Here is a 57,671-nt window from a genome sequence, read left to right on the forward strand (position 1 = left end):
TTGACCCGGGCGTGGGGGGGGCTGTTGGTCCCCCCCCTCCCAACCCCCCCCCCCACCACCGGAGGACAAGCTCGACCACCGGAGAACAAGCCCAATCACCGGCGGGCAGGGTCAGCGGTCCACGTACAGATCGATCATGAGCTTTGCCGACGGGTCCACGGCGTACCCGGAAAAGTCGCTGACTCCGCGTTCGCGCAGCAGTTCCTCATCGATGATGGCCTGGCCCGTGAGTTCCCGGCTGTCAGTGGTGAGGATGGCGTGCGCAGCGTCGGCCATGATCGAGGCGTGCCGGGACCTGCGGATCATCTCCGCCCCGCCCAGGATGTTGGCCACCGCGGCCGTGGCGATGGTGGTGCGCGGCCACAGGGCGTTGGACGCCACGCCCTGCGCGGCAAACTCGGCGGCGAAGCCCAGTGCCGTCAACGTCATCCCGTACTTGGCCAGCGTGTAGGCAGGGTTGGCACCGAGCCACTTGGGACTGAAGTTCATCGGCGGGCTCAGCGTGAGGATGTGCGGGTTCGCAGCCTCGAGCAGGAACGGCAGGGCGGCCTTGCTGAGCATGAACGTGCCCCGGACGTTGACGTCCTGCATGAGGTCGTAGCGCTTGGGCGTGACCTTCAGCGTGCCGTCCAGGGAGATCACGCTGGCGTTGTTGACCACGATGTCGATCCCGCCGAAGGTGTCCACGGCCTGCGCCACGGCCGAGGCTATCGTTTCGTCGTCCCGGACATCGCCCACCACGGCCAGCACCTTCCCACCGGCGGCCTCAATGGCGGCAGCCGCCGTGTGGATGGTGCCTTCCAGCCGGGGGTCGGGGGCGTCGGTCTTGGCAATCAGCACCACGTTGGCACCGTCCCTGGCCGCCCGCTCGGCAATGGCCAGGCCAATTCCGCGCGAACCGCCCGACATCAGCATGGTTTTGCCCGCAAGGCTCCCCCGCGACAGGGGACCGGGGGCACCCGGGCCGCCCTCCGGCGTCGTGCTTCCAACATTCTCAGATGTTCCGGTCATGGCCCCTCCAATACGGTTCGCGCAGCTCGCGCTTCAAGATTTTCCCTGTCGCATTGCGCGGCAGTTCCTGTACAAAGTCCACCGAGGTGGGGCACTGGTAGTGGGCCAGGCGGTCCCGGCAGAAGTCGATGATCTCCGCTTCCCCCACCGTACTGCCCGCGGCCCGGACCACCACGGCCTTGACGGTCTCAACCCATTTGGGGTCGGGGACGCCGATGACTATTCCCTCGTCCACGCCGGGGTGGGCCATGAGCACGTTTTCCACCTCGGGGCTGTAGATGTTTTCGCCCCCGGAGATGATCATGTCCTTGAGCCGGTCCACCATGAAGATGTAGCCGTCCGCGTCCATGCGCCCGATGTCGCCGGAGCACAGGAAGCCGTCCGTCGTGAACGCGGCCTCCGTGGCATCGGCCTTGTTCAGGTAGCCCTTCATGTTCTGTCCGCCGCGGATTTGCAGCTCCCCGATGGTTCCCGGCGGCAGGACCTCGTGTGTGACGGGATCGGCGATCCGGATTTCCAGCCCCGGCAGCGCCCGCCCCACCGACTGCAGCACCTCCGGGCGCGGCGGGTTGCGGTGGTCTGAGTCCTGGAGCATGGTGCCGATCCCGGACATTTCCGTCATGCCGAACACATGCGCCAGCTCGGTGTCCGGCCAGGCGGCGAGCGTCTTCTCCAGCAGGGGAAGCGGCATGGGCGATGAGCCGTAGGCAATCTTTTTCAGCGGGGCGAACGCGGCCGCCACCTGCCCGCCCGCGCCCAGCACGGCGTGGATGACAGCCGGGACCAGGAACGCGAAGCGGGCGCCCTGCCCGATCGCCTTGATCATTGACGGGCCCGAGGGGTCTCGCAGGTAGATGCTGCTTGCACCGGCGTAGATCCCGGCCTGAAAGTAGCACGATCCGCCCACGTGGAACATGGGCATGCCCACCAGGTTCACGTCCCCCGGCACCATCTGGAATCCGGCGTTGGCCACCTCGCTGTGCACATTGACGCTGCGGTGCGTGAGCTCCACACCCTTGGGCTTTCCCGTGGTTCCGGAGGTGTACATGACAAGCACCGTGTCATCCGGTTGCACGTCTTCATGGACGACGCCGTTGCCTCCCTCCGCTGTTTCGCCGGCCGGCGCTTGGCCTGTGGCCAGGAACGGTTCGTATTCGTCGTTGTCGCCGCCGATGGCCACGGTGCGCGGCATCTCGACTTCCGCGCCCGCGGCGTCGATGACTGCCTTGAGGTCAGCGCCGTGGAACACCAGCTTGGGGGCCGAGTCCGCCAGGATGTAGGCGAGCTGGCCAGGTGCCAGCCGGAAGTTGCCCACCACGGTTCCGGCACCCAGGGCCGCCGCGGCAAACGTAAGTTCCACGATCGCCAGGTGGTTCAGGTCGAAGGTCAGGATGCGGTCCCCGCGCCTGATGCCGGCGCGGTGCAGGGCGTCCGTAAGCTGCTGGATGCGCCCCTGCCACTGGGCCCAGGTGTAGCTCGAATCGCCAAAGACCACCGCGTTTTCATCGGGTCGGTGCCGCGCCCAGTGGTTCAATCTGTCCTGCAGGAAGACCGGCGGGGCAAGGGTGTCCAGCGTCATGAAAGGCCTTTCAGTGGGCCGGCGTCGCTGCCGGCGTGAACGAAGGTGAGAGAGCGTTGGGGAAATGGGCCCCAAATGTGAGGGAGGGTTTGGCCGGTGATTGAGCTTGTCGAAATCCTTGTGCCTCGACAGTCTCGACAAGCTCGACCAGCGGGGCCGCGGTTAGTCGGGGAGGTGCCAGGACGGTTTCCTGCGTTCCAGGAATGCGGCCATGCCCTCCCTTGCTTCCGGGGTGGTGAAGAGGCGGGAGGAAAGTTCCATCATTTGCTCCGCACCCGCATCGAGGGCCGCGAGCATGGTGGCGGCGGCCATTTTCTTGCTTACGGCCAGGCCCTGCGGGGAGCCCTGCCGGATGCCGGCCAGGATGGGTTCCAGAGCGGCGTCAACATCATCGGCGGCTACCGTGATGAGCCCGCAGGCCTCCGCAGCCGCGGCGTCGAAGGAATCACCCGTCAGGTAGTAGCGCGAGACGGCCCGGCTGTTCATGCGCGGCATGGTGGTCAGGGAGATGATGGCCGGGCCCAGCCCGATCCGCACCTCGGAAAAGGCGAAGGTCGCCGCCGTATTGGCCGCCACAATGTCGCAGGCACCCAGGATGCCCAGCCCGCCCGCCCGGGCCACGCCGTCGATCCTTGCCAGGACGGGAACGGGCACCGTGAGGATGGTGCGCAGGATCGTCACGAGGTCATGGGCACCGGCCTCGACGCCGTGCGCGCCGGCCTCCTTCAAGTCCGCACCTGCACAGAAGACGTTGCCGGTGTGGGTCAGCACAATTCCGCGCACAGCGCCGGAAGCGGCCGCACCGGCCGCCTGTTCCAGCCCCGCCACAAGCTCGCCCACCAGTTGGCGGGACAGGGCGTTACGGTTGCCGGGCGAATCGAGCGTCAGCGTGGCAATGCCGTCGGCAACCGCGTAGTGGACAAGTTCAGCAGCCATGTATCAGTAGCTCTTGGGCAGGCCGAGCGAGTGCTGGGCCACGAAGTTCAGCACCATTTCGCGGCTCACGGGCGCCACCCGGCCAATGCGGGCCAGGCCCAGCATCTGCGCCAGGCCATATTCGCGGCTCAGCCCGTTGCCGCCCATGGACTGGATGGCCACGTCCAGGGCGTTGATGCTGGCCTCGGCGCCGGAGTACTTGGCCATGTTGGCGGCTTCCCCCGCGGCCAAGTCCTCGCCGGCGTCGTACAGGGCTGCGGCCCGGAGCATCATGAGCCGGCTCAGCTCCACCTCGATGTGGGCCTTGGCCAGAGGATGCGCAATGCCCTGGTGGGCGCCGATGGGCTGGCCCCAGACCTCGCGTTCCTTCACATACTCCACGGCCTTGTTGATGGCGTAGCGGCCGGTGCCCACGGCAATGGCCGAGGCCATGATGCGTTCCGGGTTAAGCCCGGCAAACAGGGCCTCCAGGGGAGCATCGGCGCCGCCCACCAGGGCACTGGCGGGAAGGCGGACATCGTCCAGGAACAGCAGGTACTGCTTCTCCGACTCGATGATGTCCATCTCCACCTCCCGGTATTCAAAGCCGGGGGTTTCGCGGGGCAGCACGAACATGGCCGGGCGCAGGCGTCCGCTGCGTTCGTCCACTGTGCGTGCCACGATCAGCACGTAGTCGGCGTTGTTGACGCCCGTGACGAAGACCTTGCGGCCGTTGAGCACCCAGCCATCCCCGTCGCGGCGGGCCACGGTGGAGATGTTGTGCGAGTTGGAGCCGGCGTCGGGCTCGGTGATGCCGAAGGCCATGACGATGGAGCCGTCGGCAAAGCCGGGCAGCCACTCCTGTTTCTGTTCCGCCGTGCCGTATTTGGCAATGATGGTGCCGCAGATGGCCGGGGACACCACCATCATGATCATGGAGGCGCCCAGGGCGGAGGATTCCTCCAGCACGGCGGCGAGTTCGTAGATGCCCTGCCCGGCGCCGCCGTATTCCTCCGGCACGGAGACGCCCAGGAAGCCGGCCTCGCCGAGCTCCGTCCACAGCTCGCTCATGCTCTCGCCGGCCCGGGCGTGCTTGGTGGCGTATTCGTGGCCGTAGCGGCCCACAATGTCACGCACCGCGGACCGCAGGGCCTGCTGCTCTTCAGTTTCAACAATGTTCATCCAGTTCTCCTCATTGAGTTGCCCAGTCATTGAATTCGTCTTATCCGGCTGCGTTGACCACGGCCAGCACCATGCCCACATCCACGTTTTGCCCCACTGCCACGGGCAGTTCCGCCACCACCCCGTCCGCAGGGGCGCCAACGGTGTGCAGCATCTTCATGGCTTCCAGCACCAAGAGCGGCTGGCCCGCGGTGACGGTTTCGCCGGCCTGCACATGCACGGCAACCACGGCGCCGGGCATGGGCGCGGTCAGCGATCCCTCCGCCACAGCCAGGCTCGGGTCGCTGAAACGCTCCACCTCGGTGAAGGTGACGGATCCGCCGTCGCCGTCCACCTCAATGGCGTTCCCGAAGTGGGCAATGTGCCACGTGCGCACCAGCCCGTCCACCTCCAGGCTCACCCGGCCCGGGCTGAGATGGACGACGCCGGTTCCCCCGAAGCCTTCCGCCTCCAGTCCGTGCCGGGTCAGGGCGTAGCGGATGGCGTGTTCCCCTGCCGGCCCCGACAGGGTGGCGGAGTGCCGCATTGAGGGCAGGTTCCGCCAGCCGCTGGGCATGCCGCCCAGCACCGTGGCTTGTTCCCGGCGCAGTGCTGCCGCGGCGAGCGTGGCTGCGAGCGCGGCCAGTTCTTCCTCGTCGGGCCCGGCCACGGGGGCAGCCAGTGTCTCGAGTCCGTGCGTGGGCAGGAAGGCGGTGTCGGTCTCCCCGGCTGCGAAGGCTGTATGGCGCAGGATGTTCACCAGCAGGTCCCGGTTGGTGCGCACGCCGTGGATGCGGGCCGTGGTCAACGCCTTGGCGAGAGTGCGTGCTGCCTCGGTGCGGTTGGGCGCCCAGGCGATGAGCTTGGCCAGCATGGGGTCGTAGTGGATGGACACCGTGGATCCTGCCGCCACGGCGGAATCCAGCCGCAGCCCGCGCCCGCGGATCGGCAGGGCGAAGGGTTCCGCCAGCCCGTCCACCTCAAGGCGCCGCACGGTCCCGGTCTGGGGCGCCCAGCCCGCGGCCGGGTCCTCGGCGTAAAGGCGCACCTCGATGGCGGCGCCCCCTGCAAGCATCGCGGGCGCCGGCGGCTGCTCCGCCGGCAGCCGCCCGCCGTCGGCCACCTCCAGCTGCAGTGCCACGAGGTCCAGGCCGGTGGTGCATTCGGTGACGGGGTGTTCCACCTGCAGGCGTGTATTCATCTCAAGGAAGTAGAAACTGCCGGACTCGTCGGCCAGGAACTCCACCGTCCCGGCGCCCACGTAGTTGACGGCCTTGGCCGCGGCCACGGCCGCCCCGAACAGCTTCTCCCGCATGCCGGGCGTGCGTTCCACGAGCGGCGAGGGCGCCTCCTCCACCACCTTTTGGTGGCGGCGCTGGATGGAGCATTCGCGCTCCCCCACGGCCCACACCGTGCCGTGGGAATCCGCCATGAGCTGGACCTCCACGTGGTGGCCTGTCTCCAGGTACGGCTCGCAGAAAACGGTGCCGTCGCCGAAGGCGCTCGCAGCCTCGGTGCGTGCAGCCTCCAGCTCTCCCGGCAAGTCGGCCAGGGTGCGGACGATCCGCATGCCGCGCCCGCCGCCGCCGGCCGAGGCCTTGATGAGCACGGGCAGCTGCGCCTCGGTGACCGTGGCGGGGTCCAATTCGGTCAACACGGGAACTCCCCCGGCGGCCACCAGGAGCTTGGACTCAATCTTGGAGCCCATGGAGTCGATGGATTCAGGTGAGGGGCCGATCCACACCAGCCCTGCGGCCTGGACTGCCCGGGCAAAGCCGGCGTTCTCTGACAGGAAGCCGTAGCCGGGGTGGATGGCGTCGGCTCCGGCCCGCAGCGCGGCGGCAATGATGAGGTCCCCGCGCAGATAGGTGTCTGCGGCGGCCGTCCCGGGCAGGTGGACAGCGGTGTCCGCGTCCAGGACAAAGGGGGCTCCGGCGTCGGGCGTGGAATGCACGGCCACGGTGGCGATGCCGCGCTCGCGGCAGGAGCGGAAGACGCGGCGGGCAATCTCGCCGCGGTTGGCTACCAGTACGGAATTGATGGTCATGGGTGGCTCACATCCGGAAGACGCCGAAGCCCTCGGCGCCCTTGATCGGGGTGGTGGCGATGGCGGAAAGGGCCATTCCCAGCACGGTGCGGGTGTCGCGGGGGTCGATGATGCCGTCGTCGTACAGCTTGCCGGAGAGAAAGGTGGGCAGGGATTCGGCCTCGATTTGGGCCTCGACGGCGGCGCGCATCAGGGCGTCGGCGTCTTCGTCGAAGTCGCGGCCCGTGGAAGCCGCGGCGGCCCGGCCAACGATCGACATGACGCCGGCCAGCTGCGCGGCCCCCATGACGGAGGAGCGCGCGCTGGGCCAGGAGAACAGGAAGCGGGGGTCGAAGGCGCGTCCGCACATGCCGTAGTGGCCCGCCCCGAAGGAGGCGCCCATGAGGATGGACAGGTGCGGGACGGTTGAGTTGGAGACGGCGTTGATCATCATGGAGCCGTGCTTGATGATGCCGGCCTGCTCGTATTCCTTGCCCACCATGTAGCCGGTGGTGTTGTGCAGGAACAGCAGCGGGGTGTTGGCCTGGTTGGCGAGCTGGATGAACTGCGCAGCCTTTTGCGCCTCCTGCGAGAACAGCACGCCGCGGGCGTTGGCCAGGATGCCCACGGGGTGGCCGTGGATGCGGGCCCAGCCGGTCACCAGGGAGCTGCCGTAGAGGGCCTTGAATTCGTCGAAGTCGCTGCCGTCCACCACACGGGCAATGACCTCGCGGGGGTCGAAAGGGACCTTCAAATCGCCGGGCACGATGCCGAGGAGCTCCTCCTCATCCATCAGCGGGTCCACGGCGGGCGCCGGGGCCGCACCTTTTTTAACCCAGTTGAGCCGGGCCACAATCCGTCGCCCGATCCGCAGCGCGTCCATCTCATCCAGGGCGTAGTAGTCGGCCAGGCCGGAGACGCGGGCGTGCATGTCGGCGCCGCCCAGGGACTCGTCGTCGGACTCCTCACCCGTGGCCATCTTGACCAGCGGTGGCCCGGCCAAAAATACCTTGGAGCGTTCCTTGATCATGACAATGTGGTCGCTCATGCCGGGGACGTACGCACCTCCCGCCGTGGAGTTGCCAAACACGAGCGCGATGGTGGGGATGCCGGCGGCGGAGAGCCGGGTGAGGTCGCGGAACAGCTTGCCGCCGGGGATGAAGATTTCGCTCTGCGTGGGGAGGTCGGCGCCGCCGGATTCCACGAGCGAGATGACGGGCAGCCGGTTCTCCCGGGCGATGTCCAGGGCGCGGAAGATCTTCCTTGTGGTGTACGGATTGGAGGTGCCGCCCTTGACCGTGGCCTCGTGTGCAATGATCATGCACTCCACGCCCTCCACCACGCCAATGCCACTTACTGCGCTGCCGCCCACATGGAACCTGGTGCCCCAGGCGGCCAGTGCGGACAGCTCCAGGAACGGGGAGTCGCGGTCCACGAGCATTTCCACCCGTTCCCGGGCCAGCAGCTTGCCGCGCTTGCGGTGCCTGGCCACGGCATTCTCGCCGCCGGCCGCCAGGACCTTGGCGTATTCGCCGTCGAGCTCTGCCAGCTTTTCCTCCATGGCTTTTCTGTTGGCCAGGAACTCCGCGCTGTGCGGGTCTATTGTGGTGCGCAACGCTGTCACAGAAATTCCTCCGGGATGTCGAGGTGGCGGGCACGGAGCCATTCACCCAAAGCTTTGGCCTGCGCGTCGAAGCGGGCGTTTGAGGCAACGCCCTCCCCGAGCAGGCCACGGATCACAAAATTCACGGCGTGAAGGTTCGGCAGCACATGCCGTTCCACCTCCAGCGTTTTAGTTTCGGGCAGCAGCTCCCTGAGCTTGTCCACGGTGAGGGTGTTCACGAGCCAAGGCCAGGCGTCCCCGCGCTCCACCCACACACCCACGTTGGCGTCGCCGCCCTTGTCACCGCTGCGCGCCGCCGCGACGCGCCCCAGTGGGGCACGCGCCGTCGTGCTTTGTTCTGGCAAGGGCGGGAGCGCCGGTTCCTCCACAGGGGCAAGGGCGACGGCGGCCGGCACAGTTGCGCTGTGGGGCGGGACTTCCAGCGTGGTGCCGTCGGGCAGCGTGACCAGGTGCGGAACTTCTGTGGCCGGCACCCAGCCGGGCGTGTAGACGCCGTAAGGGACGGCGTCTCCGGGCGGGGCGGTCAGGTGGAAGCCGGGATAGCTGGCCAGGCCGATCTGGACGGCGGCGTTGGAGAAGGCCCGGCCCACCAGTTTGGGGTCCTGGCCCCTGGCCACGCAGTGCAGGAAGGCGCTGGCCTCCTCTTCCGTGGCGGCGTCCTCGCGGTCGGTGCGGGCAAGCGTCCAGCTGGTGCCTTCGGGGACGTGCTTCCCAATCTGGCCTTGGATGAGGGCGGCCTTTTTCTCAATGTCCAGGCCGGTCAGGACGAAGGTGACCTCGTTGCGGAAGCCGCCCAGGGCGTTGATGGAGACCTTCAGGGTGTCCGGCGGGGCCTCGCCGCGGACGCCGGACAGGCGGACACGGTCAGGGCCTGCATCCTCCAGGGCGATGGAGTCCAGGCGCAGCACGGCGTCGGGGCCGCCGTAGCGGGCACCGGTGATTTCGTAGACCAGCTGGGCCGTGACGGTGCCTGTTGTGACGGCGCCGCCGGTTCCGGGGTGCTTGGTGATGGTGCTGGAGCCGTCTTTTTCTATCTCCGCAATGGGGAAGCCGGGGCGGTGCATGTCCTGGATCGAGTCGAAGAAGGCGTAGTTGCCGCCCGTGGCCTGTGTGCCGCATTCGATGACGTGCCCGGCCGCCATGGCCCCGGCGATTTCGTTGTAGTCCGTCTCTTTCCAGCCAAAGTGGTGTGCTGCGGCGCCCACCACCAGGGAGGCGTCAGTGACTCGGCCGGTCACCACGATGTCCGACCCGGCCTTGAGCGCCGCGGCGATACCCCAGCCGCCCAGGTAGGCGTTGGCGGAAAGGGGCTGTCCGTTGCAGGTTTTCAGGCCGAGTTCTTCGGCGCGGTCAATGAGGTCATCGCCATGGACATACGCAATTTTTGTCTCCACGTTGAGGGTCCCTGCCAGTTCCCGCAGCTTCTCGGCCAGTCCTGCCGGGTTGAGCCCGCCGGCGTTGACCACAATCTTGATGCCCTTTTCCATGGCAAGGGCAAGGCTGTCAGCCATCTCGGCCAGGAAGGTCTTGGCGTAGCCGGTTGAGGGGTCCTTGGCGCGGTCGCGGGCCAGGATGAGCATGGTGAGCTCGGCCAGGTAGTCGCCCGTGATGACATCCACGGGGCCGCCCTCCAGCATTTCCCTGAAGGCGCCGGCCCGGTCTCCGTAGAAGCCCGAGGCATTGGCCACGCGCAGAACGCTCATGGGGTGGATCCTGTTGCAGCCGCCGCGAGCGGCTGCCGCCCCTCCCCGGGCGGGCCGGCAAAGGCCTGCACAATGTCCAGCCATTGGTTGGCATTGGGGCCGGCGGCCGTCACGGACAGCTCGTCGCGGTGCCGGCGGCGGGTGGCGAGCAGGCAGAAGTCCTCGGCGGGGCCGGTGACCTTCTCGACGGCGTCCTCGGGGCCCCAGCTCCAGCTCTCCCCGGCCGGACCTTCCAGTTCAATCCGGAACTCTTCCTCCGGCGGGCTCAGCCTGTTGGCCTTGAACGCGAAGTTGCGGGTGCGCACTGCCAGGTGGGCAATGTGGCGCAGCCTGTCCGTTGGCTCGCGGGTGGCGCCCAGGGCATCGGCAATGTCCTGCCCGTGCGCCCACGTTTCCATGATGCGCGCCGTGGCCATGGAAGTGGCAGCCATGGGCGGGCCGAACCAGGGCAGGCGGGCACCCTCGGCGACCCCGCGCAGGGAAGCCGCCATCCGGCGTCGTCCTTCCCTCCATGCGGCCAACAATTCGGCAGGCGGAAGCGTTGCAAGTTTCGCGGCGGCGCCGTCAATCGTGGTTTGGCCCGAACGGAGCGCCCCCAGCAGGGCGTCAAAGGCCGCGGTGTCCCCGTTGGCGGCGGCCGCGGCGTCTGCCACTGCCGCGTCGGTCCAGGCCAGGTGGCCGATCTGGTGGGCGATGCTCCACCCCGGCGACGGCGTGACCAGGGCCCAGGCACGCTCCGGCAGCTGGGCCACGAGGGCGTCCAATACCGCGGATTCCGCCTCGACGTCGTCCAGGACCGCTGCCAAACCGACCATGCTGAAACTCCCTTGTTACCGCGCAGTACATTTAGGAACAGTATGTGATGCGTGTCATAAAAAAGCAAGCATGCATGATTGTTTCAATTCGTGCTAGCGTCCCTTTGTGAGCAGAACCGTGATTGAACCCCAGCAGGACCGCAGCCGTGCCACGCGGGACCGGCTGCTGGAAAGTGCCGTGACGCTGCTGTCGGAAACGGGCTGGAACAACACCACTGTCAGCACTGTGGCCGCCCATGCAGGGGTTTCCCGTGGCGCCACACAGCACCACTTCCCCACCCGCGACGACCTCTTCACGGCGGCCATCGAGCACATGACAGTGGCCCGGGTGGACGAGGTCAAGGCCGCGCTCGCTGCGCACGGGGACGGCCCCGCCCCGGTGCGCGAGGTCCTGGAATCGATCATCAGCCTGTACACCGGCCCCTTGTTCAAGGCGGCCCTGCAAGTGTGGACCGCCGCCGCCGTGGATCCTGCCGTGCGCAGGCACATCATCCCGCTGGAGCAGGTGGTGGCCCGCGAGGCGTTCCGGTTGGCCGCGTCGCTGCTGGGCATCGACCGTGAGAACCCGCGGCTGCGTGCCATCGTTGCCGCCACCTTGGACTTGGGCCGGGGGCTGGGCCTGGCCAACATCCTCACCGACGACGCCGACCGCCGCACCTGGGTGCTGGACGCCTGGTGCACCGAGCTCGAGGCCATCATCGCGGCCGAGTCCCCCTCCCCCTAAGACGCTCCCTCACTTTCCGGCCCCTTTCCCCCAACGCTGCATCACCAAACGGCGTGTTTTCCCCAACGCTGCATCACCTCCCGGCAGGCTGCCCCTGTGCCGGATAGAATCATCCACGATGCCATTGGGGCATTTGGTGGCGGCATTGAAACGGGCAGCGCATGGGCACAACAGGTGAAATGGCAGCTTCAGGATCCGAGTCCTCAGGCGGAGGATCTTCCGGAACCAAGGTCCTGATCAGCCTCGCCGCGGCGGTCATTGTCCTGATCGGCCTGAGCCGCATTTCCTCGATTGTGGGGCCGGTCTTCCTGGCGCTGGTGCTGACCATTTGCGTCTACCCCATCAAGCAGCGCCTCACGGCCCGCGGCGTCCCGCCAGTCCTCGCCGGCATGGCCACCATCCTGTCCGTCTACGCCATGATCGGCGCCCTCGTGGCCTCGCTGTGGGTCTCCGCCGTCCAGCTCACCCGGCTGCTGCCCCAGTTCGCCCCGCAGATTGGCGAATTGCGCTCGGACATCCAGGTTTTCCTGCACGACACCCTGGGCATCGGCGACGACCAGGTCCGCGCACTCGTCAACTCCATCGACCTGCGGGTCCTGTTCGACACGGCCTACAACCTGCTGGGCAGTGCCATGAACGTGGGCTCGGGCCTGGTGTTCCTGCTGCTGCTGGTCATGTTCATGAGCATCGATGCCACATACTTCCCCACCATCCTTGCCGTGGTGAAGCAGAAGCGTGCGCCGGTGGTGGAGGCGCTGGGCAACTTTGCCAAGCTTTCGCGGTCCTTCATGATCATGACAACCGTCTTTGGTGCGATCGTTGCCGCCCTGAACCTGGCGCTGTTGCTGATCCTGGGGGTGCCGGGCGCTGGCCTGTGGGCGCTGCTGTCCTTCGTGTGCGGCTTCATCCCGTTCATTGGCTTCTGGATCTCCTTGGTGCCGGCCGCCATCATGGCCCTGTTGGCCGGCGGCCTGCCCACCTTCATCGGAGTGGTGGCCTTCTACGGGGTCATCAACTCCCTGATCCAGTCCATCATCCAGCCCAAGTTCGTCTCCGGCTCGGTCAACCTGAACATGACGTTGACGTTCCTGTCCGTCATCTTCTGGTCGGCACTGCTTGGCCCCCTGGGCGCCCTGATGGCCGTGCCGTTGTCGCTGTTCGCCCGGGCCATCCTGGTGGACTCCCACCCGGAAGCGGCTTGGCTGCGGCCATTCATTGGCGACGTCAACGAGTCCAAGGCAATGCTGGCTTCCCAGCGCGCGGCGGCCAAGGCGGCAAAGTCCAAGACGCCAAAGGCTGACAAGTCCAAGGCCGCGCAGCCCAAGCCCTGACAGACCCCGCATCACATAACGTCCCCTTTTGGCGAACGCTGCAGCAACCAAGTGGTGCCGCGTCCGTCAAAAGGCGACATCAAGTGATGCGGCGTTCGCCAAAAGGCGACATCAAGTGATGCCGCGTCAGAAGGGAGGTGGCGGGGGCTATTGGAGGTTGGAGGTCAGCCTGGCCGCGCTGTCCCAGAACTTCTCCATGGCCGGGCGCTTGACCCAGTCTGCCAGGTCCAGCTCGCGGCTGTTGGCCCGGTAGCCGTCCTCGATCCCCCGCAGCTCCTGGACAAATTCGCGGCTGTGGATCAGCACCGAAATCTCCATGTTCAGCGAGAACGACCGCACATCCATGTTGGAGGAGCCAATCACCGCCACCTCGGAGTCGATGCTGAAGTGCTTCGCGTGCAGCACCTCGGGCGCGCGGTACAGGTAGATCTTCACCCCGGCCCGCAGCAGGGCCTCGTAGTAGGACCGCTGGGCGTGGTAAACCAGCGCCTGGTCGCCAATCTCCGACACGAACAGCTCCACGGACAATCCCCGGCCGGCCGCAGTGATCATGGCCAGCAGGACCGAATCCTCGGGCACAAAGTAGGGACTCGTGATGCTGACACGCTCGTTGGCCTGGTGGATCATGGCAACGAAGAGCTTCAAGTTGTTGTCATTTTCAAAGCTGGGCCCGCTGGGCACCACCTGCGCGTCGACGCGGTGCGGCGCCGGGTCCAGCACCACGGGCGAGGTGTCCAGCACCAGCAGTTCGTCGCTCTCGCTGAACCAGTCCGTGACGAAGACGGCATCGAGTTCGCGCACGGCGGGCCCGTGGATGCGCATCATGAGCTCGTGCCAGCGCAGCCCGCGCGCAATGTTCTTCTTCTTGTTGTAGCTCTCGTGCACCAGGTTTTGCGAGCCGGTGAAGCCCACCAGGCCGTCCACCACCAGCAGCTTGCGGTGGTTGCGCAGGTCAATCCGCTGCCAATGCCCCTCCCAGGGCCGCAGCGGCAGCATCGCGTGGTACTCGGCGCCCATCTCCGCCAGCCTGGCCAGCGTTTCCTTGCGCCCCGGGTTCATCAGGGAGGCCAGGTGGTCGCTGAGCACCCGCACCGTCACTCCCCTGGCCACGGCGCGCGCCAGCGCATCGAAGAAGGGCCGTGTGGCGTCGTCGTGCACCAGGATGTAGAACTCCACGTGGACGTAGTGCTGCGCCCGGTCAATCTGCTCCGCCATGGCCGCAATGGAGCCGTGGTAGTCCGGGAGAAGTTCGACGTCGTTGCCTCCCACCATGGGCAGCGCACCGAGGGCGCTGTTGAGGGTCACCAGGCCCGGCAGGCCCTGCGGCCACTCGTCCCGGTGGCTGAGCTGGTCAAAGCCCTCGGTGCGTTCCAGGATCAGCTCATTGACATGCTTTTGCTTGTCCCGCCGGGCCTTGGGCAGCCGGGAGAAGCCCACCAGCATGAACGCCACGAGCCCCACATAGGGGACAAAGATGATGGTGAGCATCCAGGCGATGGCCGTGGCCGGGCGGCGCCGGGCCGAAATGTAGGCCACGGCGAAGGCACCGAGGATGACGTGCCCGGCAAGGAAGATCCACGCCCAGGTCTCCGGATCAATCAAAAGCTGTCCCCTTGCTGCTCGAGTTGCCCGCTACAAAATGTCAAAGGCGGTGCGGGCTCGCATGGAGTCCGCACCGCCTTCGCTGATCCTACCGTTTAGTGCCAGGCCTGCTTGCTCAGGCGAGGGCCTTTGCCTTCAGCTGCGCGTATTCGGCATCCGTGATGGTGCCCGCATCAAGCAGTGACTTGGCTGCCGCGATCTGGTCCGCGGGGCTCTGGGTGCCGGCCACGCGCCGCAGGTACTCCTCGGTGTGCTGCTGCGCGGCGGCAGCGGCCTCGTGGTTGCGCCGGGCCATGCCGCCGCCCCGGACAATCAGGTAGACGAGGGCCGAAATGTACGGCGCCACCAGCAGGACGAATATCCACAGGGCCTTGACCCAGCCGGAGAGGGAATCGTCGCGGAAAATATCGGCAACGATTTGGAAGAGCAGAATCAAGTAAGCCAGGAAAAAGAACGCGATGGTTATGGACCAGAATACTTCTAAGAACTGCATTGATTATCCCCACATGTTTGCCCCGCCGGGACGTGGTGTTTCCGGCGGGATATATTTCATTGCAGCCTGTTGGCTGTTCCGCCAGAATAGCAGCCCGCAATGGCGGACCGGCATGAATGATTCACTTGTTGCCCGAATGCCTACGTCACTGCACCGCGGGGTTTTTGAAATTGGTGGCCAGCTCAATCAAGAGGCGCGCACCAAAGGCCGTGGGTCCTCGCGGAATCCACCTGGTGGTGGCCGGTGCCTGTGCTGTGCCGGCAATGTCTATGTGGGCCCAGGGAGTTCCATCCACAAATTCCTGCAGGAACAATCCGGCCGTGATTGATCCGGCATTCACGCCGCCAATGTTTTTCATGTCGGCAATGTCGGAATCAAGGTCGGAGCGCAGGCCGGGCGGCAGCGGCAGCCGCCATACTTGTTCATCTGTGCTGGCCGCCGCTGATTCGACCTGGGACAAAATGTCCTCATTGTTGCCCATGACCCCGGCAATTTCGGTTCCGAACGTCCGCAGGCAGGCTCCCGTCAGGGTGGCTATGTCCACAACCGCGTCAACTCCCGCTTCCACCGCCAGCACCAGGGCATCCATCATCACCAGTCGCCCCTCGGCGTCTGTGTTGAGCACCTCCACTGTCTTGCCGCCACGGGTGACCAGGACGTCGCCAAGCTGCATGGCTGAACCCGAGGGCATGTTGTCGGTGCACATCAGGTAGCCGGTGACTTCCGCCTGGCAGCCAAGTTCGGCCAGCGTGCTCATGGCGGCGAGGACGGTGGCCGCACCGGTCATGTCGTTCTTCATCTGCGAGTGGGACAGGTCCCCCGGCTTGAGGCTGATTCCACCGGAGTCGTACATGATGCCCTTGCCCACCAGGCCAAGATGGCCGGTGGGGGTGCCGCTGGGCCGGTAGCGCAGCACCACCATGCGCGGCGGCTCCACCGAGCCCTGGTTGACGCCCAGAATGCCCCCGCAGCCAAGGTCCTGCAGCTGTGCCTTGTCGAACACCTCAACCTCTAGCCCCGTTTCCGCGCCAAGGGCCACTGCGGTTTCGGCCATGCGCGTGGCGGTGAGCATTCCTGCCGGGCAGGTGGCCAGGTCCCGGGCCAGCAGCGTTGCACCGGCGGTGATGCTTCCGCGCTTGGCGCCGGCCTGCACGGCAGGCACTTCGGCCGCAGTTGTCACAAAGACCAGTTCCTGGACCCTGGCGCTCACCGCCGGGGTGGTGCGCAGGTCAAAGTGGTAGCGCGCCAGCAGGACACCTTCAACGAACGCCGCCGCGGCAACACCCAGGTCCAGGCCGGGCAACTGCGGCAGGTGGACGGCCAGCCGCCCGCTGTTTCGCACTGCGGAGGCGAAGGCCGCGGCGGCGTCACGCACGCCTGCGGCGTCAAGGCTGCCCATGGCGCCGATTCCCACGGCAACCATGGGCGCGGAGCCGCCAGGAACCAGGAGCGCCGAGCCAACCTTCGCCGCGAACCCGGCCTTGGCGAGCTCTGATTCGTCGAGCCCCAGCATTCCGGGCACGGGGGCGTCCAACGGGACAAGTACGGCAACGGCGTCGACGTCAACGGGTCCCTCCGGGACGGCGCGAACAACAAACGGAGCCTCGCGGGAGGGAATGACACTGGTGGCGCTCATGGCTGGGGGCCTTTCTCAAAGCTGTTGGTCATCGGATTACATGTTTACGGGTGCGCCGGGCCCCCAGGGGATGCCGAGCAGGAACCAGGCCGCAAAGATCACTGTCCATGCGATCAGCAGCCACATGGTGTACGGAATCATCAGGGCGATGACGGTGCCGATCCCTGCGTCCTTCTTGTAGCGCTGGGCCACAGTGACGATGAAGGGCATGTAGACCATCAGCGGTGTCAGCACGTTCATGGGTGAATCACCCACGCGGTATGCCGCCAACAGGGTTTGCGGGGCCACATCGAGCGAGGCGAAGATGGGCAGGAAGATTGGGGCGAAGATGGCCCATTTGGGCACCAGTCCCGGCAGGATGATGTCCAGCACAAAGATCACCACGATGAAGGCGATCAGCAGCAGCACCGCCGGGATGCTGGCCCGCTCCAGCAGGTGCGCAGCCTCCACGGCAGCAACGGTGGGAAGGTTGGTCCAATTGAACAGGGCGATGAACTGGGAGATCATCAGGAACATCACCAGCAGCCCGCCGAGGCTGGCGAACGTCTTGGTGATGGCACCCACCACCTCATTGCCGCCGCGAAGCGTCTTGGCCCCCAGCCCATAGAAGATGCCGCAAATGAGAAACGCCAGGGAAATGATGAAGATCAGGCTGGCCATGAACGGCGTGGCCCCGATCAATTCACCTGTCGCCGTGTCGCGCAGGGGTGCCCCCGGCGGCAGGGATATGGCAAGAACGCCCACCACGACCGCCAGGAAGGCCCACAAGGCGAAGCGCAGGCCGCGGGCCTCAGCTGCCTCGTCGACAGTTTCCTCGGAGTTGGCGGCGAGGGGGTCGGCCAGTTCGTACTTGCCCAGCCGGGGTTCAACAATCTTGACGGTGACAAGGACTGCAACCAGTGTCAGCAGAATTGAGCAAACAATGCCGAAGTAGAAGTTCGCGGTGACTGCCAGCGGGGCCGCACCAATGTTGCCCAGCGCCTCATTGGTAATCTCGGTCATCATTGAGTCGGTGGGCGTGATCAGGACGTTGACGCCGAAGATGGCACCAACACCGGCAAAGGCCGCAGCCATGCCGGCCAGCGGATGCCTGCCCACCGAAAGAAACGCAGCCGCGGAGAGTGGAATCAGGATCAGGTAACCGGCGTCGGAGGCCACGGAGGAGATTACGCCAACAAAGATCAGAATGAAGGCCAGGGACCAACGCGGGGCCACCTTCACGATCTTGCGGATCAGCGCCGCCATGAGGCCGGCATGCTCCGAAACGCCAACACCACCCATGGCGATCAGGACCACGGCCACCACACTGAAGCCAGCGAAGTTGTCAACGAAGGAAGAAAAGAACACCTGTAGTCCATCTCCGGAGAGCAGGCTTTTAACCTCAAATGTCTGCATCGACACCGTGTAATCCGGCAGGGTTACCGCTTGGCCGGTGGCGGTGTCGAAGGGGACAAGGGTTCCGCCGAGTGCGTCATTGAGGTGCTGGAGCTGTTCCACCGGAACCGGGGTCATGACTTCTTCGGTGACCTTGACGTTGGCCCACGACAGCAACGCCGAGAGAACGGCAATGAAAGCTATCAGGTAGACGAACATGATGGTGGGGTTGGGAATCTTGTTGCCCAGCCGCTCAATTGAATTGAGGAACTTGCTCGATTCCTGCTCGGCTCCCTTGCCTCCGGCCTTTGGTTTCGCCGCTCCACTGGGCGTAGTTGCTGACATCGAGACTCCTCAACTTTTTGAAGCGTGGCAGCCTTGCCTGTGTCGGTTGGCCGGTGCAGATCTAATGGCCCAACAGTAAATTGGCAGCCCATCAAATACAAGTATTGCCCCAATTGCAGGAATAGCGCGCAGGCCGCCGGACAATTGTGAACCCGCGCCGTTCTTTGGTGGCTTTGGTTGGCGCACACGTCCACGTTCACTACTGTGGGCCTATGAGTCAAATAGCAATCATGCTTGCAATTCTGACAATCGCGGTTGTCATATTCGTGTGGAATAAATTGCCCGTTGAAATTGTGGCAATTGGTGTTTCGCTGGCACTTTTTGCCACCGGAATCATCGGAATTGATGATGCATTCTCAGGTTTTGGCTCCCAAACGGTGGTGCTGATCGCCGCATTGTTTGTGGTGGCCGAAGCCATCGACGCCGCAGGAATCACCACGTGGATGGGCGGGCTGCTGGTCAGGTTTGCCGGCAGCAGCCGGCCCAGGCTTCTGGTCCTGATCATGCTGTTTACGGCACTGTTGACCGCCGTCATCAGCGTCAACGGCGCCGTGGCTGCCCTGCTTCCCATGGTGGTGGTCCTGGCCGTGCGGCTGGGCCGTGAACCCGGGCAGCTGCTCATGCCCATGGCCTTTGCCGCCCACGCGGGGTCGCTTCTGGTGTTGACGGGTTCTCCTGTGAACATCCTCATCCTCGAAGCGGCAATCGATGCCACGGGCAACGGCATTGGCTTCTTTGAATTTGCCCTGGTGGGCCTGCCCCTGCTGGCCGGAACAGTGCTGCTCGCCATCTGGCTGGGTCCGCGGCTGTTGCCCCGCCGCACCCCCGAGGAATCACCCAAGGACCTTAGTAGCCACCCCGCAGTGATCCTGGGCCACTACTGGCCCGGCGAGCATGAGCTTGCCCGGCTGCTGGTGCCCCTGGGCAGCCCCCAGGCCGGCCGCCCCCTTGCCGGGGTTCTTCCGGACACGAGCGGAGAGGTCCACCTGCTCACTGTCCAGGATGAGGCGGGGCGGCCGATGCCGGCCGAGACCCTGGAGCCGGGGAACTTCCTGGTGGTCCGGGGGACTTCGGCGGCCATCGCGGAGTTTGCCGGGGAAAACGGCCTGGAGGTGGAGGCCGGGAGGGACGGCGGCGTTGCCTGCGGGCTCGTCAGCAAATCCTTTGGCGTGGCAGAGGTTCTTGTTGCCCCCAGGTCGAACCTCATCGGCACGGACGCCTACCCCGGCATGATCACCGAAAGCGGCTCCCTGGTGGTGCTTGCCCACCAACGCGCCGGCGGGACCGTCGATGCGGCACAGAACCCGAAGCGTGCCGGCCGTGGCGCCCGCGTCAAGGCCGGCGACTCGCTGCTGCTGCAGGGCAGCTGGGCTGCGCTGGACAAGCACACACTGGATGCCAATGTGCTGCTGGTGGACTCCCCCGACGCCATCCGCCGGCAGACGGTGCCACTGGGACCGGGGGCTGTTCCCGCACTGGCCATCCTGGCCGCCATGGTGGTGCTGATGACCACGAACCTTGTGCCGGCGTCGGTCGCGGCACTCCTTGCCGCCATGGCCATGGTGCTGTGCCGGGTGGTGACCGTGGGCCAGGCCCACCGCTCCATGGCCTGGCAGACCTTGATCCTGGTCGCCGGTATGATCCCGCTGTCGGCCGCCATCACCAAGACCGGCACGGCCAAGATGCTGGCCGACGGCATTGTCACCCTGACCGGAGGAGGGAGCCCCTACCTGCTGCTGGTCGGCATCTTCCTTGTCACGGCCGTGCTGGGCCAGCTCATCAGCAACACCGCAACAGCCCTGATCATCATCCCCATCGCACTGTCCGTGGCGGCGGAGGCGGGCCTGTCCCCCATCACCGTGCTGATGTGCGTCAGCGTGGCGTCCGCAGCGGCACTGCTGACGCCCATTGCCACCCCGGCCAACATGATGATCATGCGACCGGCCGGCTACAGGTTCGGCGACTACTGGAAATTCGGCGCCGCCATCATGGCCCTGTACCTGCTGGTGGCGGTGTTCCTGGTGCCGGCAATCTGGCCGCTGTAGACGCTCTAGCCGCGGCGGCACCGTGCCCGGGCATGCAGAAAACCCCCGGCCTGTGGGGCCGGGGGTTTTCTTTGGAGTTGCGGGGACAGGATTTGAACCTGTGACCTCCGGGTTATGAGCCCGGCGAGCTACCGAACTGCTCCACCCCGCGATGTGTTTATTACACTACCGCCCGTTGGCCCGCAAGCCAAACTGTGGGCACGTGACGTTCATCTCCTGTGCCAGCCTGTCCCACAAAGCAAAGCGGGGCCCGGCCGCCGTGTGGCGACCGGACCCCTCATCTCAGCCTGTGGAAGGCACGACGGCGGCGCTAGGGTTGCGCGCTCGGCGTCGGCGTTGCCGTCGGGGCCGGCGTTGCGGTGGCCCCTTCGGCGGCGAGGGCGGCCTTGAGGGCGGCTTCCAGGGCCTTCTGTGCATCGCCATAGGCGGCGAAGTCACCCTTGGCCAGGGCGGCCTGGCCGTCCTGCAGGGCCTTGTTGGCGTCATTCAGGGCCTTGGTCAGGGCGGGGTTGCTGCTGGCGGCCGGAGGCTTGCTTCCGTCCGTGGAACTTCCACCGCTCCCCTGGCCCTTGTCCACTCCCGCATCACCGGCTGCTGCGCCGGAGTCGCCGCCGAACAGTGCGTCCAGGGCCTCGTTCAGCGTGTCTGCATAGCCAATCTTGTTGCCAAAGGCCACCAGGACCTTCTGCAGCGTGGGGTAGGACGTTGATCCCGTGGACTTGACGTAGACAGGCTGGACGTAGAGCATGCCGCCGCCCATGGGCAGCGTCAGCAGGTTGCCGTTGATGACGTCGGACTGGCCCAGCTTGAGCACGTTCAGCTGCTCCGAAACTGAAGTGTTCGACTGGAACGTGTTCTGCACCTGTCCCGGGCCGGGAACTTGGGTGGCGTCGGGCAGCTCGAGCAATTGCAGCTTGCCGTAGTCGGGGCTCTTGACGCCCTTGACGTTGCCGGCGTCGCCGTTGGCGGCCATGAAGCCGTACAGGATGTTGCGCGAGTCCGTGTTCTGGACTTCCTGGGGGATGAAGTCGGTGGTCAGCGAGAATGCCGTCTTGTCCTTGCCCGGCATTTTCAGTGACAGGTAGTACGGCGGCTGCTTGTCCACGGCCTTGGTGGTGGGATCGTCCGGGACGCTCCAGGCCAGGGTGTTCTTGAAGAAGTTGGTGGGATTCGTGACGTGGTAGCGGCCCAGGAGTTCACGCTGGACCTTGAACAGGTCTTCCGGGTAGCGCACGTGGGCCATGAGGTCACCGGACATTTCCGTGAACGGCTTCACCGTTGTGGGGAACACCTTCTGCCATGACTTCAGGATGGGGTCCTCGGCGTCCCAGGCGTACAAGTCCACTGAGCCGTCGTAGGCATCCACTGTGGCCTTGACCGAGTTGCGGATGTAGTTCACGGAGGTGTTGGGCAATGCGCCGGCGCCACCATTTGCCGTCAGGGAGTCGGTGGTGGCCTCCTGCAGCTGCTGCTGCTGTGAGTACGGGTAGTAGGAGCTCGTGGTGTAGCCGTCCACAATCCACTTGACCTTGCCGTCAACGATGGCCGGGTACGGGTTCCCGTCGAGTGTCAGGTACGGGGCAACCTTGGCCACGCGCTCGGCAGGGGTGCGGTCGTAGAGGATCTGCGACTTTTCGTTGACGCCGTTGGTCAGCAGAAGGTCGGTGGACTGGAACTTCAGCGCGTACATGACGCGGTTGAACCAGTTGCCCAGGTTGGGGCCTGCATCGCCGGTAAAGGTTGTCAGCGCCTCGGAGGCAGGATCGTCGTCTCCGCTGGTGGTGGAGCTGCCCTGCGGGCGGTCCAGCTCGATGGGGTCGGTCCCCTCGGGCGCACCCACGATGGAGTAGTCAGTGGTTGACTGGCCAAAGTAAATGCGCGGCTGGTAGCTGGTATCGGTGCCCAGCACACCGGTTGAGGGCACCCCTGACTGCATGAACTCGGGCTTGCCGTCGGCGGTGACCTTGTTGCCGTAGGCAGCCACCACACCATAGCCGTGCGTGTAGACCAGGTGCTGGTTGTACCAGCTCTGCTGGTTCGGGTTGATGCCCTCGGGGTTCAGTTCGCGCACCGCAATGACGGCATCCTGGACCTTGCCGTCGATCGTGTAGCGGTCCACGTTCAGAGTCTTGGGGAACTTGTAGTACGGACGGAACTGTTCCAGCTGTGCGAACGTCGAGGAGATCAGGTTCGGGTCCAGAAGGCGGATGTTGGCCGCAGTGTCGGCATCCTGGCGCAGGGCGCCGGCTTCGGCCGTGGTGGTGGCGTTGTACGGGGTGACTTCCATGTTGGAAAGGCCGTAGGCGTCGCGGGTCATGTTGATGTTGCGCTCAATGTAGGGCAGCTCCACGTTGCCCTCAGAGGGCTTGACCTGCCACTCCTGAACGGCCCAGGGGTAGATGCCGCCGGCCACAATGGCGGTGACAACCAGCATGCCGGTGCCGATGAGGGGCAGCTTCCACTTGCCGATGAAGGCGGCAACGATGAACAGGATGGCCACGATGAGCGCGGCAGCGGCCAGGATGGCCTTGGTGGGAATGACGGCGTTCACATCGGTGAACATGGCGCCGGCACGGTAGCCTCCGTTGTCCTGCAGCGTGGCGAAGCGGCCCAGCCAGAAGTTGGCGCCCAGCAGCAGCAGGAACACCCCGGCCATGATGGCGATGTGGATCTGCGCCTGGCGGGAGGTGAAGATGCCCCGCTCGGTCAGGCGGATGGCACCGTAGAGGTAGTGGGTGAGGAGCCCGGCGATGAAGGCAATCACTGTGGCGCTGATGAGCATGCCCACCACGAAGCCAAGGAACGGCAGGGTGTTGGTGTAGAAGCTGATGTCCAGGCCGAACTGGGGGTCGGTGGACCCGAAGGGCTCCCGGTACAGGAACAGCATGACCTTGTCCCACTGGGCCATGGCGGCTGTGCCGGCAAACAGGCCGAAGACCACGGGGACGCCAATCATGACGACGCGGCGCACCGGTTCCAGCTGCAGCTGGTAGCGGTTGAGGTTGTCCTCGCGGGCGCTGTCAGGGGCGTAGACGGGCCGGGCCTTGTAGGCGGCGCGAATGGAGAAGTACACGGCCAGGGCCATGACCAGGAAGGCTGCCAGGAAGATCAGCAGCTTGGCGACCTTCTCCGTCCAGAACACCCCGGTGAAGCCGAGCTGGTTGAACCACAGGAAGTCGGTGTAGGTCCCGGAGAAGATGAGCAACGCAACCACCAGGGCCGCCACCACAATGATGGTGGGCAGCAGCGCGCTGCGTTTCTTGGGCCGCACGGGCCTGCTCGGCGACGGGGATGGTCGGGATGTCACTCTCTACCTCTTTATTCAACTGGTGCACGGATGATGCCGGTTGCTTCTATACTGCTGCCACGAACGGTCGGCAGGCAAAGTTCCTTGTGTTGCTCAATTGTTACTTGCAGGTGGGAAGGGCCGAGCCGTCCTTGCCGGATCCCACGAGGGACACGGCGTCGTACGCTTCCTTGAGCGTGGCCACCTTGATGACCTGCAGCCCGTCGGGGACGTGGCCCACCACGTCCTGGCAGTTGGCGGCCGGGGCCAGGAAGTAGTCGGCGCCGTTGCTGCGCGCGCCCACCATCTTCTGGGCAATGCCGCCAATGGCCCCCACGTTTCCGGCGGGGTCAATGGTGCCGGTTCCGGCGAAGTGCTTGCCGCCGGTCAGCTCCCCCGGGGTCAGGTTGTCCATGATGCCCAGGGCGAAGATCATCCCGGCGCTGGGTCCGCCAATGTTCTCCAGCGAGATTTCAACGCTGAAGGGGAACGTGAACGTGTTTTGCAGGGAAATGCCGAGCAGGTACTTGCCCTCATCGCCCAGCCTGGGGGTCACGGACACTGTCTTGTTCACCCCGCCGCGCCGGACCTCGATGTCCACGGGTGCGCCCTTGCCGCCGGCCAGGACGGCCTGGATGGTGTCCAGGTCCTTGACCGGCTTGCCGCCGATGGTGAGCAGGACGTCGTCGGGCTTGAGAATGCCGGCAGAAGCTCCGTCGTCGGGAATGGACGCCACGGCCAGCTTTGATTCAAAGTCGATGCCCAGTGCGGTCAGGGCGGCGGCGGTGGCATTTTCCTGCGAGCCGGTCATGGCGGCCGAGTTTTCGCTGTTGACGGTTTCCTGGCTGACGCCGGGGGCGTAGATGAGCTCCGCCGGGTAGATGCTGTCCGAGGGCGTCAGCCAGGAACGGAACGCGTCGAAGAAGCTGAGCTGGCTGTCCGGCAGGCCGCCTGTCAGGTGCACTGTGGTGAGGTCCAGGCTGCCGGAGGTGGCGGGGAAACTTTCATGGCCGGTGACGGTGATGACGGGGTGGTCGTTGACCTTCCCGATCGTGTTGATGGCGGGGCCGGGCGATTCCACCACGTACGGGACGGGGATTGTCAGGGCGGCCACGGCCAGCACCACGGCCAGCACGCCGGACACCACCATCATGGGCATTCTGCGGTCGCGGACGGGAACTGGCATGCCTGCCCCGTGGTTGTTCTCCTGGCTCAAAGATGTGACCTTTCCCCGCTGTGCCGGACCTCGCCGGCGCCTGCAAAACACGTGGCGCCGACACCCCACCTTACTGTGTCCAGATGTGCTGTGCTTGTGCCGCAGCTGGGAACCGCCGGGGAATCCTGCGGGCTGGCACGGCCGCGCCGAAAACCCTTTGCCTGTAGCGAACAGTGCCCTCCGACGGGGCGACAAGGCACAGCGGCGGCGGTAACGTAAAAGATATTCAGCGTCCACGCCAACGAACGGGCCATCATGTCTTCCACACCAGCCAACAACGACGACGACACCCCGAAGGATCCGCTTCAGGAAATGCTCGCCAACCTTTTGGGCGGCCAGGGCATGGAAGGCTTTGACCCTGCCGAGCTGGCCAAGGCTGCCGGGCTGCCCTCGGACCCCAACGTGCTGGCGCAAATGTTCTCCCAGGTCCAGGCCATGATGAGCGGTTCCTCCGACACCCCCGTCAACTGGGACATGGCCCGCGATGCCGCCCGCAAGGCTGCCGCCGGCGGGGACCCCTCGGTCACGCCGAACCAGCAGCGTGAGGTGGACGAGGCCCTGCGCCTTGCCGAGATGTGGCTGGACCCCTTCACCGAGCTTGCCGCCACGGCCATCATGGGCCGCGCCTGGTCGCGTGCCGAGTGGGTCGAGGAAACCCTGGGCACCTGGCAGCGTCTCACCGAACCGGTGGCCAACAGCATTGCCTTTGCCATTTCCACGGCCATGAACGAGCAGCTTCCCGAGGAAATGAAGTCCGCTATGGGCGGTGCCGCCTCCATGATGCAGAACATGGGCGGGGCCCTGTTCGGGCTGCAGCTGGGGGCGGCAGTGGGCGCCCTGGCCAAGGAAGTGATGGGGTCCACCGACATCGGCATCCCGCTGGCCGACCTGCAAATGGCACTGCTGCCGGCCAACGTCAAGGCCTTCGGCGAGGGCCTTGAGGTCCCCGAGCAGGAAATCCTGCTGTACCTGGCCCTGCGTGAGGCAGCCCATGCCCGGCTGTTTGTGCAGGTTCCGTGGCTGCGCGGCCACCTGCTGGGGGCCATTGAGTCCTACGCACGCGGCATCCACATCGACATGTCCCGCATCGAGGACCTGGCCCAGAACCTTGACCCCTCCAACCCGGAGGGCCTGCAGGCCGCCCTGTCCGAGGGCGTGTTCATGCCCGCACGCACCCCCGAACAGGACGCCGCCCTGGCCAAGCTGGAAACGGCCCTGGCACTCGTGGAGGGCTGGGTTGACGAGGTCAGCTTTGCGGCCGCCGCCAACCTGCCCGCCGCCGCGGCAATCCGCGAAACCATCCGCCGCCGCCGGGCCACGGGAGGCCCGGCGGAGCACGCCTTTGGCTCGCTCGTGGGCCTGGAGCTGCGTCCGCGCAGGCTTCGCGAGGCCTCGGCCCTGTGGGCATCCCTGAAGGAGCAGCGCGGCATTGCCGGACGCGACGCCATCTGGGACCACCCGGACCTCCTGCCCACCTCCGCCGACCTCGACGACGCGGCAGGCTTCAGCGCCCGCCGCAGCGCCGCCGACGCCTCGGAATCGGACGTTGACGCCGCCCTGGCCAAGCTCCTCGAGGGCGGCTTCGACAGCTTCGACGGCGGGACCGAAAGTGGCGAGGCGGACGGCGACGCCGATGCCGGTGCCGGCGAGCCCGGCGATGGCAGCCCCGAGGGGCCGACCACGGACAAGTAGCCACGGCCGCACGCAACGGGCCGCCCGGCCAGGCACGGAGGAATTCCACCGCTGCCAGGCCGGGCGGCCCATTGCACTTAACCCTGGCAGCTATTCCTGCAGTCCGGCACTTTCCCGGCCCAGCCCGATGTCCCAGTCCTGGCCTTCCCCGCCGGGGCCGTGTTCCTCCCGGCCGTCGCTGTCCATGCTGCGCTCCATGCCCGTGATGTTGCGGGCCGAGGCAAAGGAGGCCCCGTCAAGGAAGGCCCGGGCCGCCTCCAGCCGCGGGTAGCCGGCCAACTCCTGCCAAAAATCGGCGCTGTGGTTGGGGTGGATGAGGTGCGCCAGCTCATGCAGCAGCACATAGTCAATGACCCAGTCGGGCATGCCCTGGACATGGTGGGAAATGCGGATGGATTTCCGGGCCGGTGTTGCCGAGCCCCACCGGCTGCTTTGGTTGCTCACCCACCGCACCGACTCCGGCTCGGCGCGCCCGCCCAGGTACCGGGCCGACAGTGCCAGGCTGCGCCGCATCAGCGCCTCGTCGCCGGCCGGGCCGCGCCGCCCTCCGGGCAGCCTTTGCGCGCCCTGCTCCAGCCGGGACACCATGCGCGGCACCCAGTAGGTCTCGTCCTCCAGGCTCAGCCGGGCCGGCACGGCGATGACCGCCTGCCCGTCTTCCCAGAAGGCGGCGAGCCCGGTTTTGCGCCGGGCCGTCCGCCGGACCACCACGGGCCCGCCGTTGCTGAGCGTGTGCACGGACAGGGAATCGCCCAGCGGTCCCGGCGTGCCCTTGCCGAGCGGGCTGTGGCGTGGATCTTGGCGGCGGCGCGGGGCTGCCGCCCGGCCGGCCGCCACGGTGCCCAAACGGGCGCGATTGCCTGCTGCGCCGGCCCCGCCCGCCAGCCGTGATTTCGGTGCTTGTGGATCTGCCATCCTTCGACGGTACAACGATTCGCAGGCAGGCAGCGGCCCGAGCGGGCAGATTGTGGACAAGGTCCAGCTGTGGAAAACTCCGCACGCTGTGGCGGCACAAGTGCCATGATCGGAAGCATCCGGCAGGAAGGGACATCCCCACTTCCGGGCAGTCCTTCAGGAGGCGGACATGACCACCATCAACCCGGGCCTTCGCATGGTGCGGCGAAGCGCCCAGAGCGTGCAGATCGGGCTGGGTGCGGGCGGACTCATCCTGGCCGGTCTGCAGAAAACCGAGATTTCCTTTGTTGAGGCGCTGCGGGCCGGCATCCCCGACGGCCGGGTGCTGGAGCAAGCCACCGCATTGGGAGTCGAGTCGCTGCGGGCCCAGGAAATTTGCGGCATGCTCTCCGGACTGCTGTTCAGCGACGCCGAGCTGGCCGCCCGGGGCTACCGGGCCCAATGGCTGTTGCCCGAGCGTTCGGCCATGCTTGGCCTGTACCAGGGCCCGTGCCTGGATCTCATGGAGCGCCGCGCGCGCAGCGTGGTGCAGATCGTGGGGCTGGGGCGGACAGGGGCGGCGCTTGCCGCGCTGCTGTGCTCCGCCGGCGTGGGCACCCTGCTGCTGGAGGACGACTCCCCCGTCACGGCCAGCGACGTCTGCGCCGGTTCGCACCGCAGCGTGGACATCGGCCTGGCCAGGTCGCTCTCCGTGCGCCGGCATGTGCAGCGGATCGACGCCGGCTGCCAGGCGCATGTGGTGCATGACGGCGGGGCCGGCGGTCCGGGCACCAGCTGCCTTGACCTTGCCGTGGTGGTGGGCCACGACGCCGTCACGTCCCGGACCGCGGCACGCTTCCTGGCCGCCGAGAAGCCGCACTTGTTCGCACTGCTGCGGGAGCAGGACGGCACCGTCGGCCCCCTCGTGGTTCCGGGCGAAACAGCCTGTGCCGAGTGCGTGGAACGCAACCGCAGCGCCCACGACCCCCAATGGCTGGAACTGTGCGGCCAGCTGTCGGCCGCGGCAGCCCCGTCGAGCGGGTTCCTGCCCCGGCACGAGCTGCTGGAAAACGTGTCACTGGCCACCGCCCTCGCAGGGACGGCGGCCACGCACGCACTGCTGTTCCTGGACGGCGTCAACCAGCCCGGTTCATGGTCCGCGGTGCTCACCTTCCACACGGGCAACGGCGTGTGGACACGGCAGGAATACGCCGCCCATCCGGAATGCGGCTGCCAATGGCAGAATCAGCCGGTGGCCACGATCCCCAGCACCGCCTCGCCGTAGCGTTCCAGCTTGGACGGGCCCACGCCCGGCAGGGCAGCCAGGGCGTCCATGTCCTGCGGGGCCGCCTCGGCAATGGCCATCAGGGTTGCGTCTGTGAACACCACAAAGGCAGGCACGGACGCGGAAGTGGACTCGGTCAGCCGCCACTGGCGCAGCTGCTCAAAGACGGCCTCGTCGTAGCCGGGCGGGCAGTCGGCGCAGCGCCCCACCTTGCGTTCGGCCCCCGTGTTCAGGATCTTCCCGCACACCCGGCACACCGAGGGGCCGGTGGTCTTGCGCGACTTGCGCGGCCCGGCCAGGCGGGCACCTGTGGGTGCGCCGCCCACGGAGGAGGGACGGAGGCCGTCAAGGAAGCGCGAGGGCTTGCGGTTGGCCCGCCCGCCCGGGGTGCGCGCCGTCGACCAGGAAAAGTTCAGGAATTCCCGGGCACGGGTGATGCCCACGTACAGCAGGCGGCGTTCCTCGTCCACGGTTTCCGGGGTGTCGGCGAAGGAGATGGGCATGAGGCCCTCGCTCAGGCCAACCAGGAACACGGCGTCCCACTCCAGGCCCTTGGCGGAGTGCAGCGAGGCCAGGGTGACGCCCTGGACAGTGGGTGCGTGCTGGGCAGAGGCCCGGTCCTGCAGCTCGGCCACAAAGTCGGCCAGGGTGAAGATGTGCTCAGGTGTGCTGCGGGAAATGAACAGCTCGTCGGCAAGCGCCACGATCGCGGACAGCGATTCCCAGCGCTCCCGGACTGCGCCACCGGTCTTGGGCGCCTCGGCCTGGTAGCCGAGGTTGCCCAGCACGTCGCGGACCAGCTGGCCCAGCGGCTCGTCCTCGGCCGCACGGGATGCCGCGCGCAGCTGCAGCATGGCGTCGCGGACCTCCTTGCGGGCAAAGAACCGCTCGCCGCCGCGCAGCTGGTAGCCCACGCCGGCCGCCGTGAGGGCCTGCTCGTAGGCTTCCGACTGGCCGTTGGTGCGGAACAGCACGGCAATTTCGCTGGCCTTGGTGCCGTTGGCGATGAGTGCCTTGATCCTTGCGGCGACGGCGGCGGACTCCGCCTCGTCGTCGCTGCACTCCAGGAATTCGGCCGCCGGGCCGGCGGGGCGCTGGGCCACGAGCTCCAGGGGTTTGGACCAGAGGGCATCGGCCGCCATGCCGCCGCTGCGCCGGTTCCCCAGCAGGGAGTTGGCCAGGCCAACCACCTGGGGCGTGGAGCGGTAGTCGCGCACCAGCTTCACCACGCTGGCCCCCGGGTAGTGCTTGGGGAAATCGAGCAGGTGCCGCGGCGTTGCACCGGTGAACGAGTAAATGGTCTGGCTGGCGTCGCCAACCACGCACAGCTCGTCGCGCCCGCCCAGCCACAAATCAAGCATGCGCTGCTGGAGCGGGGAAACATCCTGGTACTCGTCCACCACAAAGTGCCGGTACTGTTCCCGCACGGTTGCCGCAACGCGGGGGTCTTCCTGCAGGATGCCCACAGTGATCAGCAGGACGTCCTCGAAGTCGATGAGGTTCCTGTCCGCCTTGACGTCCTCGTAGCCCTGGAACAGCCGGCCCACGGCCAGCTTGTCCAGGCCGCCGGGCTCGCCGCGGTCCGTCGCCTTGAGCACGTATGTCTCGGGGGTGAGCATGGAGACCTTGGCCCACTCAATTTCGGCGGCGAGGTCGCGGATGGCCGCCCTGTCCGTGGGCAGCCGCAGGCGCCGGGCTGCCTCGCCAATGACCTGGGCCTTGTGTTCCAGGAGCCCGGGCAGCTGGCCGCCGACGGCGTGCGGCCAGAAGTACTGCAGCTGGCGCAGCGCCGCGGCGTGGAAGGTGCGGGCCTGCACCGTGCCAACGCCCAAGTCGCGCAGCCTGGTGCGCATTTCGGCGGCGGCGCGGGCCGTGAACGTCACGGCCAGCAGGCGGTTCGGGTTGTACACGCCGGTGTGCACGCCGTAGGCGATCCTGTGCGTGATGGCGCGGGTCTTGCCCGTGCCTGCGCCGGCCAGGACGCAGAGCGGGCCGTTGAGCGTGGTGGCCACCATGCGCTGTTCCTCATCGAGGCCGGAGAGGATCCGTTCCTCGGCGGTGCGGCTGTCCATGACGGGCAGCCCGGTCTGCCCAGGGTCGAAACTCATGCCAAGTCACCTGGTTCCGCGATGGGTCCGCCATGCCAGTGCTCAATGAGCGTCCGGGCAATGGAGAGCCGGTGGGAGATTGACGCCTCGCCGCTGAGCACGGCCGCCTGCAGTTCCTCCCTGCCGAACCAGCGCGCGCCAACCACCTCCACGTTGTCCGGCACGGCCACGGTGTCCAGTGTGTGGCCGATGTAGCCGAGCATGAGGGACCGCGGGAACGGCCATGCCTGTGAGGAAATGTATTGCAGCGAGTGCAGGTGGACGCCCACTTCCTCGGCAATTTCACGCACGGCGGCCTGTTCGGCGCTTTCACCGGCCTCGACAAAGCCGGCCACTGTGGAATACCTGTTGGATTCCCACTGGCGGTTGTTGGCGAGCAGGATGCGCCCGTCGGCCCCCACGATTGCCACAATGACGGCCGGGTCCGTGCGCGGGAAATGTTCCGAGCCGTCCTGCGGGCAGCGGCGCATCCAGCCTGACCAATCCGCCTCAGTGGCGGTTCCGCAGCGCGGGCAGTGCCGGTGGGTTGCATGCCAGTTGGCCACGGCAAGGGCCTCCACAAAGGCGTGGACGTCCAGGCCGGTGAATTCGGCCGCGACGTCGCGGTATGCCGCAAAGCGGCCGCCCCCGGGCACCCAGGCGAGGTCGCCGGCGTCGTGCGGGAGTGCGTGGAGCACAAGGTCGGTGCCCACCGGCAGTCGGTCCTCCTGTCCCGGGGCCACCTTGCCCAAATACACCACTGAGGTGCCGGGGACCATGGCTCCGGGAAGGCCTGCGGGGTCAAGGTAGGCCGGTCCCGTGCCGTCCATGAGGACCTGTCCGCGGTGAAAAACCATCACGCGGTGGGCCGGTGACTCCAGCACCGCTTCCATGAACCCGGGTTCGCTGCGCTGCTCGCACTGGCGGTCCAGCACAGTTTCGGGGGAAGGGGTGGATTTGCTCATGTTTCTACCGTACGCATCGGGGGCAAATATTTACATTCGACGGCGGCGTGATTGTGGACAAGTGGGGGTGCCTTGTGTGATGTCTTATCGCGACTCGCCGCCGCAACGGCGGGCCCTTGGCCCGTTGGCGATCTAACGTAAGAGGTGTGAGACGAATGACTGCAATCGAATTGGCCGCAATTGCCAGCGCCGCCGTGCCCGGACTCAACGTCACGGCCTTCGGCCCCGAACCCGATGATGCAGCCGATTTCAGCTCCGCCCTGCTGGTTGACTCCGAAAACCGGCGCTGGCGCGTGCGCTCCCCCCGCCATGCAGAGGCCAGCACGCGGCTGGAAACAGAGCGCCAGGTGCTGCGCGCCTTCTCCCCCGCCATCCGGGCCGAACTGCCCTTCCTGCTGCCCACCGTGGCCGGCACCGTGCGCCAGGGCGAGCTCATCACCTTTGTCTACTCGCACATTGCCGGCAAGGCCGAGACCGTGGAGACCCTGTCTTCCGGCACCGCCGCGCTGGCCCTGGAAATTGGTGCGGCCATTGCCGCAATCCACGACCTCCCGCAGGAACTCGTCACCAACTACGACCTTCCCAGCTACACGGCCAATGAATTCCGCCAGCGCCGTCTCAACGAGCTGGACCAGTCGGCCACCACGGGCAAGATCCCGCCCGCACTGCTGCGCCGCTGGGAGCACGCCATGGAAGACGTTGCGCTGTGGCGTTTCAACGCCTGCGTGGTCCACGGCGACCTGCACGAGGACAACATCCTGCTCGACGGCGACGCTGTCTCGGCCGTGATTGGCTGGACGGAGCTGCGCGTGGGAGACCCCGCCGACGACTTCGCCTGGCTGGTGGCCGTCAACGACCCCGATTTCGTGGACACGGTCATGCAGGCCTATGCGGCCGCCCGCAACGAAACCCCCGACCCGCACCTGCTCCGGCGTGCCGCGCTCAGCGCCGAGTTCGCGCTGGCCCAGTGGCTCGTGAAGGGCTACGCCGCCGACAGCGCACGCATGGTGGAGGACGCCGAAGCCATGCTCAAGACCCTCGAGGCCGACATTGCCGAGCACGGCGGCCAGCCCATCAGCGTGGAGCCCCTCACCGCCAAGGCCGCGGAACCGGCGGCGCCTGCCGCTGCGACACAGGAGCCCGCGTCAACCAAGCCATCCGTTTCCAGGCTCGGGACGGTGCCGCCCGAGGCCACGGCAGTCCCCGGCGGGACGGCAACGGACGACGACGAGGCTGCCGCCGCCTCCGCAGGCAGCGCCGCCTCCGGCAGCGCGGACACCGGCGATGCGCCAGCGGACGATGCTCCGTCGGACGGCGAGGCACCCGAAACAGCCGGTGACGCGCCGACCGGGGCCATGCCCATCATCACGGCGAACACCACCGACAGCACCGACGCCTCCGGCACTGCAACGGCGGCTCCGGGTTCGGAAGCCGCGGCTCCCGCCGAGAACCTTGACACCACGGCCATGAAGGTCATCCCGCTCAAGAAGTAGCGGGCGCGGCTCATGCCGAGTAGGCGCTGGTGACGATTGCCTCCAGTTCCTCCTGCCCGGCCAGGTCCACGGGGCGGATGAGCTTGTCCTGGCCCACGTAGTAAAACGCCGCCCGCACCGTCTCCAGCGGGACGCCCTTGAGCCTTGACCAGGCCAGCCGGTAGACGGCAAGCTGCACGCCACGCACGGCCAGTTGCGCCTTGGACGGGATCCGGCCGGTCTTCCAGTCGATGAGGTCCCAGCCGCCGTCGTCGTCGCGGAACACGGCGTCGATGCGGCCGCGGACCACCACCTCGGCCACCCGGGTTTCAATGGGCACCTCCAAGTCCGCCGGGGTCCTGTTGGCCCACTCGGAATTCCTGAACGTCTGCTGCATGTCCTCAAGGCCGTAGGCCTCGTCCACATAGGCGTCGGCACCTGCTTCCTCGTCAATGTCCAGCTGGCCCGTGGTGGCGAAGTACTCCTCAATCCAGGCGTGGAACGCTGTGCCCTTGCGGGCCGCCATGCCGGGCTTGGTGGGCACGGGCCGGCGCATGGCGCGGGTGACCTTTTCCGGGTCCTCGCCCAGGGCCACGAGCCGCGAGGCGGAAATGTGCGGCGGCAGCTCAACGCGCAGCTGGTCGCTTTCCAGGTGCTCCTGGGCCAGCAGCACGCTCACTTCCTTGCCCCAGCGGGGGTTTTGGGCCAGGAAGGGTCTGGTGCCGGGTGCTGTCAAACCGTCCGCGTCCAATGCCTCAACGGCGTCCCGCACGGCCGCGGCGGACCGTTCCGCGTTCTCGCGCCGGCCCTCCCGCGCGGCCATGCCCGCCCTGCCCACAATGACGGGGCCGTTCAGGGGGTCGTAGGGCCATTGTGCCGTTTCGACGCCCGTGCTGACGGGGTTCTCCGCATCCTCCTCCGGGTCCTCCGTCCAGGGCCCGAGGGCGGCCGTTTGGGCCGCGCCTTCCGCCAGTGGCAGCAGTTCGCCCAGGAACGGTGAAATGGCCAGCGGCTTCTTGCCGCTGCCCCACACGGTGCTGGAGCACATGAGGAAGTCGCGGGCCCGGGTGAAGGCCACATAGGCCAGGCGGCGTTCCTCCTCCTCGCCGTGGAGGGCGACGTCGTCGGCGAACAGTTTCTCGTTGTCCATGAGTGTCTTGAGGTCGGGGACGTCCAGTTCCCATTCGGGGAGGTCTGCCCGGTCCCCGCGCAGGGGCCACGGCAGCGACTTGGCCCCGTTGCTCCACCTGTCGGCGCGGGTGCTGGGGAAAGCGCCTGCGTTCATGCCGGGCACAAACACAACGTCCCATTCCAGGCCCTTGGAGGCGTGCACGGTCAGCAGGGCCACGGCGTCGGGGTTGCTTTCCACCGCCGTGGTCTCCAGCCCGCCCTCCTCGGACTCGGCGGTTTCCAGCCAGCCCAGGAAGGCATCCAGGTCCACCCGCTGGGCTGCCTGCATGAAGGTGGCCGCGGCGTCGGCGAAGGCGTCCAGGTGGCGGCGGGCGTGGTGGATGCTGGAGCCGGGCTTGGCGGCCAGTTCAATGTCCAGCAGCATGGTGCGCTCCACGACGCCGAGCAGGTTGACTAGGTCCTCGCCCACGAAGGTGCGCAGCATGCGCAGCTCGTCGCGCAGCGCCAACAACCGGGTGCGCGCGGCGTCACTGAGCGGCCGTGCGGCTTCCGGCCAGTAGTCCGGACCCAGGTAGTCCAGCGCCTCCACGAGGGAGGAAGCGTCCACCAGGTCCGCCGTCACAACGGCCAGCTCCGGTGCTGCAGAGCCTGAAGCCGCGGCGGCGTCCGGCCCGGCCTCCTGCACGCCGTCGCCGAGCAGCACGGAGGCGTCAAAGTCCACCTTGTTCCGCGCCGCCCACTCGCGGCGGCGCGCCAGGTGGCGGGCCCAGTCGGAGAAGGCCATGAGGTCGGCCGGGCCGATCCTCCACCGGGCCCCCGTCAGCAGCCGCATGAGCGCGTCCGAGCGGCCGGGGTCGGCAATGACCCGCAGCGTGGACACGAGGTCCACAATCTCCGGCGTGCCCAGCAGGCCTCCCAGCCCCACAATCTCGTAGGGGATGCCCCGGGCCTCAAAGGCGGACTGGAACCTGGCAAACTGCGCACGGCGTCGGCACAGCACTGCCACCGTCATGGCGCCCTGGGCGCCGCCCCGGTGGCTGAAGTCCCCCTTGCAGGCAAGGATTTCCTCGGCCACTGCCTGTGCCTCGTCGAGTTCTGTGCCGTAGCGGGCCAGCAGCACCTCGCCGTCCGGGGCCTGCGGCTTCTCGCGCAGCGGCGAGACCACGACGCGCGGGCCCGCGGCGGCGCGTTCGCCGCCGCTGAGCCCGGCGGCCAGCTTGGCGTTGGCCTTGCGGGCCTGGGCTGCTGTGAGCTCTGCGGACATGACGTTGGCCGCGGCCAGGATGTGCGCGGAGTTGCGCCACGCAATGGTGAGTTCGGCAGTCGGTGCGTACCCGCCGTCGGACTTGAGGAAGATCTCCGGGAAGCGGAACAGCTGCCCGGCGGACGCGCCCCGGAAGCCGTAAATGGACTGGTGGGGATCGCCCACGGCCGTGACGGGGTGGCCGGCGCCGAACAGTTCGGCGAAGAGCTGCAGCTGGGCGTGCGAGGTGTCCTGGAATTCATCCAGCAGCACCACCTTGAAGCGCTGGCGCTCCATCTCGGCGGCATGCGGCACGTCGCGGGCAATGCGGGCGGCCAGGGCCACGAGGTCGCCGTAGTCCAGCACGTTGCGGCGCCGCTTGGCCTCGGCATATTTTTGCACCAGGGCGGCCACGGAGGCGCGGGTCCGCAGCACGTCCAGCTGCTTGTTGACGGCGGCCGTGCGCGGCTTGGGGGTCTCGGCAATGTAGGGCAGCGCCTCAAAGCCGGCCAGGTAGCCCTCGATCACCTCGATAACGTGTTCGGGATCCTGCAGGTGTTCGGCGCATTCGCCGGCCAGGTCCATGACGGACTGGATGAGCGTGGACTTGGCTGCCGTGAAGTGCTCGTGGGCGCCGTCATGGCCGGCCACCACCTCGCTGGCCAGCTGCCAGGCCTCGGCGGCGCCCATGACCACGGCGTCGCGCTCAATGCCCAGGCGCAGGCCGTAGTCGGTGACGATGCCGCTGGCGTAGGAGTGGTAGGTGGAGACCTTGGGTTCCAGGGCGTCGCGGGCGGCAGCTGCGGGGGCCAGCTCCACCTCGCCCGAGCGGGCCAGCGTGCCCAGCTTGGCCAGTTGGCCGCGGATCCGCGAGGCCAGCTCGCCGGCGGCCTTGCGGGTGAAGGTGACGCCAAGGATCTCCTCCGGGCGGACCAGCCCGTTGGCCACGAGCCAGACCACGCGGTCGGCCATGGTGGTGGTCTTGCCGGAGCCTGCCCCGGCAATGACCAGCAGGGGCTCCAGCGGGGAGGCGATGATGGCAGCTTGTTCCGCCGTGGGCGGGCGCTGCTCGAGCAGTTCGGCGAGCTCGTAGGGGCTCAGCACGCGTTGCGGGGCCGCGGGCCCCGCCGGTTCCTGGAGGTCCGCGGTGTCCGCGGGTGTTGGCTGGCTCATTCGGTGATTTGCTTCCCTTCCGGGCACAGGGGGCAGATGGTGGGCAGGGGGCAGCCGTTGCGCGGGTTCCAATCGGCCCCGTGGCGGGCCGGGAAGGCCGCCTGGGCCATGAGCAGGGCCGCCTCCATGACCTTGCGGGTGGGGTCGTGCTCGCTGCCGGGCACCATGGGCGCCTGGTCCTGGGTCTTGACGGACTTGGTGCCGTCGCCCAGCGGCAGCAGCGCGGCACCGCCGGATACCGCCGCGGGGAATCCCGCGGCCGCGGCCTGTTCGGCAAAGCCGCCGGCATGCACTGCCACCTGGTAGGCGCCGAGCTGCGGATGTTCCTCCACCTGCGCCTTGGTGGGCTTGCTGCGCCCGGTCTTGATGTCCACCACGACCAGCCTGCCGTCGGCGTCCGCCTCGAGCCTGTCCACCTGGCCGCGCAGGCGCACCACGCGGCCCTCCCCCGCAGGCGCGGCGGGACTTGATGCCCCGGCGCTGTCGGGTGGCGTTTCGGGGGGCAGCTCGCCCAGGTCCACAGTGAAGTTTTCCTCCACGCCCACCAGGGTGCGGCCCTGCTGGCGCGCGTTGATCACGTATTGGGCCAGCTTGCCCAGCATGTCCTTGGCGCGCTGGTAGTCCTGGTCCGTTTCCCACGATTCCGGCAGGCCCAGGGAGGGCCAGCGCCGGTCAAGCTCGGCGAGGTATTCGTGCCCGGCACCGTCCGGGATGTCCTGGGCGATGCCATGGATGAGCGTGCCGAGGCTGCGGGCAAAGTCGGTGGCGGCCTCTCCCCCGGCGGCCCGGACAAACCAGTTCAGGGGGGATTTCAGCACCTCCTCAACCTTCGACGGCGACACCGTCACCACCTCTCCCGGCGCCACGATCGGGGTGTTGCTGCTCAACGGCAGCAGCCCCCACCACTGGGCGGGTGCGGCGCCGGGCACGTTTTGCCCGGCCAGGGTGGCAAGCATCCTGGCGGCCTCGGGCTCGGCGTGCATCTCGGATTCCTGGCGCAGCTCCGCCACGAGCGAGCGCAGCGTCATGGGGCGCGGCACCTGCTCCACGGGGCGCACAGGGTACTGCGATTCGCCGCCGGAGTCCGTCACCGGGATGTAGGGGGCGGCCAGGTCGATGAATTGCGAGGGCTGGAGGTCGTGGCCGGCGGCCGCGGTGAGAATGAGCCTGCGCCCGGCGCGGGAAATGGCCGCGGCAAAGCTGCGCAGTTCGTCGTAGCGGATGTCGCGCAGCCTGGCGGCGGGGTCAATCTGCCGTGCCGCCTCCGCGCCCTTTTCCAGCACGTCGACCAGCAGCTGGCTGCCCAGCAGCTCGCCGCGCAGCCGCGTGTTGGGCCAGACGCCCTCCTGCAGCCCGGACACAATGACCACGGGCCATTCGCGCCCGGCGGCGCTGGCGGGGGTGAGGATTTCCACGGCGTCGCTGCGCTGGGCGCGGGCTGCCAGGGTGTCCATGGGCAGTTCCTGGCTCATGAGGTAGTCCAGGAACTGCTGCGGGCTGGAGCCGGGGAGCTGGTCCACGTAGCGTTCCGCCGTCTGGAACAGGGCCATGACGGCGTCCAGGTCGCGGTCGGCGCGGATGCCGGTTGGCCCGCCGTGCAGCGCCTGCGTCTCCCACAGGGCCGAGCTGTCGCAGGCGTCCCACAGCGCCCAGAGCACGGTTTCGGCGTTGGCGCCAGGCTCGGCCACGGCGACACGGCCCGCGGCGAGCATGGCAGCAATGCGGCGGGCGTTGGCGGCCTCCCAGCCCAGAGGCGCCAGTTTCTCCGGATCCAGCAGGGCCTCGACAAGCAGTTCGTCGCTGGCCCGGCCGCCACCGGCGTGGAATTCCTGTTGCCGCAGGGCCTGGCGCAGGCGGCGCAGGTGCAGCGAGGTGGAGCGCCCCAGCCGCGAGGTCAGCAGTGCCACGCACGCCTCGGCGTCGAGCGTCTCCGGCGCCAGGGCCGCGCCGAAGGCCTCAAGGAGCGGCCGCACGGCGGGCTCGTCCCGCACGGGGTTCTCGGCCACGGGCACCTTGATGGCAATGCCCTGCGAGCTCAGGTAGCGCTGCAGGGCGGCCAGCGCCGAGCCGGTGCGCACAATGACGGCCACCTCGCCCAGGCTGTGCCCGCGCAGGTGCTGCAGGTGCAGGATGCGTTCTGCCACGAGGCGCAGCTCGTGCACCTCCGAGGCCACCACGTGGGCGCTGACCACCGGTTCCCCGCCGAAGATTTCATCGCCGGCCGGTTCCGCCAGGTTCGACGCCGGGTCCCCGGCCGCCGCGCCCGGCCCTCCCTGCGCCTGGTTTGCGGCAGCGGCTGGTGGCCAGGAGAACTCACGGGCCTTGTGGCCGCCGCGGACCTGGAAGATGCGGTCCGCCACCCCGGACCAGGCGGCGGCCAGTTCCGGCCCCATCCGGTGCGAGGTGGACAGCGCGAACTGCCGCAGCGGGTGCGTTTCCGTGCCGAGCAATCCGCCCAGCGATGGGACGAGGTCCGGGCGGGCGCCGCGGAAGCCCTGGACCACGGTGTCAGGGGACGCCGCCACGAGCACGTCCTTGCCGCGCCCCACCAGGGCCAGCAGTTCATGCACGGCCTTGTTGGCCTCCTGGATGTCATCCACCACCACCAGCTGCAGGCGCGCCCGCTCCTGGGCCAGGAATTCGGGGTCCAGCTGCAGCAGTGTGGTGGCGGCCGTGATGATGCCGGCGGGGTCGAACGAGCCGGACTTCCCCCAATCCACCACATCCCGGTATTCGCGGTACAGCGATGCCGCGGCCACCCAGTCGGGGCGCTGGTTGGCGTGTCCCAGCTCGGCCAGTTCCTCGGGGATGAGCCCGTATTCAATGACGCGGTCAAAGAGCTGGCGGACCTCCTGCCGGAAGCCGCGGGTGTCTAGGGCGTCCTGCAGTTCCGCCGGCCACTGCGGCGCCGTGCCCAGGCCAAGCCGGTGTCCGGCCAGCAGGTCCCTGATGATGAGGTCCTGCTCGGGCCCGCTCATGAGCCGCGGCGGGCCGTCCAGGTGGGGCATGCGGCCCTCCACCTTGGCCCGGCGCAGCAGGTCAAAGGCGTAGGAGGACCAGGTCCTGGCCGGGGAGGTGCCAACGCTTTGGCGCAGCCGCGCACTGAAGCCGTCGCGCAGCCGTGCCGCGGCCAGGCGGGAGGGGGCCAGCAGGATGGCGCGTCCGGGGTCCACGCCGCCGCGCTCCATGCGGGCCACGGAGGCCTCGATGAGCACTGTGGTCTTGCCGGTTCCGGGCGCGCCCCAGACCAGCACGGGCCCGGTGCCGGGCGGCAGCTCCACAACAGCCTGCTGGTCGGCGCTGAGCTGCGGGGCCGTGCGTGCCCCCGAGGCGGGGGCAACGAGCGTCAGCTTCGGCACAGGCGGCTGTTTGTGCGAAGGTGCCTGTTTCGACTGTGCTGCTTGCTGGCTCATGCTCCCAGTCCATCACGGGCCACTGACATTGAGGGCACCGCCGCAGTGTCCGTGAGGGGTCCGGCGTCGTCCGAGTCATGGAGCAGGGCCGCGATGGCGTCAATGCGCACAAAGTCGGCCTCCTCGGGGTTCCAGCGGGCGGCCTTCATGTCCACCCGCCAGGCTGGCGGTTTCCCGGCCGGCTGGGGCGAGGTGTCCCCGCGCAGTGCCGTCTGCTCCTGGCGGTAGGCCCGCAGTGCCTCGCCCTCATGGCCGGCGGGGGCGTCGCCCGAGGACCGGATGACACGCCACCAGGGCACGGCGCTGCCGTGGTGGGACATGACGGCGCCCACCTGCCGCGGCCCGCCGCTCTCCAGCAGGGCAGCAATGTCCCCATAGGAGAGGACCCGGGCCGGCGGCACCAGCTCCGCCACGGCCAGGACTGCTTCAACATACTGCTCACGCATGGTTCCAGCGTAGTTCGCACGCGGGCCGGATACGTCGATGTGGGTGCCAGCAGGTAGCGTAAGTGGCATGACTAGCTGGAGCATGCACCCCCGCGCCGCCTTCGACCTCGAAACCACGGGCAAGGACCCGCGCGAGGCCCGGATCGTGACGGCCTCAATCGTGATGGTTGACGACGCCGGTGCCGTTGCCGAAAGCTACGAGTGGCTGGCCAACCCCGGCGTGGACATCCCTGAGGAGGCCTCGGCCATCCACGGCGTGACAACGGCGCATGCGGTTGAGAACGGCCGCCCCGCCGATCAGGTCGCCGCCGAGGTGGGGGCCGTGCTGGCCACCCTCTTTGCCAACAACATCCCCGTCATCGCCTTCAACGCCAGCTACGACTTCACCGTCCTGGCCCACGAGGCCCGCCGGCACGGACTGGAACAGATCACCCCAGCACCGGTGATCGACCCCTTCATCTGCAACAAGAACGTGGACAAGTTCCGCCGTGGCAGCCGCACCCTGGTGGCCCTGTGCGAGGAATACGGCATCAAGCTCGACGACGCCCACACCTCCGCCGCAGACGCCGAGGCCACGCTGCGCCTGGCTGATGCGCTGGCGGCCAAGTACGGCACACTGCGCGGCGACGCCATGGACCTGCACAACGCCCAGGTGGTGTGGGCGCGGGAACAAGCCGCCGACTTCCAGGCATACCTGCGCCGCGCCAAGGACCCCGCCGCCGTCATTGAGGGCGACTGGCCCGTCCTGCCGCCGCGGGACTGACCGGGACTGGCCCGGCGGCCCGCTGGCCGTGAACCCGCGCGGCGCGTAAACCCGGCGGCGCGTGGGGCAAATCACATTTGCCCCTGCGAGCTGCGGGAACTTTTTGGCCCGTCAATCGTGCAGCCCGCCTGGCCCGCCGGAGGTCCACCGCACGGCAAACAGGGCCATTGTCCGCCCAATTCCCCCGCGAACAGCCATTTGGCTTCGCATAAATTCGCATCTGCCACATTTTTGGCCCGGGTGACATAATTTAGTTTTGTTGGTTGAGTTCTGCTAGGAAGCTCCTGAGAGTTTCTTCATCCGTCTCCCAACCCCAATGCTTACCCCTGCCGCGTCGTCTTTCGGGCAGGTCACCTGCAATGAAAGTGAAAGTTTGATGAAGAAATCTGCCCTGAAGTGGCTCACAACCGTCCCGGTTGCCGTTGCTCTTGCCTTCTCGCTTGCCGCTTGCGGCGGCGGTGCCGGTGACACCAGCTCCGCCAAGCCCACCGATGCACTGGCCGGCAGCGACCAGGTCTCGCTGGACAAGTACACCACCGCCGACGTCACGCCGCTGGACAAGATCGACACCGCGGCCCTGGGCCTGATCGTCCCCGGCACCATCACCGTGGGCACCCTGTCCGACGCCCCGCCGAACATCTTCCTGGACAAGAGCGGCAAGTTCACCGGCTTCGACAACGAGCTGCTGCGCGCCATGGCCGCGAAGCTGGACTTGAAGGTTGAATTCAAGTCCACCGACTTCTCCGGCCTGCTCGCCCAGGTTCAGAACAAGACGTTCGACGTCGGCTCCTCCTCGATCTCCACCACTGACAAGCGTCGTGCCAATGTTGGCTTCACCAACGGTTACGACTTCGGCTACATGGCCGTTGTGGCCAAGACCGATTCAGCTGTCAAGGGCTTCAAGGACTTGAGCGCCAGCACCCGCGTCGGTGTGGTTCAGGGCTCGGTGCAGGATGACTACGTCAGCAACACGCTCAAGCTGGAGCCGGTGCGTTTCGCCGACTACAACTCGGTCTACGCGAACCTGAAGACCGGCCAGATCGACGCTTGGGTTGCGCCTTCGCAGCAGGCATCGGGACAGGTCAAGGACGGCGACGGCACGGCAATTGCTGAGTCGATCATCAACACGCAGAACTTCGTGGCCTACGCCGTGAACTCCGACAACAAGGCACTCATCGACGCACTGAACTCCGGTTTGGATGCTGTTGTAGCCGACGGAACCTGGTCCAAGCTGTCCAAGGAATGGTACCCGGAGCGCGAAACCCCCAAGGATTGGACCCCCGGGTCCAAGGCTGTAACTCTCCCCAAGGCATAACCTATGGACGTACTCGAGCAGTTCCTTAAGACATTCTTTGACTGGCAGGCCATGGGGGAAGTTGTCCCCCAGATGCTCACTGTCGGTCTGCCCAACACTTTGATCCTCGCCGCATCATCGGCCATCCTGGGCTGTTTCTTCGGCCTGATATTGGCCGTCATGGGCATCTCACGCAACCCTGTGTCGCGTTGGATAGCCCGGGTTTACACGGATATTTTCCGTGGCCTTCCGGCGATCCTCGTCATCGTGATCATTGGTATTGGGCTTGGCCCGATTCTTCGCCAGTTGACGGGCATCACCAACCCCTTCCCGCTGGCTATTTTCGCTTTGACCTTGATGGCTGCGGCCTACATCGGCGAGATCTTCCGTTCGGGAATTCAGAGTGTTGACAAGGGACAGCTTGAGGCATCACGGGCCTTGGGATTCAGCTACGGCTCGGCCATGATCCTTGTGGTTATTCCTCAAGGCATCCGCCGTGTTCTGCCGGCCTTGGTCAATCAGCTCATCTCCTTGATCAAGGAGTCCTCGCTGGTCTATCTGCTGGGCGTGACCGCCACTCAGCGCGAAATTTATCGCGTTGCCAACGACTCGGCGGCCAACTCAGGGAACATGTCTCCCCTGATCGCCGCCGGCGTGCTGTACCTGTGCATGACGGTTCCCTTGACCCACCTGGTCAACTACATCGACAAGCGCATGCGTGAAGGCAAGGCACAGAAGGTCGAACCGGACGAGAAGGCAGCAATCATTGGAAAGGGTGCCCAGGCATGAGCGAATTCAACTCGGGGTCCCTGACCGCCAGCAACATCCATTTGGCCTTCGGCTCCAACAAGGTGCTGCGCGGCATTGACCTGCACGTACCCCAGGGCACCACGGCTTCCGTGATCGGCCCGTCAGGTTCGGGCAAGTCCACGCTGCTGCGCGTCATGAACCGCCTCATCGAGCCCGACCAGGGCGACATCGTGCTGGACGGCAAGTCAGTCCTCAAGGACAACCCGGACGAGCTGCGCCGCCGCATCGGCATGGTGTTCCAGCAGTTCAACTTGTTCCCGCACAAGACAGTGCTGCAAAACGTTTCCCTGGCACTGGTCAAGCTGCGCAAGATGTCCAAGGACCAGGCCAACGCCAAGGCCCTGGAACAACTCGAGCTTGTGGGCCTGGCGCACAAGGCCGACGCCCGGCCGGGCAACCTATCCGGTGGCCAGCAGCAGCGCGTGGCCATTGCCCGCGCACTGGCCATGGAACCGGAAGTCATGTTCTTTGACGAGGCCACCAGCGCCCTGGACCCGGAGCTGGTCAAGGGCGTCCTGGCGCTCATGACGGACCTGTCCAAGGGCGGCATGACAATGGTTGTGGTCACGCACGAGATGGGCTTCTCCCGCAACGTATCCGACACCGTGACCTTCATGGATGCCGGCGTTGTAGTGGAGACCGGCTCGCCCGAGGAGCTGTTCACGGCCCCGAAGACGGACCGCCTCAAGGGCTTCCTCTCGGACGTGCTCTAGTCCCCACGCCAAAGTTCGACGGCGGCACTTTCCTTTCGCTTCAAGCGTCAGGAAGGTGCCGCCGTCGTTGGTTAACGGGCAGCTCGGGTCCATCCGCCGCCACCACGCAAAACCGCACCTTTCCCGCTTATCCGTGGTCAACTGAACGCGGATAAGCGTCAAAGGTGCGGTTGTGCCGAAAGGTGCGGTTATGCGGAGGCGGAAGCCGCTGCCTTGGCCGCCGCGGGCAGGGCTGCGAAGATGCGGTTCATGGCGGCGTCGTCGTGCGCGGCGGACAGGAACCAGGCCTCGAACACGCTCGGCGGCAGGTAGACACCGGAGTCCAGCATGGAGTGGAAGAACGGTGCGTAGCGGAACGCTTCCTGGGCCTGGGCGTCGTCGTAGTTGTGGACGCCGTTGGCTGAGGTGCCGAACGCCACCGAGAACAGGTTCCCGGCCCTCTGGATGGAGTGGTCCACGCCCTCGGCGGACAGTGCGCCGGACAGCGCCGCGGACAGTTCCAGGGAACGCGCATCCACCGTGGCGTAGACAGCGGAAGTAGCCGCGGTCAGGGTGGCGACGCCGGCGGCCATGGCCACCGGGTTTCCGGACAGGGTGCCCGCCTGGTAGACCGGGCCCAGGGGCGCCAGGTAGTCCATGACGTCCGCGCGGCCGCCAAGGGCCGCCGTGGGAAGCCCTCCGCCAATGACCTTGCCAAAGGTGAACAGGTCGGGGGTCCAGCCCTCGGTGGCGCCGGTCAGGCCCCAGTAGCCGGCCGCACCAACGCGGAAGCCGGTCAGGACCTCGTCCAGGATGAGCAACGCGCCGTTGGCGGAGGTGATGCGGGACAGCCCGGCGTTGAAGCCCTCCCCCGGGGTGACAACGCCCATGTTGGCGGGCGCGGCCTCGGTGATGACGGCGGCAATCCGGTCGCCATGGGCGGCAAATGCGGCTTCAACGGCGGCGAGGTCGTTGTACGGCAGCACCAGGGTTTCGGCAGCGGTTGCGGCGGTGACGCCGGCGGAGCCGGGCAGCGCCAGGGTGGCCAGGCCCGAGCCGGCGGCGGCCAGCAGGGAGTCCAGGTGGCCGTGGTAGCAGCCGGCGAACTTGATGATCAGGTCGCGGCCCGTGAAGCCGCGGGCCAGGCGCACGGCCGTCATGGTGGCCTCGGTGCCAGTGGAGACCATGCGCAGGCGCTCGACGCCGGACACACGGCCCTGCACCAGGGCGGCCAGTTCGCTTTCGGCCGGGGTGGAGGCGCCGAAGCTCAGGCCGTGGTCCACGGCGGCGTGGACGGCTGCGAGCACGTCGGGGTGGGCGTGGCCCAGCAGGGCCGGGCCCCAGGAGCACACCAGGTCCACGTAGTCGCGGCCGTCGGCGTCGGTGAGGTAGGCGCCCTTGGCGTTCACCATGAAACGCGGCGTTCCGCCCACGGAGCCAAAGGCGCGCACTGGCGAGTTCACCCCGCCGGGCATGAGGGTCTTGGCGCGGTCAAAAAGTTCCTGCGAGCTGGTCATGGGGTTCCTTTGCTGGGAAGGGCTGGGGAGGGAGGGGAAGAGTTAGTCGCGCAGCCAGCCGGCCAGTTCGGCCGCCCAGTACGTCAGGATCATGTTGGCGCCGGCGCGCTTGATGCTCAGCACCGATTCCTCGATGGCGCCGCGTCGGTTGATCCAGCCGTTGGCGGCGGCGGCCTCGATCATGGCGTACTCGCCGGAGATTTGGTAGGCCGCAACGGGCACGGGGCTCATGGCGGCAACGTCGGCCAGGATGTCCAGGTAGCTCATGGCCGGCTTGACCATGACAATGTCAGCCCCTTCGGCCAGGTCCAGTTCCACCTCGTGCAGCGCCTCGCGGCGGTTGCCGGGGTCCATCTGGTACGTGCGGCGGTCGCCCTGCAGCTGCGAGTCCACGGCTTCGCGGAAGGGGCCGTAGAACGCGGAGGCGTACTTGGCGGCGTACGCCAGCACGGAAACATCTTCATATCCGGCGGCGTCCAGCGCCTCGCGGATCACGGCCACCTGGCCGTCCATCATGCCCGACGGCGCCACAACATGCGCGCCGGCCGACGCCTGGGCCACGGCCATTTTTGCGTAGACCGCCAAGGTGGCGTCATTGTCCACGTTGCCTGCGGCATCCAGCACACCGCAGTGCCCGTGGTCGGTGAACTCATCCAGGCAGAGGTCGCTCATGACCACCAGGGAGTCCCCGACCACGGCGCGGACGTCCCGGATGGCCTTGTTCAACACGCCAAACGGGTCCAGCCCGGCGGATCCCGTGGCGTCGCGTTCGGCGGGGATGCCGAACAGCATGATGCCGCCCAGTCCCAGGTCGCGGGCCTGGCGCGCGGCCGCCACGAGCGACGCCGTGGTGTGCTGCACGACGCCGGGCATGGACGTGATGGGCTTGGGCTCGCTGAGGTCCTCCCGGATGAACACCGGCAGGATCAAATCCTGCGGGGCCAGCCGGAACTCGCTCACCAGCTTGCGCATGGCGGCCGTGGTGCGCAGGCGGCGCGGGCGGTGCTGGGGGAAACTCATGGTGACTCCGTCTCTTGCAACTTGTGAAGTGTGGTGCGGGCCGCGGCCAGTGCTGCGACGATCCCCGCCGGCGTGGGCTGCTGCGCCGTCGCGGCAACCCGCAGGCCCAGCCGCTGTGCCTCGTCCCGGGTGGGCTGGCCGATGGCTACCACCAGGCAGCTGTCCGGCAGCGGCGCCATGGTTTCAGCCACCCGCCGCGCCGCGCTCCCCGAGGCAAGCACGACGGCGCCAATCGCCCCGGCGCGCATCTCCCCCGCCGCCTCGGCAGGGGTGATGACAGGGTGCCCCCGGTGGTCGAGCTTGTCCCCGTGGTCGAGCTTGTCCCGGTGGTCGAGCTTGTCCCGGTGGTCGAGCTTGTCGAGACCCGGAGACCTGCCCGCCAGCGTGGCAGTCAGTCGGCGCCCCTCGCGTGCAGGGTAGTCGACCGTCCGGTAGGCGGTGACGACTTCCGGAGTCCAGCCCTTGGCGGCGATGCCGTCCACGAGGGTGCGTTCGGCAAGGTCGGACTGCGGCAGCAGCACGCGGTCCGTGCCAGCTGCCGGATCGAACCCTGGCCACAGGGCCACGAGCCCGGCGGCCGATTGCAGGTCAGTTGGCGCCAGCACGGCGTCCACACCTTCGGCCGCCAGGACGGCAACCGAGGTGGGGCCTATCGTGGCCACGGACGTCGACGCTGGAATGAGCTGTGCAAGTGTTGTCCCGGCAGCCTGGCACCACTGTTTCATGGCCCGCACCGTGGTAATGGAGCTGACCACAAGCCAGCTGAACTCCCCCGCGGCCAGGCGCTGCATGGCGGCCCCCAGTCCCGAAGGATCGGCCGTTTCAAAGTCGATGAGCGGCACCAGGACCGGCTCGGCACCGGCGGCCTCGAGCGCGGCGAGCAGGCCGCCAGCCCGGTCAACACTCCTGGTCACGGCAACGCGCAAGCCCCACAGCGGTCCGGCGCCAGGAGCCGGCGTTTCCGTAGGCGACGTCAGGGAGGCCGAGGCCGCCCGCGGCCGATTGGCCGGAAAGTCGCCGAGGGAACGCCGGTCCTGGCGCGGCCCGCCACTGTCGGTCATTGCGCGGAGCCGGCCAGTTCCGCCAGGTCCGCTGCGCCGCCGGCGAGGAGTTCCTCGGCCAGCTCAATGCCCAGCAGGGTGGCGCCAACGGAGGTGAGGCCGTCGGTGGCCTTCTTCAGGCGCATGGTGCGGGCGCCGTCGAGCGATGCCACAACGGTTTCCAGGTAGAGCATGGAGCCCTTGCGGTGCGCGAAAGCACCCACGGGTGCGCTGCAGCCGGCTTCGAGGCGGGCCAGCAGGGCGCGTTCGGCGGTGACGGCCAGGCGCGTGTCCTGATCGTCAATGGCCGACAGCGACTGGCCTAGGACGCCCGTGAGCTGGGCGTCGTCGGTGCGGCATTCCAGCGCGAGTGCGCCCTGGCCGGGGGCCGGGAGCATGACGTCGGTGTCCAGGAATTCGGTGACGGTGTCCAGCCGGCCAATCCGGGACAGGCCGGCGGCGGCGAGCACCACGGCATCCAGGTCGGCCACCTTGCCCGGCTCCGGGTCCACCACGGCGTTGCCCGGCAGGCCGGGGACGCGGCCCAGCCGGGTGTCCACGTTGCCGCGGATGTCCACGATGTTCAGGTCGGAGCGGGCAGCCAGCAGCTGGGCTGCCCGGCGGGGGGAGCCCGTGCCCACGGTGGCGCCCATGGGCAGCTCCGAGAGCTTCAGGCCGTCCCGCGCGCAGAGGGCGTCGCGGGCGTCTTCGCGCACGGGCACGGCGGCCAGTGCAAGGCCCGGGACCGCTGCCGTGGGCAGGTCCTTGAGCGAGTGCACGGCAACGTCCACGCGCCCGTCCAGGACGGCGGCGCGCAGTTCGGCGGCGAACACCCCGGTGCCGCCCATTTGGGACAGCGGGCCGGTCAGGACGTCGCCGTCGGTCTTGATGGGGATGATCTCGGCTTCAAAGCCGCCGACGGCGCACAGCCGGTCGGTGATTTGCTGGGTCTGGCTCAGGGCCAGCTTGCTTCCGCGGGTTCCAATTTTCACACTTGCCATTGTTTCAGCCATGGAGACTAAGAACCACCTGCGGCCGCTGCGCCAACGGGATCGGCAACAAGGCCCACGGTGCTGCCGTGTTCGGCAATGGCGGGCTTGGCTCCGCGGAAGTTCTCCGAGCAGTTGGCGGGAGCGGTGTCGTACCAGGGTCCCAGCTCCGTCAGGGCCGGGCGCTTGGCGATGTGGTGCTCCACGGTCCGTTCGCAGATCAGGTCCACCAGGCCGGCCACAAACTTGGGGTGCGTTCCGGGGGTGGGCGCACGGTCAAAGGCCAGGCCCAACTCTGCGCAGGTCTGCGCGGCCTCGGTGTCCAGGTCCCAGACAACCTCCATGTGGTCGCTGACAAAGCCCAGCGGGACCACGACGATGCCCTTGGTGCCGGCCTCTGCCAGCTCCGCAATTGCGTCGTTGATGTCCGGTTCCAGCCACGGCACGTGCGGGGCGCCGGAGCGGGACTGGTACACGAGCGAGAAGTCGGTGCCCTCCACGGCGGAGGGGTCCACGGCGTCCATCACCACGCGGGCCACTGCCAGGTGCTGGGCCACATAGGCCGAGCCGCCCTCAAAGGTGCGCGGCTCGTCGGCGGAACGCCCGGCGGCCTCGGCGTCGCGGGTGGGGATGGAGTGGGTGGAGAACAGCACATGGACCGGCGCGTCGGGGGTGCCGGCGGCGGCGAGGGCTGCGCGGACGCGGGCCACAGACACGGCGGTGCCCTCGATGAAGGGTGCCACGAAGCCGGGGTGGTCAAAGTACTGGCGCACCTTGTCCACGGCCAGCTTGCCGTCCAGCTCCAGCGACGTCAGCGCCATGCCGATATCCTCGCGGTACTGGCGGTCGGAGGAGTAGCAGGAGTAGGCGCTCGTGGTGAGCATCAGGAGCCGGCGGTGGCCGGCGTCGTAGGCGCCCTGCAGGGTTTCCGGCATGTAGGGGTCCCAGTTGCGGTTGCCCCACAGCACGGGCAGCTCAATGCCGCGGGCGGCCAGCTCGGCCTCCAGGGCGGCCTTGAGCGCACGGTTCTGGGCATTGATGGGGCTGATGCCGCCGTTGGCGCGGTAGTGGTGGCTGACCTCTTCGAGGCGCTCGTCGGGGATGCCGCGGCCGCGTGTGACGTTGCGCAGGAAAGGGATCACGTCATCCTGGCCCTCGGGCCCGCCGAATGAGGCCAGCAGGATGGCGTCGTAGCTGGCCGGCTCGGCAACCAGGAGTGCGGCGTCCAGGGCCGGGCTCATCGGAGAACCTCGGCGACCTCGTCGGAGGAGACGCGGCGGCCTGTGTAGAAGGGGACTTCCTCGCGGACGTGCAGGCGCGCGTCGGAGTAGCGCAGGCTGCGCATCATGTCCACGAGGTCAATGAGGTCATCGGCCTCCAGTCCAAGCAGCCATTCCCAGTCGCCCAGGGCAAAGGCGGAGACCGTGTTGGCCTGGACCTGCGGGAATTCGCGGCCCAGCATGCCGTGTTCGCGCAGCATGCGGCTGCGGTCCTCGGCGGGCAGGATGTACCAGTCGTAGGAGCGCACGAACGGGTAGACGCAGACCCAGCCCTTGGGCTCGTTGGGGCCCATGTAGCTGGGGGCGTGGGACTTGGCGAACTCTGCCTCGCGGTGCACGCCCATGGCGGACCAGGCAATCTCGGTGGCGGCGAACAGTTCCGTGCGGCGGATGCTGCGCACGGCCTTCTGCAGGCCCTCGGCGTCGGCACCCACGAGCCACACCATGATGTCGGCGTCGTTGCGCATGGCGGAAACGTCATAGGCCCCGCGCAGCGTGATGCCCTCCGCCGCAAGCTCCCCGACGAGTGCGTCGAAGGCGGCCACGGCGGCGTCTGCGCCGGCGAAGGAGCCGGTGCGCTTGAAGACGGTCCAGAGCGTGAACGGCGTCTCGGCCGGAGTTTTAGTGACAGATTGTTCGTTTGTGTGGCTCATGCGTTCAAGTTTGCACCCAAGGACCCCGAAAGCTAAAACCGAAGTTCTCTACATGACGTAGAAAGTGCCGAACGTCACACCCGCCGGGCGGTGTCCACGGCAGCCCGAATGGCCCGCCGGGTACCGCCCACCACGGCCGCCAGGCCGTTGCCGCTGATCCAGCCGCCGGCCAGCACCAGGCCCGGCACCTCGCCCGCCAGGGCCTGGACCTTGGCAATTTTGCCCTGGTGGCCGACGGCGGCAAACGGCAGTGCGCCCGTCCACCGGACAACGTCGGAGCCCAGGAGATCCGCCTCGGTCACCTCAATGCCCAGCAGCGCGGAGGCGTCCGCGAGTGCCGTGGGCACCAGGTCCTCCTCGCGGAAGGAGCTCGGGGTGAGGCGGACGGCGTCGGCGGGGTTCCTGGCAGCGCGGCCGTAGGAAAGCCGCAGCACATGCGTTCCGGGGCCTGTGGCGTCTGCCAGCCACGCCCACTTGGCGGTGGCGTGCGTGAGGGCCTTGGCCTTGATGCCCGCCACGCCGGGGGCCACCAGCACGCCGGTGCCGCGGGGCGCGGAGTCCAGCTCGGGCACGTCGACCACCAGGGTGACCAGGCGGACGTCGGGCCCGGGGGCCGGGGCGAACGGCAGCAGCTGCGGCAGCTCCACACCCAGCAGCTTCACGGCGGTGGGCCCGTCGGTGGCGACCACCAGCAGGCCGGCGCCGTCGAATCCGCGCTCGGTGCCGTGCTCCCAGTCAACGATCCAGCGGGACGGGGCGCCGCCGTCGTACCGCTTTTCGGCGGGCGTCTCATCGATTTCGGTGTCGCCGCGGTAGACGGCCTTGATGCGGTGGCCCGCGTGCATGGAAACACCGGCCGCCTTCAGGTCCGCCACGAGGGCGGAAACAAGCGTGTGCATGCCTCCGGCCAGCCCGGCCACCGCCGAGCCTGGCTTGCTGCCGCCTGCACGCTGGGCGGCAACGGCGGCGGCGAGTGAGCCGTGCTCGCGGATGCCGGCACGCAGGCCGGGGGCCACCATGTCCACATCCAGGAGCTCGGCGTCGGCCGAGTGCACGCCGGCCACCACGGGGGCAACGAGCCGTTCCAGCACGCGCTTGCCCATGCGGGCGCGGACCAGATCGGCCACGCTGGAGACTGCCTCGGTGGTGCCGATGGTGGCCGGCATCTTGGCATCCAGCGCGGCGCGGAGCACGCCGGAGGCGCCCAGGGCAGCCCGGACCTCGGGGGCGTTGAGGTCCGAGGGGATGCCCAGCACGCCGGTGCGCGGCAGCGGGACGGGCCCCTCGGGCAGCCACACGGATGCGCCTGCCGGGTTGGGTTCCACAATTTTCTCCGCCAGGCCCAGCTCCGTGGCGAGGTCTGCCACGGCTGTGTTGCGGGTGGCAAATGATTCCGCGCCGGCATCCAGGAGTTCCCCGGCCACCTCGTGGCTGGCCACGCAGCCGCCCCACGTGGCCGCGGCCTCGTAGATGCTCACGGAGAAGCCGGCCGCCTGCAGGTCCCGGGCCGCGATGAGCCCGGCAATGCCGCCGCCCACCACCACGGCGTGGTTCGGTGCCGGGTGGCTCTTGGGCCGGTGTGCCTTGGCTGCGAGTCGGCGGTTTTCCATGGTGTCCCCTTGCGGCTTCTGGTGCTGGTGCTGAGCTTGTGGCGCGGAGCCCGTCCCCGGCCTAGGGCTGGATCGAGTGGACCAATTCCACAAGCCGGGTCAGGACGGCCGGATCAGTTTCCGGCGGCACGCCATGACCCAAGTTCACCACATGCGAAGGTGCTGCGGCGCCCGCAGCAAGGACGTCGCGGACGTGTTGCTCCAGGACCTCCCAGGGGGCGCTGAGCAGTGCCGGGTCAATGTTGCCCTGCAGCGGCACGGTGCCGCCCAGGCGGCGGTTGGCCTCGTCCAGCGGCAGCCGGTAGTCAACGCCCATGACGTCAACGCCCACGGCGTGCATGGCGCCCAGCAGTTCGCTGGTGCCGGTGCCGAAGTGGATCAGCGGCACGCCCAGGTCGCGGACGTGGTCCAGGGCACGGGACGACGCCGGGGCCACGTGTTCGGTGTAGTCGGCAAGGCCCAGCGACCCCGCCCAGGAGTCGAAGAGCTGGCCGGCACTGGCGCCCGCCTCGATTTGCGCGCGCAGGAACTTTCCGGAGGCGTCCGCCGCCCATTCCATGAGCCCGGCCCACAGCTCGGGCTGCGCGTGCATCATGGTGCGCGGGCCCAGGTGGTCGCGGGAAGGGCGGCCCTCCACCATGTAGGCGGCCACGGTGAACGGGGCGCCGGCGAAGCCGATGAGCGGGGTGCTGCCGAGCTCGGCCACGGTCAGGGCCACGGCCTCGCGGATGGGATCCAGTGCGGCATCCGTGAGTTCGGGCAGGGCCGCGATGTCAGCGGCGGTGCGAATGGGGTGATCCAGCACGGGGCCAACACCGGGGACGATGTCCACGCCCACCCCGGCCAGCTTGAGCGGGATGACGATGTCGGAGAAGAAGATGGCGGCGTCCACGTCGTGGCGGCGGACAGGCTGCAGCGTGATCTCGGCGGCCATGGCCGGCTTGAGGCAGGATTCGAGCATGGTGGTGCCGGTGCGCAGCTCACGGTACTCGGGCAGCGAACGGCCTGCCTGGCGCATGAACCAGACGGGCCGGCGGCTGGGCTTGCCGCCCCTGTAGGCGGTGATCAGGGGCGAGTTGGCGGTGCGGCCATCCATCAGGGGGTGGCTGGGGCTCAGTGTCATGGCACCACCATACATAGCCATTCTGGGCGCATTTTGTGCACAAGCTGTCACCGTAGGGAGGCGCAGCCAGCCGCCGGCGAGTGGCCAGCATCACAGCCTTTTGGTGACGGTTTGGGACTTCCTGTGAATAAACACCCAGCTTGGGGGTCTACCATGTTGGAATTGTGGTTGTCTTTTCTCTCGTTGCCTCGCACTCAGACCTTGATCTGGAAACCGTTGCCCGCCTCAGCGCAGGTGCCGCGGCCGTCAGTGCTGAGGTGGCGCGGGGCGGCACCGATGTTGCCGGCCTGGTGACACTGGCAACCTGCAACCGCTATGAGATCTACGCCCAGGCCCGCAGCGCCGACCATGTGGAGTCGGCCCGCAGCAGCATTGTTGCTGCCATCAGCTCGCACACAGGGCTGGCCGAGCCTGAAGTTTCCGCCGCACTGACCACCAATGTGGGCACTGCTGTCCCCCGCCACTTGTTCGCCGTCAGCACCGGCCTGGAATCGGCCGTTGTGGGCGAACGTGAAATTGCCGGGCAGGTCCGCCGGGCCCTCAGCGCAGCCCAGGAGGACGGCGTCACCACTCCCCCGCTGGTCCGCCTGTTCCAGGCCGCCGCCAAGACGGCCAAGGATGTGGGCGCACAGACCGCACTGGGCCGGCGCGGCATGTCGATTGTCTCCGTGGCACTGGACCTCGCCGCCGAACTCCAAGACCCTCTATCACCTCTGGACGGCGTGTCCCCCAACGCGCCATCACCTCTGGACGGCGTGTCCCCCAACGCGCCATCACCTCTGGACGGTGTGTCCCCCACCGCACCAAGTGCCGCAACCAGTCCGCTGGCAGGCAAGTCGGCGGTGCTGTTTGGCACCGGCGCCTACGCCGGGGCCGCCATGGCCCAGCTGGCCCAGCGCGGCTGCACCGACATTTCCGTCTACTCCGCCTCCGGGCGCGCCGAGACTTTCACCGCCTCGCGCGGCGGCACGGCCCTGGATGATGCCACGCTGCCCGGCGCCGTGGCCCGCGCCTCCCTGCTGGTGGGCTGCAGCGGCTCGGATCAGCGGCTGGGCCGTGCGGACCTGGCACAGATGCGCCACGAAAATTCCGGCCAGCTGACGGCCATTGACCTGGCCCTGACCCACGATTTTGCCCCCGACATTGCCGAGCTTCCCGGCGTCGAACTGCTGACCCTGGAGACCGTGCGTTTGGCCGCCCCGGCCGAGCAGGAGTCAACGCTGGCGGAGGCCGCGGCCATGGTTGCCGAGGCCACGCGGAAGTACGAGGACACCCAGAACGCCCGCGCCCTGGACCATGCCATTGTGGCGCTGCGCCGGCACACCATGTCCGTGCTGGACGACGAACTGGCCAAGGTCCGCAAGCAGCACGGCTGCTCTGCCGCCACGGCCGAAGTTGAGTTTGCCATGCGCCGCATGGTCAAGCAGCTGCTGCACGTTCCCACCGTGCGGGCCAAGGAGTTGGCCGCCGCCGGAGACGCCGACAGCTACGTTGCCGCACTTGATGTGTTGTACGGGCTGAAGGTCACCGCCGAGGCGATCGGCTCGGCAGTGGCGGCCGCAACACCGGACGACGCCGCCGAAGCCACCGCCTGATTTCAGCGCGGGGGCAGATGTTCGGATCCGAGCCCTGCCGGCAGCGATCGGATCTTAACAACTACCCCCGGGCGGCCAAAGACCGGCCTAGCCGAAGGCGTTGACGCCCGTAAGCTCCGCCGACAACTCCCACAGCCGCCGCGCCGAATCAGGATTGACGGCGTGCGCGTCAACCCCGGCAAAGCGGGCGAACTCCGATGCCGGATCGGTCGGGGCCGCAATGTCGCAATCCTCGCAGTACACCCCTCCCCTGCCGTCCAGCAGCGGTGACGTTGCCGCCCACACGGAAGTTGCGGCACCCTGCTCAGGGGTCTTGAAGCCCTCGCGCAGCTTCCCGGCCGAGTCCATCCAGCCGGCAGCGACCATTTCGTCCTGGGTCAGGTGACGCTGCAGCCCCGTCATGATGCCTCCCGGGTTCACGGCGAAGGCCCGCACCCCATGCTCGGCCCCGCGGGCGTCGAGCTCCACGGCAAAGAGGCTGTTGGCCGTCTTCGCCTGCCCGTACGCCTCCCACTTGTCGTAGCCCTTGGTGAACTGCGGGTCGTCAAAGTGGATGTCAGAGCGCTTGTGCCCTGTTGAGGACAACGCCACCACGCGCGCACCGCCGTCGGCCAGCAGCGGCCAGAGCTCGTTGGCCAGGGTGTAGTGGCCCAGGTGGTTGGTGGCGAACTGCGCCTCCCAGCCCGCCCCCACCCGGGTCTCCGGGCAGGCCATGATGGCGGCATTGTTGATCAGGATGTCCAGCCGCCGCCCCGAACCCAGGTATTCGGCGGCGAATTTCTTGACGCTTGACTGGTCTCCCAGGTCCATGCCGAATACGGCCACCCCGCCCAGGTCCGCCGCATCCAGCACGCCGCGGGCATGGTCCAAGCGCCGGGCCGGGACGCTGACGTCCACACCGGCGGCAGCCAGGGCGCGCACGGTTTCCAGGCCCAGGCCCGAGTATCCGCCGGTCACAATGGCACCGCAGCCGGCCAGGTTCATGCCCTCCACCACCTCCGCGGCCGACGTGGAGTGGCCAAACCCGGAAGGGATGGGCTGCTGTGGCGTGTGCTGAATGTCCATCCGGCTCATGGCATGCCTCTTCACTTCAGTGCCGGCCCCTCACGGGCGCAAGGAAGCCCTGCTGCGCAATTTACTCCTGTGCACCGCTTTTGTCGCGGGCATTCCAGGCATCAATTCCACCTTCAAGATGCACGACGTCGGCAAAACCGGCCGCGCGCAGGCTCGCCAGCGCCTGGGCCGAGCGGGCGCCGGACTTGCAGTGCAGGATCAGCGGCACCCCCTGCGGCAGCTGTTCCAGCGCCGATCCGTCGCGGATGCCGGCCACCGGGATGAGCACCGAGCCGGGGATCCGGGAAATCTCAAACTCCACCGGTTCGCGCACGTCCACCAGCGCAAAGTTGTCCTCGCCCTTGTCCCGGCTGGCCAGGCGGGTGGCGAGCTGCGCGGCGGTGATGAGCTCGCCGTCGTTCCTTGCGGCCGGGAGCAGGCCGCAGAAGACCTCGTAGTCGACCAACCCCGTGATGGGCGGCGCCGCGGGGTCCTTGCTGATGCGGATCTCGCGCCAGCGGGAGGTGAGGGCGTCAAAGACCAGCAGGCGGCCCAGCAGGGACTGGCCAACGCCGGTGATGAGCTTGACGGCCTCGGTGACCATCATGGCGCCGATGGAGGCACACAGCATGCCGAACACCCCGCCCTCGGCACAGGAAGGCACCGTGCCGGGGGCCGGCGGTTCGGGGTAGAGGTCGCGGTAGTTGGGCCCGAACTTGTCCCAAAAGACGCTGACCTGGCCGTCGAAGCGCAGGATCGAACCCCATACATAGGGCTTGCCCAGGATGGCGGCGGCGTCGTTGACCAGGTAGCGGGTGGCAAAGTTGTCGGCCCCGTCCAGGATGATGTCGTAGCCCTCAAACAGCTCCAGGGCGTTGGAGGAGTCCAGCCGGACGTTGTGCAGCACCACGTTGACGCCGGGGTTCAGTTCCATGATGGAATCCCGGGCCGATTCCAGCTTGGTGCGGCCAAGATCGCCCACGCCGTGGATGACCTGGCGCTGCAGGTTGCTCAGCTCCACGGTGTCGTCGTCAATGATGCCCAGCGTGCCCACGCCGGCGGCGGCCAGGTACAGCAGCGCCGGGGAACCGAGGCCGCCGGCGCCAATCACCAGCACCCGTGCGTTGCGCAGCCGGCGCTGCCCCTCCAGGCCAATTTCGGGGATGAGGGCGTGGCGCGAATAGCGTTCCAGCTCCTCCGCAGCCAGTGGTGGGCCGGGCTCCACGAGTGGCGGCAATGACTGCGGCGCGGCGGCCTTCAGGGGCTGGATCAGGGAAACCATACTGACAAATCTAGGGCGTGCCCGCCCCAGTGGCCAGCCCGGCCGTAACAGCCCAACACCAAGCCCCTGCATGTGAGAAAGGTCTCACTGCGAGCTGGTGGGCGCCGGGCCGCTGTTTGTCCGGGCATTGGCGGGGAAGGCGCACCCAGACACGCAAATGCTGCCACTTTGCCTGAACTAACTGACGTATTTTCAGCCCTGGCCGCACGTTAGTTCTGATTTTGCCGTGACTTGGGCCATTTGCAAGAATTTTGTGCGGCGTG

The 57,671-nt window shown here is 67.6% G+C and carries 41 protein-coding genes and 1 tRNA gene; 11 read left to right on the forward strand and 31 right to left on the reverse strand.

The window, feature by feature from the left end; translation table 11 throughout:
- Window positions 1-111: 111 nt before the first annotated feature.
- From PCK14_RS04450 to PCK14_RS04485, 8 genes are all read right to left on the reverse strand, one after another.
- Window positions 112-1,011: an SDR family oxidoreductase gene (locus PCK14_RS04450; RefSeq protein WP_269937268.1), complete on the reverse strand. Its 900-nt coding sequence runs from the start codon at window positions 1,009-1,011 to the stop codon at window positions 112-114.
- Complete coding sequence (locus tag PCK14_RS04455) at window positions 995-2,590, reverse strand: AMP-binding protein (protein WP_269937269.1); 1,596 nt, start codon at window positions 2,588-2,590, stop codon at window positions 995-997. Before PCK14_RS04455 ends, PCK14_RS04450 begins: the two co-directional genes overlap by 17 nt.
- Before the next feature lie 162 nt (window positions 2,591-2,752).
- Window positions 2,753-3,526, reverse strand: coding sequence for an enoyl-CoA hydratase family protein (locus tag PCK14_RS04460; RefSeq protein WP_269937270.1), 774 nt, complete (start codon window positions 3,524-3,526; stop codon window positions 2,753-2,755).
- Between the two features lie 3 nt (window positions 3,527-3,529).
- Window positions 3,530-4,687: an acyl-CoA dehydrogenase family protein gene (locus tag PCK14_RS04465; protein ID WP_269937271.1), complete on the reverse strand. Its 1,158-nt coding sequence runs from the start codon at window positions 4,685-4,687 to the stop codon at window positions 3,530-3,532.
- 40 nt (window positions 4,688-4,727) lie between these two features.
- Window positions 4,728-6,713, reverse strand: coding sequence for an acetyl/propionyl/methylcrotonyl-CoA carboxylase subunit alpha (locus PCK14_RS04470; protein ID WP_269937272.1), 1,986 nt, complete (start codon window positions 6,711-6,713; stop codon window positions 4,728-4,730).
- 7 nt (window positions 6,714-6,720) lie between these two features.
- Complete coding sequence (locus PCK14_RS04475; RefSeq protein ID WP_269937273.1) at window positions 6,721-8,316, reverse strand: acyl-CoA carboxylase subunit beta; 1,596 nt, start codon at window positions 8,314-8,316, stop codon at window positions 6,721-6,723.
- A complete protein-coding gene (locus tag PCK14_RS04480; RefSeq protein ID WP_269937274.1) occupies window positions 8,313-10,019 on the reverse strand; it encodes an acyclic terpene utilization AtuA family protein in 1,707 nt (568 codons plus the stop codon). Before PCK14_RS04480 ends, PCK14_RS04475 begins: the two co-directional genes overlap by 4 nt.
- Window positions 10,016-10,834 (reverse strand): TIGR03084 family metal-binding protein, encoded by an 819-nt coding sequence (locus PCK14_RS04485; RefSeq protein ID WP_269937275.1) that lies wholly within the window; start codon window positions 10,832-10,834, stop codon window positions 10,016-10,018. Before PCK14_RS04485 ends, PCK14_RS04480 begins: the two co-directional genes overlap by 4 nt.
- A gap of 106 nt (window positions 10,835-10,940) precedes the next feature.
- Between PCK14_RS04485 and PCK14_RS04490 the strand changes: the two genes are divergently transcribed.
- Window positions 10,941-11,558, forward strand: coding sequence for a TetR/AcrR family transcriptional regulator (locus PCK14_RS04490; protein ID WP_269937276.1), 618 nt, complete (start codon window positions 10,941-10,943; stop codon window positions 11,556-11,558).
- 179 nt (window positions 11,559-11,737) lie between these two features.
- On the forward strand, window positions 11,738-12,889 hold the full coding sequence (locus PCK14_RS04495; RefSeq protein WP_269937277.1) for an AI-2E family transporter: 1,152 nt from the start codon (window positions 11,738-11,740) through the stop codon (window positions 12,887-12,889).
- A 147-nt stretch (window positions 12,890-13,036) separates the two neighbouring features.
- Here the strand turns inward: PCK14_RS04495 and cls are convergent, their stop codons facing one another.
- From cls to PCK14_RS04515, 4 genes are all read right to left on the reverse strand, one after another.
- Window positions 13,037-14,488 carry a cardiolipin synthase gene (gene cls / locus PCK14_RS04500; RefSeq protein WP_442864661.1) on the reverse strand — a complete coding sequence of 484 codons (1,452 nt, stop codon included), beginning with the start codon at window positions 14,486-14,488 and terminating at the stop codon, window positions 13,037-13,039.
- 118 nt (window positions 14,489-14,606) lie between these two features.
- A complete protein-coding gene (locus tag PCK14_RS04505) occupies window positions 14,607-14,984 on the reverse strand; it encodes an SHOCT domain-containing protein (protein WP_269937279.1) in 378 nt (125 codons plus the stop codon).
- 145 nt (window positions 14,985-15,129) lie between these two features.
- Window positions 15,130-16,620, reverse strand: a complete 1,491-nt coding sequence (locus PCK14_RS04510; protein WP_269937280.1) for a leucyl aminopeptidase — start codon at window positions 16,618-16,620, stop codon at window positions 15,130-15,132.
- Window positions 16,621-16,656: 36 nt separating this feature from the next.
- Window positions 16,657-18,339: an AbgT family transporter gene (locus tag PCK14_RS04515; RefSeq protein ID WP_269937281.1), complete on the reverse strand. Its 1,683-nt coding sequence runs from the start codon at window positions 18,337-18,339 to the stop codon at window positions 16,657-16,659.
- Between the two features lie 212 nt (window positions 18,340-18,551).
- On the opposite strand from PCK14_RS04515, the gene PCK14_RS04520 reads away from it, so the two are divergent.
- Window positions 18,552-20,384, forward strand: a complete 1,833-nt coding sequence (locus PCK14_RS04520; protein ID WP_269937282.1) for an SLC13 family permease — start codon at window positions 18,552-18,554, stop codon at window positions 20,382-20,384.
- A 77-nt stretch (window positions 20,385-20,461) separates the two neighbouring features.
- Here PCK14_RS04520 and PCK14_RS04525 read toward each other — a convergent pair.
- From PCK14_RS04525 to PCK14_RS04535, 3 genes are all read right to left on the reverse strand, one after another.
- Window positions 20,462-20,535, reverse strand: a tRNA-Met gene (locus PCK14_RS04525).
- 159 nt (window positions 20,536-20,694) lie between these two features.
- Window positions 20,695-23,691: a UPF0182 family membrane protein gene (locus PCK14_RS04530; protein ID WP_269937283.1), complete on the reverse strand. Its 2,997-nt coding sequence runs from the start codon at window positions 23,689-23,691 to the stop codon at window positions 20,695-20,697.
- A 100-nt stretch (window positions 23,692-23,791) separates the two neighbouring features.
- Window positions 23,792-24,886 (reverse strand): YlbL family protein, encoded by a 1,095-nt coding sequence (locus tag PCK14_RS04535; protein WP_269937284.1) that lies wholly within the window; start codon window positions 24,884-24,886, stop codon window positions 23,792-23,794.
- A 255-nt stretch (window positions 24,887-25,141) separates the two neighbouring features.
- Here PCK14_RS04535 and PCK14_RS04540 point away from each other — a divergent pair, with 255 nt between their 5' ends.
- Window positions 25,142-26,578, forward strand: coding sequence for a zinc-dependent metalloprotease (locus PCK14_RS04540; protein ID WP_269937285.1), 1,437 nt, complete (start codon window positions 25,142-25,144; stop codon window positions 26,576-26,578).
- Window positions 26,579-26,668: 90 nt separating this feature from the next.
- Here the strand turns inward: PCK14_RS04540 and PCK14_RS04545 are convergent, their stop codons facing one another.
- The gene (locus tag PCK14_RS04545) at window positions 26,669-27,493 is read right to left on the reverse strand and encodes a M48 family metallopeptidase (RefSeq protein ID WP_269937286.1); all 825 of its coding nucleotides are present in this window, start codon (window positions 27,491-27,493) and stop codon (window positions 26,669-26,671) included.
- A 169-nt stretch (window positions 27,494-27,662) separates the two neighbouring features.
- Between PCK14_RS04545 and PCK14_RS04550 the strand changes: the two genes are divergently transcribed.
- The gene (locus tag PCK14_RS04550; protein WP_269937287.1) at window positions 27,663-28,757 is read left to right on the forward strand and encodes a ThiF family adenylyltransferase; all 1,095 of its coding nucleotides are present in this window, start codon (window positions 27,663-27,665) and stop codon (window positions 28,755-28,757) included.
- Here PCK14_RS04550 and PCK14_RS04555 read toward each other — a convergent pair.
- A complete protein-coding gene (locus PCK14_RS04555; RefSeq protein ID WP_269937288.1) occupies window positions 28,718-30,865 on the reverse strand; it encodes an ATP-dependent DNA helicase UvrD2 in 2,148 nt (715 codons plus the stop codon). The genes PCK14_RS04550 and PCK14_RS04555 overlap by 40 nt on opposite strands.
- On the reverse strand, window positions 30,862-31,809 hold the full coding sequence (nudC, locus tag PCK14_RS04560; protein WP_269937289.1) for an NAD(+) diphosphatase: 948 nt from the start codon (window positions 31,807-31,809) through the stop codon (window positions 30,862-30,864). The genes PCK14_RS04555 and nudC overlap by 4 nt, the downstream gene beginning before the upstream one ends.
- Window positions 31,810-31,964: 155 nt before the next feature.
- Here nudC and PCK14_RS04565 point away from each other — a divergent pair, with 155 nt between their 5' ends.
- Entirely contained in the window at window positions 31,965-33,302 is a 1,338-nt protein-coding gene (locus PCK14_RS04565) for a macrolide 2'-phosphotransferase (protein ID WP_269937290.1), read from the forward strand.
- Between the two features lie 10 nt (window positions 33,303-33,312).
- On the opposite strand, the gene PCK14_RS04570 is transcribed toward PCK14_RS04565, so the two are convergent.
- From PCK14_RS04570 to PCK14_RS04580, 3 genes are read right to left on the reverse strand one after another with little or no spacing between them, the layout of a single operon-like run.
- Complete coding sequence (locus PCK14_RS04570; RefSeq protein ID WP_269937291.1) at window positions 33,313-36,828, reverse strand: ATP-dependent helicase; 3,516 nt, start codon at window positions 36,826-36,828, stop codon at window positions 33,313-33,315.
- Window positions 36,825-40,241, reverse strand: coding sequence for an ATP-dependent helicase (locus PCK14_RS04575; RefSeq protein ID WP_269937292.1), 3,417 nt, complete (start codon window positions 40,239-40,241; stop codon window positions 36,825-36,827). The genes PCK14_RS04570 and PCK14_RS04575 overlap by 4 nt, the downstream gene beginning before the upstream one ends.
- On the reverse strand, window positions 40,238-40,687 hold the full coding sequence (locus PCK14_RS04580; RefSeq protein ID WP_269937293.1) for an MGMT family protein: 450 nt from the start codon (window positions 40,685-40,687) through the stop codon (window positions 40,238-40,240). Before PCK14_RS04580 ends, PCK14_RS04575 begins: the two co-directional genes overlap by 4 nt.
- A 67-nt stretch (window positions 40,688-40,754) precedes the next feature.
- Here PCK14_RS04580 and PCK14_RS04585 point away from each other — a divergent pair, with 67 nt between their 5' ends.
- From PCK14_RS04585 to PCK14_RS04600, 4 genes are all read left to right on the forward strand, one after another.
- Entirely contained in the window at window positions 40,755-41,450 is a 696-nt protein-coding gene (locus PCK14_RS04585; protein ID WP_269937294.1) for a 3'-5' exonuclease, read from the forward strand.
- A 376-nt stretch (window positions 41,451-41,826) separates the two neighbouring features.
- Complete coding sequence (locus PCK14_RS04590; RefSeq protein WP_269937295.1) at window positions 41,827-42,765, forward strand: ABC transporter substrate-binding protein; 939 nt, start codon at window positions 41,827-41,829, stop codon at window positions 42,763-42,765.
- 3 nt (window positions 42,766-42,768) lie between these two features.
- Window positions 42,769-43,533: an amino acid ABC transporter permease gene (locus tag PCK14_RS04595; protein WP_269937296.1), complete on the forward strand. Its 765-nt coding sequence runs from the start codon at window positions 42,769-42,771 to the stop codon at window positions 43,531-43,533.
- Entirely contained in the window at window positions 43,530-44,267 is a 738-nt protein-coding gene (locus PCK14_RS04600; protein WP_269937297.1) for an amino acid ABC transporter ATP-binding protein, read from the forward strand. The genes PCK14_RS04595 and PCK14_RS04600 overlap by 4 nt, the downstream gene beginning before the upstream one ends.
- 188 nt (window positions 44,268-44,455) lie before the next feature.
- Here the strand turns inward: PCK14_RS04600 and hemL are convergent, their stop codons facing one another.
- The 8 genes from hemL to hemE all read right to left on the reverse strand — a co-directional run bounded on the left by hemL (window position 44,456) and on the right by hemE (window position 53,478).
- Window positions 44,456-45,763: a glutamate-1-semialdehyde 2,1-aminomutase gene (hemL, locus tag PCK14_RS04605; RefSeq protein ID WP_269937298.1), complete on the reverse strand. Its 1,308-nt coding sequence runs from the start codon at window positions 45,761-45,763 to the stop codon at window positions 44,456-44,458.
- Between the two features lie 42 nt (window positions 45,764-45,805).
- Window positions 45,806-46,783, reverse strand: coding sequence for a porphobilinogen synthase (gene hemB, locus PCK14_RS04610; RefSeq protein ID WP_269937299.1), 978 nt, complete (start codon window positions 46,781-46,783; stop codon window positions 45,806-45,808).
- Window positions 46,780-47,697 (reverse strand): uroporphyrinogen-III synthase, encoded by a 918-nt coding sequence (locus PCK14_RS04615; protein WP_269937300.1) that lies wholly within the window; start codon window positions 47,695-47,697, stop codon window positions 46,780-46,782. The genes hemB and PCK14_RS04615 overlap by 4 nt, the downstream gene beginning before the upstream one ends.
- Window positions 47,698-47,840: 143 nt before the next feature.
- Window positions 47,841-48,824, reverse strand: a complete 984-nt coding sequence (gene hemC, locus PCK14_RS04620) for a hydroxymethylbilane synthase (RefSeq protein ID WP_269937301.1) — start codon at window positions 48,822-48,824, stop codon at window positions 47,841-47,843.
- Between the two features lie 17 nt (window positions 48,825-48,841).
- Window positions 48,842-50,053 carry a ferrochelatase gene (locus PCK14_RS04625; RefSeq protein WP_269937302.1) on the reverse strand — a complete coding sequence of 404 codons (1,212 nt, stop codon included), beginning with the start codon at window positions 50,051-50,053 and terminating at the stop codon, window positions 48,842-48,844.
- Entirely contained in the window at window positions 50,050-50,745 is a 696-nt protein-coding gene (hemQ, locus tag PCK14_RS04630; protein WP_269937303.1) for a hydrogen peroxide-dependent heme synthase, read from the reverse strand. Before hemQ ends, PCK14_RS04625 begins: the two co-directional genes overlap by 4 nt.
- Window positions 50,746-50,819: 74 nt before the next feature.
- Entirely contained in the window at window positions 50,820-52,355 is a 1,536-nt protein-coding gene (locus PCK14_RS04635; protein WP_269937304.1) for a protoporphyrinogen/coproporphyrinogen oxidase, read from the reverse strand.
- A 61-nt stretch (window positions 52,356-52,416) separates the two neighbouring features.
- The gene (hemE, locus tag PCK14_RS04640; protein ID WP_269937305.1) at window positions 52,417-53,478 is read right to left on the reverse strand and encodes a uroporphyrinogen decarboxylase; all 1,062 of its coding nucleotides are present in this window, start codon (window positions 53,476-53,478) and stop codon (window positions 52,417-52,419) included.
- A 164-nt stretch (window positions 53,479-53,642) separates the two neighbouring features.
- On the opposite strand from hemE, the gene PCK14_RS04645 reads away from it, so the two are divergent.
- Window positions 53,643-55,073 (forward strand): glutamyl-tRNA reductase, encoded by a 1,431-nt coding sequence (locus tag PCK14_RS04645; RefSeq protein ID WP_269937306.1) that lies wholly within the window; start codon window positions 53,643-53,645, stop codon window positions 55,071-55,073.
- Window positions 55,074-55,160: 87 nt separating this feature from the next.
- Here the strand turns inward: PCK14_RS04645 and PCK14_RS04650 are convergent, their stop codons facing one another.
- Window positions 55,161-56,147 (reverse strand): SDR family NAD(P)-dependent oxidoreductase, encoded by a 987-nt coding sequence (locus PCK14_RS04650; RefSeq protein WP_269937307.1) that lies wholly within the window; start codon window positions 56,145-56,147, stop codon window positions 55,161-55,163.
- 61 nt (window positions 56,148-56,208) lie between these two features.
- Entirely contained in the window at window positions 56,209-57,408 is a 1,200-nt protein-coding gene (gene moeB / locus PCK14_RS04655) for a molybdopterin-synthase adenylyltransferase MoeB (RefSeq protein ID WP_269937308.1), read from the reverse strand.
- Window positions 57,409-57,671: the final 263 nt, after the last annotated feature.

Source organism: Arthrobacter sp. HY1533 (assembly GCF_027568515.1).
In the GTDB taxonomy this organism is placed as follows: Bacteria; Actinomycetota; Actinomycetes; order Actinomycetales; family Micrococcaceae; genus Specibacter.

What these genes read in the sequence shown, in the direction of transcription:
- PCK14_RS04460 (WP_269937270.1), bottom strand. Translation starts at nt 3,526, where the DNA reads ATGGCTGCTGAACTTGTCCACTACGCGGTTGCCGACGGCATTGCCACG.
- PCK14_RS04540 (WP_269937285.1), top strand. Translation starts at nt 25,142, where the DNA reads ATGTCTTCCACACCAGCCAACAACGACGACGACACCCCGAAGGATCCG.
- PCK14_RS04580 (WP_269937293.1), bottom strand. Translation starts at nt 40,687, where the DNA reads ATGCGTGAGCAGTATGTTGAAGCAGTCCTGGCCGTGGCGGAGCTGGTG.
- hemE (WP_269937305.1), bottom strand. Translation starts at nt 53,478, where the DNA reads ATGACACTGAGCCCCAGCCACCCCCTGATGGATGGCCGCACCGCCAAC.
- nudC (WP_269937289.1), bottom strand. Translation starts at nt 31,809, where the DNA reads ATGAGCAAATCCACCCCTTCCCCCGAAACTGTGCTGGACCGCCAGTGC.
- PCK14_RS04575 (WP_269937292.1), bottom strand. Translation starts at nt 40,241, where the DNA reads ATGAGCCAGCAAGCAGCACAGTCGAAACAGGCACCTTCGCACAAACAG.
- PCK14_RS04455 (WP_269937269.1), bottom strand. Translation starts at nt 2,590, where the DNA reads ATGACGCTGGACACCCTTGCCCCGCCGGTCTTCCTGCAGGACAGATTG.
- PCK14_RS04480 (WP_269937274.1), bottom strand. Translation starts at nt 10,019, where the DNA reads ATGAGCGTTCTGCGCGTGGCCAATGCCTCGGGCTTCTACGGAGACCGG.
- PCK14_RS04600 (WP_269937297.1), top strand. Translation starts at nt 43,530, where the DNA reads ATGAGCGAATTCAACTCGGGGTCCCTGACCGCCAGCAACATCCATTTG.
- PCK14_RS04495 (WP_269937277.1), top strand. Translation starts at nt 11,738, where the DNA reads ATGGCAGCTTCAGGATCCGAGTCCTCAGGCGGAGGATCTTCCGGAACC.
- PCK14_RS04470 (WP_269937272.1), bottom strand. Translation starts at nt 6,713, where the DNA reads ATGACCATCAATTCCGTACTGGTAGCCAACCGCGGCGAGATTGCCCGC.
- PCK14_RS04565 (WP_269937290.1), top strand. Translation starts at nt 31,965, where the DNA reads ATGACTGCAATCGAATTGGCCGCAATTGCCAGCGCCGCCGTGCCCGGA.
- PCK14_RS04465 (WP_269937271.1), bottom strand. Translation starts at nt 4,687, where the DNA reads ATGAACATTGTTGAAACTGAAGAGCAGCAGGCCCTGCGGTCCGCGGTG.
- PCK14_RS04485 (WP_269937275.1), bottom strand. Translation starts at nt 10,834, where the DNA reads ATGGTCGGTTTGGCAGCGGTCCTGGACGACGTCGAGGCGGAATCCGCG.
- PCK14_RS04595 (WP_269937296.1), top strand. Translation starts at nt 42,769, where the DNA reads ATGGACGTACTCGAGCAGTTCCTTAAGACATTCTTTGACTGGCAGGCC.
- PCK14_RS04555 (WP_269937288.1), bottom strand. Translation starts at nt 30,865, where the DNA reads ATGAGTTTCGACCCTGGGCAGACCGGGCTGCCCGTCATGGACAGCCGC.
- moeB (WP_269937308.1), bottom strand. Translation starts at nt 57,408, where the DNA reads ATGGTTTCCCTGATCCAGCCCCTGAAGGCCGCCGCGCCGCAGTCATTG.
- PCK14_RS04570 (WP_269937291.1), bottom strand. Translation starts at nt 36,828, where the DNA reads ATGAGCCAGCCAACACCCGCGGACACCGCGGACCTCCAGGAACCGGCG.
- PCK14_RS04635 (WP_269937304.1), bottom strand. Translation starts at nt 52,355, where the DNA reads ATGGAAAACCGCCGACTCGCAGCCAAGGCACACCGGCCCAAGAGCCAC.
- PCK14_RS04450 (WP_269937268.1), bottom strand. Translation starts at nt 1,011, where the DNA reads ATGACCGGAACATCTGAGAATGTTGGAAGCACGACGCCGGAGGGCGGC.
- PCK14_RS04510 (WP_269937280.1), bottom strand. Translation starts at nt 16,620, where the DNA reads ATGAGCGCCACCAGTGTCATTCCCTCCCGCGAGGCTCCGTTTGTTGTT.
- hemB (WP_269937299.1), bottom strand. Translation starts at nt 46,783, where the DNA reads ATGAGTTTCCCCCAGCACCGCCCGCGCCGCCTGCGCACCACGGCCGCC.
- PCK14_RS04625 (WP_269937302.1), bottom strand. Translation starts at nt 50,053, where the DNA reads ATGAGCCCGGCCCTGGACGCCGCACTCCTGGTTGCCGAGCCGGCCAGC.
- PCK14_RS04515 (WP_269937281.1), bottom strand. Translation starts at nt 18,339, where the DNA reads ATGTCAGCAACTACGCCCAGTGGAGCGGCGAAACCAAAGGCCGGAGGC.
- PCK14_RS04520 (WP_269937282.1), top strand. Translation starts at nt 18,552, where the DNA reads ATGAGTCAAATAGCAATCATGCTTGCAATTCTGACAATCGCGGTTGTC.
- hemC (WP_269937301.1), bottom strand. Translation starts at nt 48,824, where the DNA reads ATGGCAAGTGTGAAAATTGGAACCCGCGGAAGCAAGCTGGCCCTGAGC.
- PCK14_RS04585 (WP_269937294.1), top strand. Translation starts at nt 40,755, where the DNA reads ATGACTAGCTGGAGCATGCACCCCCGCGCCGCCTTCGACCTCGAAACC.
- hemL (WP_269937298.1), bottom strand. Translation starts at nt 45,763, where the DNA reads ATGACCAGCTCGCAGGAACTTTTTGACCGCGCCAAGACCCTCATGCCC.
- PCK14_RS04545 (WP_269937286.1), bottom strand. Translation starts at nt 27,493, where the DNA reads ATGGCAGATCCACAAGCACCGAAATCACGGCTGGCGGGCGGGGCCGGC.
- PCK14_RS04505 (WP_269937279.1), bottom strand. Translation starts at nt 14,984, where the DNA reads ATGCAGTTCTTAGAAGTATTCTGGTCCATAACCATCGCGTTCTTTTTC.
- PCK14_RS04550 (WP_269937287.1), top strand. Translation starts at nt 27,663, where the DNA reads ATGACCACCATCAACCCGGGCCTTCGCATGGTGCGGCGAAGCGCCCAG.
- hemQ (WP_269937303.1), bottom strand. Translation starts at nt 50,745, where the DNA reads ATGAGCCACACAAACGAACAATCTGTCACTAAAACTCCGGCCGAGACG.
- PCK14_RS04590 (WP_269937295.1), top strand. Translation starts at nt 41,827, where the DNA reads ATGAAGAAATCTGCCCTGAAGTGGCTCACAACCGTCCCGGTTGCCGTT.
- PCK14_RS04650 (WP_269937307.1), bottom strand. Translation starts at nt 56,147, where the DNA reads ATGAGCCGGATGGACATTCAGCACACGCCACAGCAGCCCATCCCTTCC.